Genomic DNA, 57671 nt, shown 5'->3' with positions numbered 1-57671 from the left:
TCGACCTTTATCAGGTCCTGGAACGGGCGGTAACGGTGGGCAGGCATTCCTGAGGGCTTCTGTGCGTTTCGCATTACAATCGGGCCTTTTCTATGGTTCTTCTGAAAGGGAGGCCGGGCAACACAAACTCCGCGACGAGGATGGGCCTGCGCTAGATCGCGTCTGAGGCCTCGCCGCGGCAGCTAAGAAGGAGGAGCTCTGCGCGCACCATTTGAGAGTAACACGCGTGCGTAAGATGGAGGAGCTACAACTCCTGTAACGTCCACCATGCAGACGCCGCACCGGTGCCAGCGCCGGCAGCGGCACGTCACACTAAGGAGCTTTCGTGCCCATCTCCGGGATCGACTTGTCCAACATCGACCACACCGTCCGGCCGCAGGATGACCTTTACCAGCACGTCAACGGCGCATGGCTCAAAGCCACGGAGATTCCTGATGACCGCCCGTTGGAGGGGACCTTCACTGCCCTGCGGGACGGAGCGGAACTCGCGGTCCGCGGGATCATCGAAGAAGCGGCGGGCAAAGGTGAAGCGGCCAGCGGCATAGAACGCAAAGTAGGCGAGCTCTACAACAGCTTCATGGACGAGGCCACCGTGGAGGCCAAGGGAATGGAACCGATCCGCGGGCGGCTGGCCGAGGTTTTTGCCACACGATCGATTTCCGAGCTGGTTGCGCTGGCCGGCAGGCTGTTCCGCTCGGACGTCTCCGGACTTTTCTACATCTACCCGGCACCGGATGCAGGTAATCCGGACCGTATCCTGCTCTATACGGGCCAGGGCGGCCTCGGCCTGCCGGACGAGTCCTATTACCGCGAAGAGAAGTTCGCCCCAATGGTCAGCTCCTACACAGACCATGTGCGGACCATGCTGACACTGGCGGGCATCGAAGATGCTCCCGCCGCGGCCGCCCGCATTGTTGCCCTCGAAACCAGCCTCGCGTCCCACCACTGGGACAACGTGACCCTGCGGGATCCGCAGAAGACCTACAACCTCAAGTCTGCCGAGGAAGCAAGTGCCCTGTTTCCCCTCCTCGGCACGTGGTTCGACGCCGCAGGAATCGACGCCGGCAAACGCCAGGAAATCGTGGTCAGCACACCGGACTTCTTCAGCGGAGCCGCGGGGCTTCTCGAGTCCGAGCCGTTGTCCGGCTGGCAGGAATGGCTGGCCCTGCGGGTCATCAATGCCGCTGCACCGTATCTCTCCTCGGAGTTTGTGGACGCCAACTTTGCGTTCTACGGAACCACCCTCAGCGGCACTCCCCGGAACAAGGACCGCTGGAAGCGTGGCGTCGCCGTCGTCGAAGCCGGACTGGGCGAAGCAGTCGGGCAGATCTACGTCTCAAAGCATTTCCCCGAGTCGCACAAGGCCCGCATGCAGACTCTGGTGGCCAACCTGATCGAGGCCTACCGGCAGAGCATCACGGCTTTGGAGTGGATGGGTGAGGAAACGAAGGCCGAGGCCCTGCGGAAACTTGAGGCATTCCGCGCGAAGATCGGCTACCCGGACGAGTGGATCGACTACTCCGCGGTGGAGACGGACCCCGCCGACCTGCTGGGAAACGTCGAGCGCGCCCACAACGCCGACGTCGACCGCCACCTGGACGAGGTGGGCAAGCCGGTGGACCGCAACAAGTGGCTGATGACACCGCAGACGGTGAACGCCTACTACCATCCGATGCTCAACGAGATCGTCTTTCCGGCCGCCATCCTGCAGCCGCCGTTCTTCACTGCGGACGCTGATGACGCGGTCAACTACGGCGGTATCGGCGCCGTGATCGGGCACGAGATCGGGCACGGCTTTGACGACCAGGGCTCCCAGTTCGACGGTAGCGGCGCCCTGCGGAACTGGTGGACTGAGGAGGACCGCAAGGCGTTCGAGGCACTCACTGCCAGGCTGGTTGCCCAGTTCGAGGTGTTGTCCCCCTACGCTGCTCCCGGGCACACGGTGAACGGCAAACTGACCCTGGGGGAAAACATCGGCGATCTTGGCGGCCTGACGATTGCGTACAAGGCTTATCTCCTCAGCCTCGACGGCCAGGAGCCGGAGGTGCTGGACGGACTCACCGGGCAGCAGCGCTTCTTCGCCTCCTGGGCGGCCGGCTGGCGGCAGGTGATCCGCCCGGAGGAAGCAATCCGGCGGCTCGCCACCGATCCCCACTCCCCCAACGAGTTCAGGACGAACGCCATCGCCAAGAACCTGGACGCGTTCCACGAAGCGTTCAGCGTGACGGAACAGGACGGCATGTGGATGCCGCCGGAGGAACGGGTCAGCATCTGGTAGGCAGTTCCCGGCACGAAGAAAAAGGGGCCGGGCCGTATTGGCCCCGCCTCTTTTGTGCATTCCCCAAGCTGCTTCTGTGCACTCCCCCAAGCCGCTGCGGACTGCCGGAAGCTGTCAGTCCTGGACGATGAGTTCCGGGTTGGCCTGCTGGCACACCTTGTCCCCCGCCGTCTGGTTGACGATGTCCTCCGGCAGTGCCGCGACGGCTCCATACGAGGTGCCGGATGGAAAGTCCGTCCCAAGGTAGACCTGGACGCCCGGAATGACCGGGGCAGGCTGCACCTGTGCGGCCGGGATCCCCAGCAAAGCGGCCACGTCCGCGGCGACATCGGCGAAGTCCGGCCCGTAGTAGATAACCGACTGCGCCACCGGGGCGGCCGCGAACTGTCCTGCCTGCGTGAACCCGCCTGCAATCAGGGCCTGCACGATTTCCTGAGACCGTCCGGTGACACCGGTGCCGTTGGCCACAGTGACGGGCTGCAGGGCCTTGTTGTAGGGGGCTGCGGGCGGGACTGTTTCGGTGGGGACAGCCGATGGGCCCGTCGTTTCCGTTGGCTCCGGTGACGGCGTGGCAGGGGCTGTGGGATCAGTGAGGTCCACATCCCCGCGGAGCGCCGCGAACAACTGGGATCCAGCCGGCTCCGCGACCTGCAGCCGGTTGGGGTCCGTCACGGCCGGCGTGGTGGGAACGGCCACAAACGCAACCTTGCTGATGTCGATATTCTTGAGCCGGTTCCCAATGGTGACCAGTGAAGGAACCGAAGCCAGTCCGTTGTCCACCGTCAGGTTCTGGGTGACTACATCCGCGATCTTGAGCATTTTGGCGGGGTCCGAAAGGGTGCCGTCGTCCTTGATCTTGCGGGTGAGGGAGGACAGGAAGCCCTGCTGGGCCTTGATGCGGCCGAGATCGCCGCCGTCGGCGAATGCATGCCGGGTCCGCAGGAAGGCCAGTGCCATTTCGCCCTGGACAGCAGACGTGCCGGCCGGCAGCCGGAGCTGTGAGTCGGGGTCGTAGACGGCGTCGCTGATGCAGACGTCCACTCCGCCCACCGTATTGGAGAGTTCTTTGACGGCGTTGAAATCGGCCATCATGAAGTGGTCAACCTCCAGGCCGGTCAGCTTATTGACTGTGTCGACGGCGCAACCGATGCCTGCTTCGCCCATGGCTTCATTGATCATGACGCCGCTGCGTGCCGGGTAGACCCGCTTCGTCTCAGGGTCCGTGCACTGCGGGATGTCAACCAGCAGGTCCCGCGGGAAACTGATGACGCTGACGCGCTTGTTGTCCGCCGAAATGTCCATCAGCATCATCACATCGGACTTGCCGTAGCCCGTTGAGTCGTCCGGGCCGCCGTACCCTGAGTTCTTTCCGTCCCGGGTGTCCGAGCCCAGGATCAGGATCTGCATCCTGTCAGAGGAATCGTTGACACCGTTCGCGCTGCCGTCACCGGCGCTGAGGGGTGCGGTGGTGATGTTCGACTGCAACCGGAAGTACCAGTAGCCGGCAAAGCCGAGGCCACCGACCACCAGGACGGCCAGGACCGCGGCAGTCACTTTAAGCCAGCCCGGCATCCGGCGATGGGATCCGAGGTGCCGGGCGACGCCCACGGCAGTGTCATCCGCGTGCCGGGAGACCGGACCGTTTCCGGCTGCTGAGTCGGCTCCGTACTCGCGTTTGTCGCGGCCTCGCCCCATGTGGTGTGTACCTTCCTCTTAAATCTGAATCCGGCCCATTTTAGTTGCCCATGCTGGGAACTTCCCGGTGACCGGCCGGGCGGGGCGATTATGACCGGGTCAGAACCCCAGCTTGACCAGCTGTTTGGGGTCGCGCTGCCAGTCCTTCGCCACTTTCACGTGAAGGTCCAGGTAGATGCGGGCGCCGAGCAGGGCCTCGATCCCCTTGCGTGCGTTGGTACCGACTTCCCGGAGCCGGGCGCCGCCTTTGCCGATGATGATGGCCTTTTGGGAAGGACGTTCCACATAGAGATTGACCCGGACATCGAGGAACGGACGGTCTTCAGCCCGGCCCTCACGCGGGACGATCTCATCGACGACCACGGCAAGGGAGTGCGGCAGTTCATCGCGGACGCCTTCGAGGGCGGCTTCCCTGATGAGTTCGGCGATCATCACCGCTTCCGGTTCATCCGTTAGGTGCCCTTCAGGATAGAGCGGGGGCGACGGCGGCATGTGGCCTATCAGCACATCGGCCACCGTGCTTACCTGGAAACCGTCAGTGGCAGAGACGGGCACGATGTCCTTCCAGCCGTCTTCGCCCAGGACCTCCCGGCCGAGCGCCGCGACGGCGAGAAGCTGTTCTGTCAGTCCTTGACGGTCAACCGTGTCCGCCTTGGTCACCAGTGCGATGACCGGTTTCCCGCCCAGGGCAGCAAGCTGCGCGGCGATGTATTTGTCGCCGGGGCCGATTTTTTCGTTGGCAGGAATGCAGAAGCCGATCGCATCAACCTCGGCAAGGGTGTCCGCAACGAGGTCGTTGAGGCGCTTGCCCAGCAGCGTGCGGGGGCGGTGCAGGCCAGGGGTGTCAACCAGGATCAGCTGGGCGTCGTCCCGGTGGACGATCCCCCGGATGGTGTGCCGGGTAGTCTGCGGTTTGGCGGAGGTGATGGCTACCTTCTGGCCCACCAGTGCGTTGGTGAGGGTGGACTTTCCCGCGTTCGGACGCCCCACCAGGACAGCAAAGCCGGCCCGGTAGCCGCCGAAGTCCTGGTCTTCGGAATTCCGGTTGGCCGGTGGCCTATTTTTCTTGTTCACGTGAAACTCCCTGCTGGGTTGCTTCCGCCTCGTCGAGGAGGTCTTCAAGGTCAGTGTCTGCTTTTGGTGCTGGTGCGGCAATGATGTGGCTTACCCGGTTGCGCCGGCCTTCGAGCCTCTCGGCGCGCAACGAGATACCGCCGACTTCCACGCTGCTTCCCACGATCGGTACCCGGCCCAAAACCTTGGCCAGCAGGCCGCCAACGGTGTCCACCTCGTCGTCGTCGAGCTCGATATCGAAAAGTTCGCCGAGATCGTCGATGCTCATCCTTGCGCTGACGCGGTAGGAGCCATCTCCGAGGGCGACGGCCTCGGCGCTCTCGGTATCGTACTCGTCCACAATCTCGCCGACGATTTCCTCGATGAGGTCCTCGAGCGTGACGAGGCCGGCCGTGCCGCCGTATTCGTCGATGACGATGGCCACGTGGGTGGATTCCTTCTGCAGTTCCCGCAGCAGATCGCTTACCGGCTTGGACTCAGGGACGTAGCGCACTTCGCGGGCCAGGGCTTCGACCGGGGGCTGTTCGTCGTCGGGCCCCAGTTCGTGCAGCGTCGCGGCGACATCCTTCAAATAGACAATCCCCAGGATCTGGTCCGTGTTGTCACGGATCACGGGCATCCGCGAGTAGCCCGAGCGCAGGAACAGCGACATCGCCCGCCTGAGGCTTGAGCCGGCGTCGATGGTCAGAATGTCCGTCCGGGGTACCATGACGGCGCGTACCAGGGTGTCCCCGAAGTCAAAGACGGACTGGATCATTTCCGCCTCGGTGTCCTCGATCATGTCCGATTCGGAGGCCCGGTCCACAAGTTCGCGGAATTCCTGTTCACTGAAGAATGCTTCATCGCCTGCGGGCGCACCAGGAGCGGCAGCACTTCCCAGGGCCACGAGCCAGCCGGGGATGGGGCCAAGGACCCACGTCAGGGACCGGATCAGGCCGGCGGTGGAGCGGACAACGGCTGCCGAGTGGAGCCTGCCGATCTGCCGCGGCGAAACCCCGACAATAACGAAACCCAGCAGGGCCATGATCCCGGTTGCCGCAAGGCCGGCGAGCCAGATGTTGTCGAGCAGGCTGTGCAGCAGGACTGCGACGGCCACGGCAGAAGCCATCTCGAACCAGACACGCCAAAACCTCAAAGCCCGGATGTGCGCCACCGGCTGGGCGAGGATGCGCTTCATGGCATTGCCGCGGCTCTTCAGGAGCGCCTCTTCGGCGTCGTGCCGGGGAAGGTAGGTAAACGCGGCCTCCGCCGCGGTCAGGAGTGCAGCAGTACTGAGGAACGCCAGGGCCATGCCAACAAGGAGCAGGGGCGTCACTGCGTGGTCTCGGCGGGTGCGTCTTTGCCGGTGAATCCCGAAAGCAGCTGGCGCTGGAGGCCGAACATTTCTTCCTTCTCCTCCGGCTCGGCATGGTCGTAGCCGAGCAGGTGAAGGATCCCGTGAGTGGTCAGCAGCAGCATTTCGTCCTGCAGGGAGTGGCCTGCGTTCTTGGCCTGGACCTGCGCCACCTGCGGACACACCGCGATGTCCCCCAGCATCCCTTGCGGCGTGGGCCGGTCCGGGGTGCCGGGAGTCAGTTCATCCATGGGGACGGAGAGCACATCGGTGGAGCCCGGCTCGTCCATCAGCTCGATGTGGAGCTTCTCCATGGCGGGTTCGTCCACCAGGAGGATGGAGAGTTCAGCCTGAGGATGGATGTAGAGCTGCTCAAAGATGAACCGGGACAGGGCCACGAGCTCCGCTTCGTCCACCTCGATGCCGGATTCGTTGTTCACCTCGATGCTCATGCGTGTTCCCCGCGCTTCTCGCGGCTGACCGAGTGCTTGACCTTGCTGCGCTGGACATCGTCCCACAGGCTGTAGGCACGGACGATGTCACCCACCAGGCGGTGCCGCACAACATCGGTGGAGTCCAGGACCGTGAAGTTAACGTCCTCGATTCCCTGCAGGATTTCTTCCACAATCCGCAACCCGGAGCGGGTGCCGAAAGGAAGATCCACCTGGGTGACGTCTCCGGTGACAACCATTTTGGAGCCGAAGCCCAGCCGGGTCAGGAACATCTTCATCTGCTCGGGCGTGGTGTTCTGTGCCTCGTCCAGGATGATGAAGGCGTCATTGAGCGTCCGCCCACGCATGTAGGCGAGCGGCGCCACCTCGATGGTCCCGGCGGCCATCAGGCGCGGGATGGACTCGGGATCCATCATGTCGTGGAGTGCATCATAAAGCGGCCGCAGGTAGGGGTCGATCTTGTCGCTCAGGGTGCCGGGCAGGAAGCCGAGCCGCTCACCCGCTTCAACCGCTGGCCGGGTCAGGATGATCCGGCTGACTTCCTTCTGCTGCAGCGCCTGGACCGCCTTGGCCATGGCCAGGTAGGTCTTGCCGGTGCCTGCGGGCCCTATTCCGAAAATGACGGTGTTCGCGTCGATCGCGTCAACATAGTTCTTCTGGTTGAGGGTTTTGGGCCTGATGGTTTTTCCACGGCTGGACAGGATGTCATGCGTCAGGATGTCCACCGGGTTCTGCAGCGACTGGGACTGGCTGCGGAGCAACGCCACGAGCTGCTGCAGAACGGCGGGGCTGATGACCGTGCCACGGGCCACGAGGCCGCGGACTTCGTGAAGCAGCCGCATGATGCGGGGCACCTCGGTGGCCGGACCGCTGATGGACAGCTCGTTCCCACGGACATGGAAGTTCACGGAGGGGAACTGCTCCTCGATGAAACGCAGGGCCTCGTCATGGCTGCCGAGCGATTGAACCATCTGATCGGAGTTGTCAAAGAGGACCACCTCCGTCCGGACACCGGGAAGTGAGTGCGGGAATTCTCCGGCGGCGCGGTCGGTGTTCAGCCGGCGCTTTCCGTTCGCTGATTCAGTCATGGTGCTGGCCCGCAGGCCCGTGGTCCCCTCCAGTTCGAATTTACCTGCCGACGGCTCCTGTGCGCGCGGCCTGTTGCCGAGTACGCAGGAGCCAGCGGACTCCCTCCATCTTACGCCAGCAGGCACTGCCCGGTGGCGCGGGGGATGCCTCCGGACGGGAGGGCGTCACCGGCGATTCGGTCGAGCCTTCCCGTCATTAGGTATCAACTTCATATCGGGCTCATATCGTTCCCGTTGCAGTTGGGCATCAGCGGCGTACTTGGGCTCATTTGGCATGGTCCGCCGTGCAATGCTGGAAATCCAAGCCGTCCGGGGACCGGCTCGGAAGGCGCACGCCGCATTTACCGCAACCAGGAAGGACAGGGTCACCAGAGTGCCGGAAACAACGACGCCCCTTCGTGCGGCACCTGCCCTGCGGCGGTTCCGACTGCGGGTAATCCTGGGTCTGTTCCCCGCCCTCCTGCTGCTCAGCGGCTGCATTGCAGAGCCCGGCCCCGAAGCCACGCTTCCGGGAAATTCCACTGCCGCGGCATCGGGCTCCCCTGGTGCCCCGTCCACCAGCGCACCGCTGGAAACCACGCAGTCCTCGAACAAGGCTCCCGTCTATTGGATTGGCCGCAGCAACGGCAACGTTTTCCTTTACCGCGAGTTCCGCGATGTGCCGGAGCAGGACAATCCTGTGACGCGGGCCCTGCGCGCCATGATGTCCGAAAAACCGCTGGACCCGGATTTCTTCACTCCGTGGCAAAACCCGGAAAAACTGGCGTCGTCCATTTCGGGCAAGAACGTGATCACGGTTGACCTCTCCGAGGATGCCTTCAACAGCAATCTCGACGCCGATATGGCTGTCCGCGCAATTCAGCAGCTGGTCTACACGGCCACGGCGGCCGCGGCCAGCTCCGGCCTGATCGACTCCGGCCAGCAGATCCAGGTCCGGGTACTGGTGGACGGTCACACGGACTACGTGGCGTTCGACCACGTCCAGCTGGGTGACCCGATGTCACGTGTCGCCGGGCTGGTAGCTCCCGTGTGGATCATCGACCCGCAGGAAGGGACGGAGATCGCCGGCGGCAGTGTCAAGATCACCGGCCGCAGCACCCTTGCGGGCGGCAAGCTCGCCTGGCAGATCCTCCGGGTGGAAGGAAACGGGGACAAAACGCCTTATCTGACCGGGGAGACAACGGCCGGGACTGAAGCCGCGCACTCCGGACTCTTCACCCTTGCCCTCAGTCTTTCCGCGGGCAAGTATGAGCTCCGCGTCGCGCAGGTGGACGCCGGAAACGGCCAGGAGCTGAACGTGGACACCCGGAACTTCAGGGTCGGTTAGCGCTCCAGCGTCCGAGGACATCGCTGGCCAGCACTACTGCGGCGGGCCCGGCTGTGGAGGACCTCAGGACGTGGTGTCCCAGCAGGGCCGTCACGGCGCCGGCGTCGCAGAGCCTCGTGACTTCGCGCGGGCTGATACCGCCCTCCGGGCCTACGATCAGCAGGATTTCCAAGGGGCCGGGCCCGGGATCCGCCTGTTGCCGCGATTGCCACGCCTCCAGGACGGACCGGAGCGGCCGCACTGCGTCCTCGTGGAGGATCACTGCCAGGTCCGCGGCCGCAACGGCGGATGCAAGGCCCGGCGTCTCGACGGCGGCACGCACCTCGGGGATCCAGGCGCGCCGTGCCTGTTTGGCTGCGGCGGTGACCACCGACTGCCATTTGGCGTGGGCTTTGGCCGCACGCTCACCTTTCCAGCGCACAATGGACCGTTCCGACTGCCAGGGGATCACGGCGTCGATCCCCAGTTCTGTGGCCGTTTCAATGGCCAGCTCATCGCGGTCGCCTTTGGCCAAGGCCTGGACCAGCACCAGCCTGGCGTCGGGCCGATCCTCCACGGCCAGCGCGCCGCATTCCACCGTGAGCTCGGCAGGAGAGGCAGAGACAACTCTTCCGGTCAGCCGTTTCCCGGCGCCGTCGGCGATGTCCACCGGTTCGCCCGCCGTAAGCCGCTTCACGGTCACGGCGTGGCGCGCTTCAGGACCCTCAAGGACAAACAGGGCGCCGGGCGTCATATGGTCCAGCGCCCCGGCACCGCTGAAGAAGACGGGATTGCTCACCGCTACAGGTTACCGAACCGGTCCCGCAACTTGGCGAACACGCCGCCGCTGACGGCCAGCTTGCCCTCGGTGAACTGTTCTCCGCGGAGCTTCGCCAGCTGACGGAGGAGGTCCTCCTGCGCGGCATCCAGCTTTGCCGGTGTCTCCACCTGGAGGTGGACCATGAGATCGCCGCGGCCGTACCCGCGCAGGTGGGTTACCCCCAGGCCGCGGAGCGTGATGATTTCGCCGGACTGCGTTCCTGCCTTCACGTCGATCTCCTGAAGCCCGTCAAAGGTCTCCAGTGAAAGCTCAGTGCCCAGGGCGGCGGCGGTCATCGGGATATTCAGCGTGGCGTGGAGGTCGTCGCCGTCACGGGCGTAGGTGGCATCGTTGTTGACGCGGATTTCGACGTACAGGTCTCCGGCCGGCCCGCCGGCGGGGCCTGCCTCGCCCTGGCCCGAGAGCTGGATGCGGGTACCCGTGGCCACACCGGCCGGCACCTTGATGGTGAGTGACCGGCGGCTGCGGATGCGGCCCTGGCCGTTGCACTCGTTGCAGGGGTCCTTGATGACCGTTCCGAAGCCTTCGCAGCTGCCACACGGAGCCGCCGTCATGACCTGGCCGAGGATGGAGCGGACGGCGCGCTGGACCTGGCCGCTGCCGCCGCAGATGTCGCAGCGGACGGGGTGGCTGCCCTCGCGGCAGCAGGATCCGTTGCAGGTGGGGCATGTGACAGCTGTATCGACTTCAAGCTTCTTGTTCACGCCGAACACGGCGTCGCGGAGTTCGATCCGGACGCTGATGAGCGCATCCTGGCCGCGGCGCACGCGGGATGCCGGACCGGCCTGGCCGCCGGCCCCGAAGAAGGTGTCGAAGATGTCCTGGAACGCGAAGCCCTGGCCGGCGTAGCTGCCGCCGCCGAAGCCGTTGTCGGTGCCGTTCTCGTTGCCGGTGGTGTCATAGACCCGGCGCTTCTGGGGATCCGAAAGCACCTCGTAGGCGTGTGTCACGGCCTTGAAGCGGTCCGACGCATCGTCCCCGGGATTGACGTCCGGGTGAAGTGTGCGGGCCAGCTTGCGGTAGGCCTTCTTGATCTCTTCTCCGGTGGCTTCCGGCGAGACCCCGAGGACGTCGTAGTGGCTGCTCAAAGTTCGTATCTCTTCCTTGTTGTACGCCAGGCAGCCGGGCTGCCTGCACTGCTCTTGGTGCCTGGACCGGTGCTGCTACGGGCCCAGAATTCGTGAAAGGTAACGGGCTACTGCCCTGACGGCGGCCATGGTGGTGGGGTAGTCCATCCGGGTGGGGCCCAGAATACCGATCTTGGCGGTACTGTCGGGCCCGTAGCCCGTGGCGACCACGGATGCTTCGGCCAGGCCGTCGTAGGGGTTCTCGCGGCCGATGCTGACGGTCACGCCGCGCGGATCCTGCGCCATTTCGCTCAGGAGCCTGAGCATCACCACCTGCTCCTCCAAAGCCTCGAGGACGGGGCCGATACTCAACGGGAAATCCACATTGGACCTGGCGAGGTTGGCAGTTCCTGCCATGACCATACGGTCTTCCCTGCTGCTGTGGGCGAGTGTTTCCAACCCCTGCGCCAGTGCCTGCGCAGCTGCCCGCTGGCCGGGGCCTACCGACGAAACCACTGCCGGCAGGGACTGCGTCAGGAGGCTCAGCGGCGTGCCCGACAGCGACCCGAGGAAGTGGGTCCGCAAACCGGCGATGGCGTCCTCGCCCAGGTCCTGGCCGACGTCGGTCACCCGCTGCTCCACTTTGCCGGTGTTGGCAATCAGGACAACCAGGACCCGTCGCGGCGCGAGGAGGACGAACTCGATGTGGCGGATGGTGGCACGGCTGAGGTGCGGGTACTGCACAACGGCCACCTGGTTGGTCAACTGCGACAGCAGCCTGACCGTCCGCTCCAGCACGTCATCCAGGTCATCTGAGCCTTCCAGCAGCGACTGGATGGCGCGGCGCTCCGCGGCGGAAAGCGGTTTGACCGCCGAAATCTGGTCCACGAACAGCCGGTAGCCCTTGTCGGTGGGTATCCGGCCCGCGCTGGTGTGCGGCGCTGTGATCAGGCCCTCGTCTTCGAGCGCCGCCATGTCATTGCGGATCGTGGCGCTGGAGACGCCCAGGTGATGGCGTTCCACCAGGGCTTTGGACCCCACGGGCTCACGGGAGTGCACATAGTCCTCCACGATGGCACGCAGTACTTCAAGTTTGCGCGGCTCGCTCACACTCCACCTCCATCTACGGGTCACGGCCTGTCCGGCCGGGCCGCGGGCGTCCCCTGGTCCTGACGGACGGGGCGGTCAGGACGGACCGGCCAGCGTTAGCACTCGACATGCCTAAGTGCTAACAGTCTAATATGACTCTCCCCGTTGTTAGCATTGGTACCGCTCCGGGCGAAACTCCGGGCGGATCATCTAGCGCAAGGCGGAGTCAATCGATGGAGTACCGGAATTGGGGTCCGCAGGACATCAAAGCGCCCGTCAGGAGTGAACTCCCCGAGGTTCCCGCAGAACGGGGAATGGTCCTCGAAGACGCACAGTCGGGCTGGGTAGGGGCTGTGACCAGGGTGGAGAAGTCCGGCGGCATGCACGTGGTGGCCCTTGAAGACCGCCGCGGCAAGTCCCGGTCCTTCAAGCTCGGCTTTGGTTTCCTCCTGGAGGGGCAGCCCATCCGGCTGATGCCCCCCGCTCCCCGGCAGCCCGCCACCGCCTCCCCGGCCGCCGTCGGCCGGACAGCCTCCGGCTCAGTCCGCGTGGCCGGACAGCGTGCCCAGGTGGCAAAGGCGAGCAGGATCTGGGTGGAGGGGAAGCACGACGCCGAACTCATCGAAAAGGTCTGGGGCGATGATTTGCGCGTGGAAGGCATCGTCGTCGAACCGCTGCATGGGATCGATGACCTCGCCGGTGCGGTGGCCGCGTTCCAGCCGGGTCCCGGCAGGCGGCTGGGTGTCCTGGTGGACCACCTGGTGCCGGATTCGAAGGAGTCGCGGATCGCTGCAGGGGTCATGGCTTCACCGGGAGCGGCGGGCAACGTCCTGATCGTCGGGCATCCCTATGTTGACGTATGGCAGGCCATCAGGCCCTCCGTGCTGGGTATCGGCCAGTGGCCGGTGGTGCCCCGCGGGCAGGACTGGAAGACAGGCATCCTGGCGGCCTTCGGCTGGCCGCACTCCACCAAGGAGGATATCGGGCTCGGCTGGCAGAAGCTGCTGGGTGCGGTTCACAGCTACGCGGACCTGGAGGCATCGCTCCTGGGCCGGGTGGAGGAAGTCATCGACTTCCTGACAGTGCCTTAGGTTCCGCCCCCGGGCAGCAGCGGGGCTTTTGTCCGTCGACCCAGTATTCTTGGTACTGCGGAGGCTGTTGTTTCTTCATGCCGGCACTCTCCACCAAGCACTATTGCACTCTCGAAGGAAGAAACAGTGGCACAAAACGCACCCGGGCACCGGGACGACCACGGCCAGCAGGGCCGTTCCGAGTACCAGGGCGTTCCCGCAAATGCATTGCCCCTTACGGCCAGCGAAGACCGTCAGTGGGCCACGCTGGCCCATTTTGGCGGAATCCTCGGCTGCGTTCCCTCGCTCCTGATTTTCCTGATCTTCCGTGAGCGCGGCCCGTTCACCGCACAGGAGTCCAAGGAGGCGTTGAATTTCAGCCTTCCGCCCACCATTGCCGCACTGGTGGCAAACCTTCTGGTTTTCATCCCGGTGGTAGGAAACATTTTTGCGGTCATCGCCACCCTGATCTGGATCGCCCTGACCTGTTACTCGGTCGCCGCCGGCATCCACGTCAACAAGGGTCAGCCCCACCGCTACCAGTACAACCTGCGCTGGATCAAGTAGTCCCCGCCCGACACCAACGCGGGGTCACTCCCGGCCCAATATCCGCACTGGATTGGGCCGGGAGTGACCCCGCGTTGCTTTGGCTGGCGGGTTTCAGTCGGGCAGGATCCGCCGCACCACTGCGTCGGCCAGCAGGCGGCCCTTGAGGGTCAGCACCAGCCGTCCGCGGAAGGCCGCCGGCGCTTCCACCAGGCCCTCGGCGATGAGTCCGGCAACCGCATGACGGCCCGGCTCCCCCAGGGTTGAGACGGCCAGCCCGGACACGAGCCGCGCCTCGAGCATGACCCGCTCCACCTCGCGGGTCTCAGCATCCAGCGTTTCACGTCCGGCAGCCGGTGAGAGCCCTTGGGCAAGCCTTCCGGCATAGGCAGTGGGGTGCTTGACGTTCCACCACCGCACACCGCCCACGTGCGAGTGGGCGCCGGGCCCGATACCCCACCAGTCATCGCCGCGCCAGTACGCAAGGTTGTGCCTGCACGCCTGTTCCGGTGTGCGCGCCCAGTTGCTGACCTCGTACCACGCCAGCCCGGCCGCGGTGATGAGTTCGTCGGCGAGTTCGTACTTATCGGCGTGGTCGTCGTCGTCGATTCCGGGGACTTCGCCGCGGCGGATCTGGGCGGCGAGTTTTGTGCCGTCCTCCACGATCAGCGCATAGGCGCTGATGTGATCCGGCTCGTAGGAGAGGGCTGTCTCCAGGGAGTAGCGCCAATCGGCCAGCGACTCCCCCGGCGTTCCGTAGATCAGGTCCAGGCTTACGGCCAGGCCGGCGTCGCGCGCCCACCGCACCACCTGGGGAACACGGCTTGGCGTGTGCGTGCGGTCCAGGACTTTCAGGACGTGGGGAACGGCGGACTGCATGCCGAAGGAAACCCGGGTGAAACCGGCCTCCTTGAGCACGGCCAGGGATTCCGGGGTGACGGAGTCCGGGTTCGCTTCGGTGGTGACCTCGGCGCCCGGTTCCAGGCCCCAGTGCCCGACGGCGGCTCTCAGGATCCGTGCCAGGTCTTCAGCGGGGAGCAGCGTGGGGGTTCCGCCGCCGAAGAAAACGGTGCTCAAGGGCTTGTCCGGCAGCTTCGATTCCCGAAGGACGGTGGCCGCGAAGTCCACCTCGGACACGGCGGTGGAGGCGTAGGCATCCTGGGAAGCCCCGCCGCCGAGTTCGGTGGCCGTGTAGGTGTTGAAGTCGCAGTACCCACAACGCACGGCGCAGAACGGGATGTGCACATACAGCCCCAGTGCCCGGTCCGCCGCACCGTCGGTTGCCTGGGTGGGCAGCAGACCGTCCGACGGCGCCGGGTCGCCGAGGGGAAGAACGCTAGGCATTGCGGCGGCCCCCGGTGGTTCCGGCCACGCTTGTCATTACTTCTTGGCCTTGTCCTTGGACTCGTCCGTGGTCAGCGCGGCGATGAAGGCTTCCTGGGGAACCTCCACGCGGCCCACCATCTTCATGCGCTTCTTGCCTTCTTTTTGCTTCTCCAGCAGCTTGCGCTTACGGGAAATGTCACCGCCGTAGCACTTGGCCAGGACGTCCTTGCGGATGGCCCTGATGCTCTCGCGGGCAATGATCCTCGAGCCGATGGCGGCCTGGATGGGCACCTCGAACTGCTGGCGCGGAATGAGCTCGCGGAGCTTGGTGGTCATCATGACGCCATAGGCGTAGGCCTTGTCACGGTGGGTGATCGCCGAGAACGCGTCAACCTGTTCGCCCTGGAGCATGATGTCCACCTTGACGAGATCGGCCACCTGGTCGCCGTCGGCCTTCCAGTCCAGCGAGCCATAGCCGCGGGTCTTGGACTTGAGGATGTCGAAGAAGTCGAAAACAATTTCCGCGAGCGGCAGGCGGTACCGGATTTCCACCCGGTCCTCTGAAAGGTAGTCCATGCCGCCGATGACCCCGCGGCGGCTCTGGCACAGCTCCATGATGGCGCCGACGAATTCGTTGGGCGCCAGGATGGTTGCCGCCACCATGGGCTCGCGGACCTCGGCGACTTTTCCGGTGGGGTATTCGCTGGGGTTGGTCACATGGACCACTTTCTTGTCCTCCAGCGTCACCTCGTACTCGACGTTGGGCGCGGTGGAGATGAGGTCCAGGTTGTACTCGCGTTCGAGCCGCTCCCGGGTGATCTCAAGGTGCAGCAGGCCCAGGAAGCCCACGCGGAAGCCGAAGCCCAATGCCGCTGACGTCTCCGGCTCGTAGACCAGCGCAGCGTCGTTGAGCATCAGCTTTTCCAGCGCGTCGCGCAGTACCGGGTAGTCAGTGCCATCCAGGGGATACAGGCCGGAGAACACCATCGGCTTCGCATCCGCGTAGCCGGGAAGGGATTCGGCGGCCGGCTTGGCGAGGTTGGTGACGGTGTCGCCCACCTTGGAAAGCCTGACGTCCTTCACGCCCGTGATCAGGTAGCCGACCTCGCCCACGCCAAGACCCTTGGAAGGGGTGGGTTCAGGCGAGCTGACTCCGATTTCGAGGAGTTCGTGCGTGGCCCGGGTGGACATCATCTGGATGCGCTCGCGGGGGTGGAGCATGCCGTCAACAACCCGGACGTAGGTCACCACGCCGCGGTAGGTGTCGTACACGGAGTCGAAGATCATGGCACGGGCAGGGGCGTTCGGATCACCCTTGGGGGCGGGGAGGTCGCGGACGATCTTGTCCAGCAGCGCTTCAACACCCATGCCGGTCTTGCCGGAGACACGGAGGACATCGTCCGGGTCGCCGCCGATCAGGCTGGCCAGCTCCGCCGCGTACTTCTCGGGCTGGGCGGCCGGGAGGTCGATCTTGTTCAGGACCGGGATGATGGTGAGGTTGTTTTCCATCGCCAGGTAAAGGTTGGCGAGTGTCTGGGCCTCAATGCCCTGCGCTGCGTCAACGAGCAGCACTGCACCTTCGCAGGCTGCCAGCGAGCGTGAGACCTCGTAGGTGAAGTCAACGTGGCCGGGCGTGTCGATCATGTTCAACGCGTAGCTGTTGCCATCGAGTTCCCAGGGCATGCGGACTGCCTGTGACTTGATGGTGATGCCGCGCTCGCGTTCTATGTCCATGCGGTCCAGGTACTGGGCCTTCATGTCGCGGGACTTAACGACCCCGGTGAACTGCAGCATGCGGTCGGCCAGGGTGGACTTACCGTGGTCAATGTGCGCGATGATGCAGAAATTCCGAATGATGGCCGGATCTGTCGCGGCGGGCACCGGGGCGGTGCGGGCCATGGGAGACACGCAGGGTCCTTACTGTTGGCATTCACGCGGCCGCCTGCAGGACGCAACGAAGGCACCCTGCGGCCGGGCCGCACATTTTGAACCTCCAGTGTCCCACGCCGGAGCCCATCGCACTGCATTCCGCGGGCGAAGCCGGACATTCCGCGGACAACACCGGGCCGGCGATATTGTTGCCCCATGCCTATTAACCTCCGCTCGCTGGCCAGTGCCTTCCGGACGACCGTCAGGGTCCTGGAGAAATTCCGATCCGGCGCGGCCCCAACTGCCGGACCTGCCTCCCATAGGACAACCGGCCGGGCCGCGACAGTCCCAGCTGCCTCGTACCCCGGCGATTTCCGGGGCGTCTCCTCCGTCCGCTATGCGCCCCAGCCCGATGGCAGCCCCGATCCCGGCGAGGTCGTGTGGACGTGGGTTCCCTACGAGGAGGACCACTCCAGGGGGAAAGACCGTCCTGTCCTGCTGGTCGGCCATAGCGGCCCGCACCTGCTGGCCCTGATGCTGACCAGCAAGGACCACGACCCGGACGGCAACAGGTCCGAAGACTACGTGGACATCGGAACCGGCAGCTGGGACCGCCAGCAGCGCCCCAGCGAGGCGAATCTGGGACGCGTGCTGCAGATCAGCCCGGACAGCATCCGGCGGGAGGGAGCCGTGCTGGACCGAAAACGCTTTGACGCGGTTGCGGCCGGGCTGCGCAGCCGACACGGCTGGAAGTAGCACGCAAATGGCCACCCCGGTGCGGGGTCTGCTATTCTTTATAGCTGTGTGTCCGTGCAGGTCGACGGCCACTGATGGTTGGCCGCCATAGGTATCCCCACGCCGCTCAGTCAATGGCCAATCTGAAAGCCCTCTAGACCATTTCCGCATTAAAAAGAGAGTTCACACGTGGCTAATATCAAGTCCCAGAAGAAGCGCATCCTCACCAACGAGAAGGCACGCCTGCGTAACAACGCAGTCAAGTCTGAGCTGAAGACGGCCATCCGCGCCGTCAACACCGCCGTTGAGTCCACCGACAAGGATGCAGCTACTGCTGCCCTGGTTGCTGCCGGCCGCAAGCTGGACAAGGCTGTCAGCAAGGGTGTTCTGCACAAGAACAACGCAGCGAACCGCAAGTCGGCGATCTCCAAGAAGGTCAACGCACTGTAAGGTTTCCAGTTCATTTGAACTGATGATGGTGGCCGGCACCCGATGGGTGCCGGCCACACGTCTTTAATGCGTCACGGCGTGGTCAGTGCCGCTGCGCCGACGTTGCGATGATGGTGACAGCGTGCTCGACGGCGTACACCGGATCCCTCGATAAACCCTTGACCTGGGCGTCGGCTTCGGCCGTCGCCTGGATGGAGCGGACCAGGCCCTCAGGCGTCCAGCGGCGCACATCGCGCTGGGCCTGCTCGACCAGCCACGGCTGCATACCGAGCTCACGGGCAATCTGGGCCGGGGATCCGTGGGCGCCGGCGACCTTTGCCACGGTACGCAGCTTCGCCGCCAGCGCCGCCACGATCGGGACCGGGTCAGCACCGGTTGCCAAGGCATGGCGGAGGGTGGACAGCGCCACCGGACCATTCCCGGCCATGGCAGCGTCTGCCACCTTGAAGGCAGTGGCCTCGATCCGGCCCCCGTAGTACCGGTCCACCACCTCCGGTGTCACCGTTCCCGGGGCATCCGCGATCAGCTGGCTGCAGGCCGCCGCCAGCTCCGACAAGTTGGCTCCGACGGCGTTCACCAGCGCATGGACAGCCTCGGAGCTGACCTTCCGCCCCGCGGTCCTGAACTCAGCGGTGACGAATGCTGCTTTGTCCGCATCCTTCTTCAGCGGCTGGCAGTCCACAACAGGCCAGCCACCGGCTTTGACCGCGTCAAGGAGCTTCTTGCCACGGACTCCCCCGGCGTGCCGCAGGACCAGGACGGCCTCCGGCTCGGGATGGGCCAGATACGCAAGTGCGTCAGCCAGGAAGGCGTCGTTCATCGCTTCGACGCCTTCAACTTCGATCAGTTTGCGCTCACCAAAGAGGGACGGACTGACGTGCATGGCCAGTGCACCCGGTTCGTAGATGCCGGCCGTGAGTTGGCTGACTTCCACGTCCGGGAACGCAGCCCGCACCTGTGACCGGACGTGGTCCATGGCGCGGATTCCCAAGTATTCCTCGGGACCGCCCACCAGCACCACCAGCGCAGGGGTTACGTCCCGCCAGGAGGCGACGTTTGTTGCCTGTGCTTTGCTCCGCGTGGTTGGGGCAGCGGCCATTGTGGATTCCTCCCGGAAATTCTGGTGCAGTCTCTAAGCCTGCCATGGCCGGCGGCCCCCTCCAAGCCGCGGGCGGCCCGTGCGCGCCCGGCCCGGGCCCTGATGACGCGCAGTCGCCGCTCTGCGAGGTCCAGCACCGATTCCGTCCGTGCGTGCAGGGCGAGCACCAGCCTGATCACTCGGCGCGGCCGGACGGCAACCCAGACTCCGGCGAGGGTCACCACCGAAAACAGAATCATCGTGCCCAGGCCAAAAATGCCCTCGGGCCACGGCAAGGAGGCGCCAGGCAGACCAGCCACCGTCCGGGCCGTCCCGGCTACCCCGGCGCAGAAGGTTCCCGCGACGGCAATCAGCGCAGTGGCTGCCCAGGGCGCCACAACCAGGAACGGTACCGCGGCAGTGCCCAGGAGCGTTACCGGTGCCACCAGGGGTGCGGCCACGACGTTCGCCAGCAGGGAGTACGTGGAAAACTGGGGCTGCAGGAGCACAATGACGGGGCCGCACAGCAGCTGCGCAGACAACGGCACGGCCCAGGCCGCAGCTGCCCACCGCGGAACCGCTGGCGGGGTCCAGTCGATCATCTTTCGGCCCAGAACGATGATCCCCAGTGTCGCCAATACGGAGAGCAGGAAACCGAAGCTCGTTCCCAGGCCCGGGTCCGTCAGCAGCAGGCCGATCACGGCGAGGCAGAGAAAGCTGAGCCCGCGGCCCGTGCGTCCGCCGGCCAACGATGCCAGGCCGATCGAGCCCATCAGCGCAGCCCTGAGCACACTGGCGTCGGGGCCCACCAGCACGACGAACATCCCCAGGCCTGCCATTGCCAGCCCGGCAGCCGGAATCCGGGGCAGCCGCAAGCTGCGTGCCAGCACCAGGAGGGCTCCGAGGACGAGGCTGCAGTTGGCCCCGCTGACGGCGGTCAGATGGGTCATGCCGACCGCTTTCATGGCCGCGGTGAGTCCTTCGTCCAACGCACTCGTGTCCCCCGTGACCATGCCTGGCAGGAGCCCGGCCGGATCGGCGGCGAGGAAAGCCGCAGCTGACACATACCGGCCGCGCAACTCACTGGCTGTCACCTCCCAGCCCCGGGCACCGGCACCGGTGACAGGAGGCAGCGACGCCGCGAGTACCGCCGCTTCCTCCTGGCCGGGGTCCGGGGACTTCAGTTTGCCTGCAGTGCGGACCACCTGGCCGGGAACCAGGTTTTCCCAGCCGCCCCCGCCCATGACCACCAGCTGTGCACGGGTGCGGATGATCTGGCCGCTGACGGTGACCTCCTGTGTCTGCGCGGTTACGGACCAACGCTCGGGCCGCCCACCGCCGCCGCCCGAAACCGAACGGGGCGATCCGGTGACCTCCACGACGGCCACAACCGACTTGCCGGCGCTGACAGCGTCCGCGAAGGGGCCTTCATTGCGCTGCGCGGAAGAAACCGCTGAATGGGAGGCTGTTGCCGCGGCAAGCATCAGGGCTATCGCTGTGGTCATCAGGAAGCTGCGCCGGCCGGCAGCCAGACTCCCGCCGCGGGCAGTGATGCCCAGCAGCAAAGCGGCCAGGAGTACGCAGCCGCCGCACACTGCCAGCAGCGCCGCCGGGGTAAGCCAGGCGCCAGCCACTGCAGCGCCCCAGATGAGCGCGGCGGGCAGTGCAAGCCGAACGTCGGTCCGCCGCCGGGGAGCATCGCTGGGCGCAATTCCCTCCTGGCCCCGCAGCTTCTTGCCGACGCGATCGCCCAGCCGGGCAGCACCCACCCGGCGTGCACCCACCCGAGCAGCACCCACCTGGCCAGCACCCAGCCGGGCAGCACCGAGGAAACCCGCGCCTGCCGGGCCGGCGTGAGGCAACGCTGACGTGGCCGCCGGCTGACGCCGCGGTTGTACGTTGCGCCCCGGTTGTACGTCGTCAGGGGCCACCTCCTGGCCCCGCACTGCCGAGTCGACGAAGCGGCTCCAACGGCTACGGGCTGCCACCTCAGACGCCCACCAGGGGCAGGAGCGATTCGAGCATCTTCGGTCCCACCCCGTCGACAGCATCGAGCTCCTCGACCGACTTAAACGGGCCGTGCTCCTTGCGCCAGTCCACAATGCGCTGGGCCAGGACCGGACCGACCTTTGGGAGGGTGTCCAGTTCTTCGACGCCTGCCGTGTTCAGGTTGACCTTTCCACCGGCTCCCGGCATACCGCTCCCGGAGTCCCCATCGGATGGCTGGGCGTCCGAACCGGACTGGCCGGGGGGCATCTGTTCACCGGTCTGGGGAACATACAGCTTCCCGCCGTCAGCGAGCACTGCAGCAAGGTTGAGGCGGTCCAGGTCCGCGGCCGGAGTTGCGCCGCCCGCCGCGGTGATGGCCTGGTGGACCCTGCTGCCCGCGGCCAGCTGAACCACTCCCGGCGCGGCGACGGCACCGGCCACGTGGACGATAACGGCGGGCAGGGAACTTCCGCCGGCGGGATCGGGCGGGTCCGGGCCCTCCGTCTCCTTGCCCGGGAGTGCGCCTGGGTCTGCAGGCGGCCTGTCCTGCGGTGCGACTTCGCTCAGTGGCATCACCTGGGGCTGCCCCGCGGCCACCTGCCACCAGAACCCGGCACCGCCCAGAACCGCAAACGCCCCGATGAGGAGGGCAACCCTGAATCCAACCCGCCATCTCAGGACGGGCCCGGTTTTGCCTGTAACGGCAAGGGCCCCGCCCGCACCGCCGAAATCCGGGCTTTCGGGACCCGGCTGCGCTCCGCCGTCGTACTCAAAAGGCTCCCCGCCACCGGTCAGGAGCAGGCCGCCGCCCCCGAGCGTGGACTGCAGCCGGTCCCGGACATGACGGGCTTCCTGGCGTGCTGCTCCAGCGTCCCGGCGTGACATGGTCCCAACGCTAGGGACTCCCCCCGTCCGGTGACAGTCACGGACCGTCCTATGTGGATACCGGCAAGGGCGAACAGCTAGGTGGAAACCGTGGGCGGCACCGGTTCGGCGGCGGCACCGCTCTCTCCCACGATCACGGCCAGCACACCCAGGCCGGCGTGCGCAGCCAGAACCGCGGGCAGGGAACTGATCTGGGCCCGCGGGCACTGCGGCAGTGCCGCAGCGAGCCGGTCGGCAAGGGCCTCGGCTTCTTCCGGATTACCAAAGTGATGGACGGCCAGGAGGGCCTGGCCGGCGGGGCGCGAAGCGGCGTCCGCTGCGGCGATTTCCTCGAGCCGGGCCACCGCCCGGGCGGCCGACCTCACCTTTTCCAGGGGGACGATCTTCCCGTCGTCGACGGCAAGGATGGGCTTGATGGCGAACATCGTCCCCAGCAGCGAAGCGGCAGCGCCGATCCGTCCACCCCGGCGCAGTTGTTCAAGGCTGGGCACGTAGAAGTAGACCTTGGTCCGGGCCAGCTGCTCCGCGGCCCTGGAGCGCACCTCATGAAGGTCCTCTCCGGCGGCGGCGGCAAGAACCGCGCTCTGCACGCCCATGCCCAGCGCCATACCGACAGTGCCCGAGTCGAGGATTTCCACGGGGATGCCGACCCGGCCCGCAGCGAGCCGGGCGGCATCCGCGGTGCCGGACAGACCGGCTGAAATGTGGATGGACACAACACCCTCGTAGCCATGGCGCTCCGCAGCGAGGAAGGCCTGTTCAAACTGGCCTGGCGAGGGACGGGAAGTCCTGACCGGCTTTCCGGCGGCCATTGCCAGGGCAATGGTATCGGTGATGTCGTCTTCGCCCTCGCCGTAAATTTCGTCACCGATCATCACGGGCATGGGGATGACAGTAAGCCGGCCGTCGCTGGCACACGCCCCTACCCAGTCGGCAGGGAGGGCGGCGGCGGAGTCCGTCACCACAGCCGTACGGACGACGGCGGCTGCCTCCGCTGCCGTCGCACCCGGACGGGGCGCGGGCCGCAGGGCGGCCAGTCGCTCCCGGAGCCAGAGCCATGCAGCGGCGTCGCGGTCGGGCAAGGTGGCCTCCTGGGTCAGGGCCGGCCACCGGACGGATCCGGTGGCCGGTACACAGCCCTTCCTTCGTATTAGGCCGGGACGATGTTGACCAGTTTAGGCGCCCGCACGATCACCGTGCGGATGCCGCGGCCATCGAGGGCCCGCTGCACGTTTTCGCTGGCCAGGGCCAGTTCACGCAGCTCGTCCTCGCCGATCTCCGGGGACACCTCCAGGCGGTCGCGGACCTTGCCCTGGACCTGGACGACGGCTGTGACGGTCGCCTGGACCAGCAGGGCTTCGTCGTGGGCGGGCCAGCCCGCGTTCGCAACGGAGGCCTGGTGGCCCAGGACGCTCCACATGTCCTCGGCCGTGTACGGGGCAAAAAGGCTCAGGATGACCGCAACAGCCTCTGCCGCTTCCCGGACGGCCGGGTCAGCGCCGCCGGCGCCGGAGGCTGCATCTATGGTTTTCCGGGTGGCGTTGACCAGCTCCATCAGCTTGGCCACCACCACGTTGAACTTGTTCGTGTCCAGCAGCGCGGCGGCGTCTGCGATGGTGCGGTGCGTGACCGAGCGCAACGCGCGGTCTCCGGACGCAGGATCGGTTCCGGGGGCGCTCCTGACGTCTTGGGCAAGCCGCCACGCGCGGGCCAGGAACTTTGAGGAGCCCGACGGCGAGACGTCCGCCCAGTCGACGTCGTCTTCCGGCGGGGAGGCGAAGATCATGGTCAGGCGGACGGCGTCCACACCGTATTTGTCCAACTGCTCCCCCAGGTCAACGCCGTTGCCCAGGGACTTGGACATGGCCTTGCCGCCATTGAGGACCTGGCCCTGGTTCAGCAGGGCGCTGAAGGGTTCGTCGGCTTCGATCATGCCCATGTCATGGATGACCTTGGTGAAGAACCGCGCGTACAGCAGGTGCAGGATGGCGTGCTCCACGCCGCCGACGTACTGGCCTACGGGCATCCAGTCATTGATCTTCGCCGGGTCGAAAGGACCGTCGGTGTACTGCGGCGAGACGAACCGCAGGAAGTACCACGACGAATCCACGAACGTGTCCATGGTGTCGGTGTCGCGCTTGGCCGGTCCGTGGCAGTTGGGGCATTCAACATTGACCCAGGCCTCAGCCGCGGCCAGCGGCGACGTCCCCTTCGGGGACAGGTCCTCGCCCCGCAGGTCCGAGGGGAGGGTGACGGGCAGCTGTTCGTCCGGGACAGGTACCTCTCCGCAGGAAGGACAGTGAATGATCGGAATGGGGGTTCCCCAGAACCGCTGCCGGCTGAGCAGCCAGTCACGCAGCCGGAAGTTGACGAATTTCTCGCCCGTGCCCTGCTTCTCGAGCATCTCGATGGCCGCGGGGATCGCTTCGGTCTTCGGCAGTCCGTCCAGGACACCCGAGTTGATCAGGGTGCCCTCCCCGGAGGTGGCCTTGCCGGAAACCGCCGGATCCTCCCCGCCGGTGTCCAGTACTGCCCGGACGGGAAGGTCGAACGTCCTGGCAAAATCGAGGTCACGCTGGTCGTGCGCGGGGACGGCCATGATGGCGCCGGTGCCGTAGTCGGCCAGAACATAGTCGGCGGCCCAGACCGGCAGCCTCTCACCGTTCAGGGGGTTGATTGAATAACGGCCGGTGAAGACGCCGGTTTTTTCGCGTTCAGTGGACTGGCGTTCGATTTCCGTGAGCGCCTTGACCTGCTCGCGGTAGGAGTCCAGCGCACCAGCATGTTCCTCGGTCACCAGTTCGACGGCGAGCGGGGCGTCGGCTGCGACGACGAAGAACGTGGCGCCGTAGAGAGTGTCCGGCCGGGTGGTGAACACGGTGACGTCCTTGGCGGGCTTGCCGCCGTCGGCCTCGATCACGAAGTTGACGTGCGCGCCCTCGGACCGGCCGATCCAGTTCTTCTGCATCGCCAGCACGCGCTCGGGCCAGTGGCCGCGGAGCTCGTCCATGTCATCGAGCAGCCGGTCGGCGTACTCGGTGATCTTGAAGTACCACTGGTTCAGGGACTTCTTGGTGACCGGGGTGCCGCAGCGTTCGCAGGCACCGTTGACCACCTGTTCGTTGGCCAGCACGGTCTGGTCCTTGGGGCACCAGTTGACCGGGGAATCCTTGCGGTAGGCCAGGCCGCGCTCGTAGAAGCGTTTGAACAGCCACTGGGTCCAGCGGTAGTACCCGGGGTCGGAGGTGTGCAGCCGGCGCGACCAGTCCGCCGAAATCGCATAGCGCTTGAAGGAAGCCGCCTGGGTGTCGATATTGGCGTACGTCCACTCGCTGGGGTGGGCGTTGCGCTTGATGGCGGCGTTCTCGGCGGGCAGGCCGAAGGAGTCCCAGCCGATCGGGTGCAGGACGTCATAGCCCTTCTGGCGCAGGTAGCGCGCCACGACGTCGCCCATGGCGAACGCTTCGGCGTGGCCCATGTGGAGGTCGCCGGACGGATACGGGAACATGTCCAGCACGTAGCGGCGCTCGCGGGATCCGTCGTCGACGGGGGTGAAGACCTTGAGGTCTTCCCATACCTGAGGCCATTTGGCCTCCATCGCCGCGAAGCTGTAGGCCCCCTCGTCGGGGGTGTCCGCCGCCGCTGCTGCTGTTCCGGTGTCTGTCTCCGGCTGAACGCTCACTGCTGCCCTCTTCTGTTCAGTGGTGGCATCGGTGCTGCCACCACGGTCTGATCCTCCTGCTGTCCGCCCGCAAACCGGCCCGGACACACAAAAGCCCCTCGCCATGGAGGGGCTGCCGCACGGCCATCCGATTGGTTTTCGGATACCGGGCGGCTAGCTAAGCAGAAGGATCGCACGCATAGGACTACTTTAGCGCACCGGCCGGCGGCGGGAGGGAACCGCTGCCCTATCCGGCGCAGGGGCGACTGAATAGACTGGAGCCGGCAGCGCAACGAATGATCCGGACCGGTGACCCTGGTGAGCCCAGAATTCATAGAACCGGGGTTTCCCCCTCTCGGGCACCCAGTGACGCAGGACAGGCAGCTGGCCGGCAGCAAGGCCGCCGCGTTGTCTGCCCTGATGGGCGCCGGTTTCCCGGTTCCCCCCGGGTTCGTTGTCACCGGGACGTTCCGGGCTGAGGCGTTGGCGGGCGCCGAAGCCGGGGAACAGGAACTCAGCCTGCAGGCGGCGGCCAGGGCAGCCGGTCCCGGCCCCTACGCGGTCCGGTCCTCGGCCGTTGAGGAAGACCTGCCCGGAGCATCCTTCGCCGGCATGTACGAGAGCTACCTGAACGTCGCCGCAGTTGATCTTGCGGCGGCCGTGGAGCGGTGTTTTGCCTCCGCAAACGCCGAACGCGTCCGGGCATACGAAGCCTCACTGCAGTCCGGGGCCGTGGGCGGATCTGCGGGCGAAAAAGGCGGCCTCGACGGCGTGCCTGGCGGTGGAATGGCCGTGCTTGTCCAGCAGATGGTGGATCCGGTTGCCGCAGGGGTCGCCTTCACCGCCAACCCGCTGACCGGCGACCGCGGGGAAACCGTGCTCACCGCCGTTCCGGGACTCGCCGAAAGCCTTGTGTCCGGGGTGGAGACGGGAGACGAGTGGCTGGCCGGTGCAGGCCGGCCGCGCCTAGTCCGCGGTCCGGGCAGCGTGCTGTCAGAGGAACGGGCAACGACGGTAATCGCCGCGGCCCGCCGGATCGCCGGGTATTTCGGCTGCCCCCAGGACATTGAGTGGGCCATGGACCATTCAGGGAACCTGCTCATCCTTCAGGCACGTCCCATGACCGCCCTGCCGGACCCGGTGCAGTGGGAGCCTCCGGGTAAGGGTGCCTGGATCAGGAACTTCCGCCTGGGCGAATGGTTGCCCGAACCCGTCACGCCGTTGTTCCTGGATTGGCTGGTTCCCCGGATTGATGCCGGCTACAACGAGGCGGTGCGCAGGTCTCTGGGTGTCGACGTGCCGATGCGCTTCGGCGCCGTCAACGGCTGGTACTACGTTTCGCCGCCCACCCCCAGGGCGCTGCCCCGCCTGCTTTTCGGAGGGACGGCCCGGTCTTTGCCGTACTTCTACAATTCAGTCGCCCGGCCCCTGTTCGACCCCGCCGGGGCGGACAGGACAGTACTGGCCGCACTGGAGCACCAGTGGCGGACCGACTGCCTGCCCTCCTATAGAACGTTGGCGGAAACTGCCTGGCCTGCCTCAGCCACAGCCTCCCTCGCGGAACTCATCGGCATGGTGAACGCAGTGGCATGGAAGGCCGGCGAGTACTTATGGCTCTTCGCCGCCACCGGAGGTGCCGCCTGGAAGATGGAACTGGCCCTGGCGCGGTTCTGGCGCCGGCACCTGGCGCCGGCGCCCGCCCGCCGCGGCACCGCAGCGCAACGGCCCGGGCACGGATACCAGGTCCTCCTGGGCGGATTGTCTCCCGCACTGCCGCAACGTACTCCGCACGCTGTGTACAGCATCGACTGGTACCACCCAACGGCCGGTGAACATTCCGGTCAGGACCGGGAGCCCGGCGGCGGTCCATACCCCGATAATCCGGCAGCCCTGCCGGCGGCGGAACGGCGGCGGGCCGCCGAAGCTGCCTGTCGCGCAATCCTGAAGGGCACCGGCCGCCTGGCGCGCTTTGAAAGCCTGCTCAGTGTTGCGCAGCACTACGCAATGCTCCGCGAGGAACAGGTCAGGGATTTCACCCTGGGCTGGCCGCTACTGCGCCGCTGTGCAACAGAAATGGGCACCCGCCTCCGTGATCGCGCCATCATCGGTGATCCGGAGGATGTCTACTTCCTGACGCTCGACGTCGTGCGCCTGGACGCTCCTGCACAGCATGCGGTCGTTGAGGCTCGGCGGAAGGAATGGCACCGGCAGCGGAAACTCGCGGCCCCGCTCCAATTGGGAAAATTGCCCCCGCTCCTGGGAAACACCTTCGACCGTCTGGCCAACACCGCCCGCAGTACCACTGACCTGCCTGCCGGGGCGTTGGTGGGGCACCCGGCCAGTCCGGGCCGGGCACGCGGCCGTGTCCGCATCGTGGACGGCCCTGGGGACTTCGGCGCATTCCTGCCGGGTGAGGTCCTGGTGGCCAAGGCGACCGCACCGGCATGGACTCCGCTGTTCGCAGCCGCCGTCGCCGTCGTCACGGACGGCGGAACCCTGGCCGCACATGCCTCCCTGGTGGCACGCGAATACGGAATTCCCGCCGTCGTCGGAACCGGCAACGCCACGCAGGTCCTCCGCACCGGCGATATGGTCACAGTGGACGGCAATGCCGGGACGGTGGAAGGGGAACCGCTACCGGGCCCGTTAGGTAGTTAGGGGGAAGCCGCCAAAAACACATTGTTAAAAGCCCTAGCCAAATAGGGTACCACCTGCCCTTGCTAAACCGGGGTGGCCGGCGCCACAGTTATCCCAAGTCTGTGGGGAAACTAGACGGTCTCAGGTCAGGAGCCTCAAATGTATTCTTGGCGTTATCGTCCCGCACTTGGCTGCGACGGACCGAATTTTTCCCACTGCACCGCTGCGATGAGCTAGCGAGGATTAGCCGTGTTTGGCTGGATTACCCGGTTCAGTATGCAGTTCCGAATCCTGGTTCTCGCGGTCGCGGCGGGCCTCATTGGTTTTGGCGTGGTCAACGTTCCACACATCGCCGTGGACACCATGCCGGAATTCGCCCCCGCACAGGTTGAGATCCAGACGGAAGCCCTAGGGCTCTCCGCTGTTGAAGTTGAACAGCTCATCACCGCACCGATGGAGGCAGACCTCCTCAATGGCGTTGCCTGGCTCGACGAGATCCGCTCGAAATCCGTGCCGGGCCTGTCCTCGATCCAGCTCGTGTTCGAACCGGGCACTGACCTGCTGCGGGCACGCCAGCTTGTTGCCGAGCGGATGACGCAGGCCCACGCCCTGCCGAACGTGTCCGCGCCGCCACTCATCATGCAACCCCTGTCGTCCACCAGCCGGGTGCTGATGGTCAAAATGAATTCCAAGGAACTCTCCGGCATCGACATGTCCGTCCTTGCACGGTGGAAAATCAAACCGCGCCTGATCGGTATCCCCGGGGTAGCGAACGTTTCCATCTGGGGCCAGCGCGAACAACAGCTACAGGTCGAGGTCACCCCGACACAACTGCGTGACAAGGGCGTCACCCTGGAGCAGCTCGTCAAGACCACGGGAAACGCGGTCTGGGTTTCGCCGCTGAGCTTCCTCGAAGCGTCGACCCCTGGCACCGGTGGATTCGTCGAATCACCCAGCCAGCGCCTCGGCATCCAGCACGTCCTGCCCATCCGCACACCCGCGGACCTCGCCAAGGTCAGCGTCGAAGAGACAAATCCCGCCCTGGTCCTCGGCGACATTGCCCAGGTCCGTGAAGACCACCAGCCCCTCATCGGGGACGCCGTGGTCGGACAGGATGCGGGCCTGCTGCTGGTGGTCGAGAAATTCCCAGGAACCAGCACGGTGCAGGTCACCCGGGACGTCGAAGCCGCCCTGCAGGACATGCTTCCCGGCCTGAAAGGCGTAGAGATCGACACGTCGGTTTTCCGGCCTGCCACCGGTGTGCAGGAATCCGTAGACAGTCTTGGCCTTGCGCTCCTGATCAGCCTCCTGATTGCTGTTGCGCTGTTCTGGCTTCTCTTCAGGTCCTGGCGCGTTGCGGTGATCGCGCTGGTGGCACTCGCCACCACCGTGATGACGGCGGCGGTGATTCTTTTCGCCCAGAATGCGACCCTCAACATCACAGTCCTGTTGGGCATCCTGCTCGGCATGTCCGTGATTGTGGGCGACATCGTTGAAGACGTCCAGGCCCACCGCCGGCGCCCCAACGCCTTGGAGGCAGCCGGGGCCGGAACCGCGCCAAGGTCGCGCATCAGCACCCTCGCCAGAGGGGTCCGCACTCCGCTGTTCTTTGGGTCGCTGATCATGATCGCCGTTTTGATTCCCACGCTCTTTGTTCCGGGGGTCGGCGGCCCGTTCTTCTCCTCCCTTTTCTGGTCACTGGCTCTGGCTTTGGCGGCGGGCCTGCTGGTCGGCCTCTCCGTCACCCCCGTTCTGGCCCATTTCCTGCTGCCGGTTTCCTCGGAGCCGCGCAAGGAGGTTCCTGCCGTCAGGCGGGGCAAGGACTCCTACGTCCGTTCACTGGGCGCAGCGGGTTCGCGCCGGCTTCTTGCCATCGGGGCTGTGGCAGTCCTCGGAATCCTCGGCATCACTGCAGGCTGGCAATTGGCCGGCAACAGGCCGCTTGTTCCCACCATGCCGGACCGGACCCTGCTTGTTCAGTGGGACACCATGGCCGGTACGTCCAACGATGAGGTCCGCCGCGTCGCGGCACTCGCTTCCAATGAACTCAGGACACTGCCTGGCGTTTCCGGCGTCGGCGGTCATATTGGACGTGCCATCTCCGCGGACCAGGTCGTCGGAAACAGCTCTGCGGAGCTGTGGGTTACAGTCGCACCGGATGCCAACTTCGGCGAGACGGAGAAGGCAGTCCGTGACGTCGTGGAGGGCTACCCGGGCATCGCCAACAATGTGCTGAACTACTCGCAGCAGACCATCGGCGACACCCGGACCAGCATGGAGCCAGGTTTCGCGGTCCGCGTCTACGGGACAGAAATGCCCGTGCTTCGTGAAAAGGCCGAAGAGGTCCGGCAGGCCATCCAGAAGATTGATGGTGTGAATAATCCGACCATCAGCACCACCGCCATGACACCAATCGTGGAGGTGGAGGTCAACCTTGAGGCCGCGCAGAAGTTCGGCATCAAGCCCGGCGACGCACGCCGCGCCGCAGCCACCCTGATGCAGGGGATCGTTGTGGGAAACCTGTTCGAACAGCAGAAGGTGTTCGAAGTCGTGGTCCGCGGGGCGGTTGGCGTCCGGGACGACCTCACCAGCATTCGTGAGCTGCTCCTGGACACACCCAACGGCGGTCATGTCCAGCTGGGCCAGGTCGCGGACGTCCGGATGGTCCCCAACGAAGTCGTCATCCAGCATGACGATACGTCCCGGCGCATCGATGTCGTTGCAGACATCAGCGGGCGGCCGCTTGGCGATGTCCAGCGCGACATCGAAGCTGCGATCCGTCAGATCCAGTTCCCGCTTGAGTACCATGCCGAGGTTCCGGCGAAATACAGCCAGATCCAGGCAGCGGACACCTTGATGCAGGGTCTTGGGGCTGCTGCGGTACTGGCCGTGCTGCTTCTGCTCCAGACTGCGGTACGAAGCTGGAAGCTTTCGCTCGCAGTCTTCCTGTCCATGCCTGCTGCGATGGCGGGCGCGGCGATCGCCGCCTGGATCGGGGCACCGACCCTGTCGTGGCTGTCGATGACCGCATTTGCGGCCGTCCTGGCCATCGCCGCAAGGAACGCGGCCCTCCTGTCCGCACGCGTCGACGAACTCCTGCGGGACTCTGCGGAAGTGTCCCGCACTGACGTGGTTATGTCCGCGGCCAGGGACCGGATATCCCCGATCCTGAAGTCGGCCCTCATCACACTCCTCGTGCTGATTCCGCCGGCCTTCCTTGGCGGCCCCGTCGGCGAGGCCCTGCTGAGGCCCATGCTGCTGGTCATTGCCGGAGGGCTTGTGACCACCACGCTCGTTGGGATCTTTATCCTTCCGCTGCTCATGCTTTGGTTCGGTCCCCGCACCGCGCCCGAAGAGTGGTCCGAAGTCTACCAATCGGAGACACCAGTCTCTCCCGTCACGCAGGAAAAGGTGGAAGTATCATGACCATCCCAAGTTCGGTGCGGCGCCGGCCCATGGCGTCCGCCGCGTGTGCAGCCTTACTGTTTCTGCTGCCCGCCTGCGCACAGCCATCGGCAGTTGCTGTGTCGGCGCACGAGGCACCGGCCACTGTGGAGAAGAACGCCACCACCGGCATAGCCCGCATTACGCTAAGCCAGCGGGCCATTGACCGGCTGGAGCTCCGCACCGACGCGGCAGCCCCGGCACCCGGCGGAGCCGGAGTTGTGATCCCTTACGCCGCGCTTCTTTACGACGCACAGGGGAAAACCTGGGTGTATGTCAACCCCTCGCCGCGCGTTTACGAAAGGCAGGCCGTCACGGTCTCCAAAGTGGAAGCCGGCTCGGTCACAGCCAGTGCAGGCCCCGCCCCGGGCACTGCATTGGTGACGGTCGGGGCTGCCGAGCTTTTCGGCGCAGAATTCAACACGGGTAAATGACATGCGTCGCATAGTCGCGGCCAGCCTAAGGTTCAGATCGATCGTCATTGCTATGGCGGCTGCACTGATGCTCGTGGGCGGCACGCAATTGAGCAGCGCTTCGGTGGATGTGTTCCCCGAATTTGCCCCGCCCAAGGTCGAAGTCCAGACGGCCTGTTTGGGACTCACCGCCGCCGAAGTGGAGGAACTTGTATCGGTTCCGATGGAGGAAGCCTTTAACGGCATCGAGGGGCTCGACCACATGCGGTCCAAGTCGGTACCCCAGCTGTCCTCCATTGTGATGGAATTTGAGAACGGCACGGATCTGCTCACTGCGCGGCAGCTGGTGTCGGAGCGGATGGCAACGGTCATTCCGACGCTCCCGACGTGGGCGGCGCCGCCGCTCATGCTGCAGCCGCTGTCCTCCACCAGCAGGGTCATGAAGATCGGGCTGTCCTCGGACACCCGCTCCCTGATCGAGATGTCCATGATTTCCTACTGGAACATCAGGGCGCACCTGCTGCGGGTGCCTGGGGTGGCGAACGTCGCGATCTGGGGTGAACGCCTCCAGATGCTGCAGGTCCAGGCAGATCCCGCCAAGCTCGCGGCGCATAACGTCAGCCTGGACACTGTGATGAGCTCCACGGCGAACGCACTCGACGCCGGGCTGCTCAAATATTCCTCCGGTGCCCTGATCGGCACGGGAGGTTCCCTGGACACTCCCAGCCAGTCTTTCGGGGTCAGGCACGTCCAGGCCATCACCTCCCCGGAGGACCTAGCCAAGATCGCTTTGGAGGACCGCGAGGAGGGAAAGCCCCCGCTCAGGCTCAGTGACGTGGCCAATGTGGTCGAGGACCACCAGCAGCTCATCGGTGACGCCGTCATTAACGGCGGTCCCGGCCTGATGCTGATCGTGGAAAAGCTGCCCTGGGGCAACACGCTCGAAGTGACCCGCGGGGTGGAAGAAGCCTTGAAGCAGCTGGAGCCCGGGCTGAGCGGAATAGCCGTGGACACGACCATCTTCCGGCCGGCGACCTTCATTGAAGAGTCCCTGGGCAACCTGGGCACCGCCCTGTGGCTCGGCTGCCTCCTGGTCATCCTGGTGCTGAGCGTGTTCCTCTTCCAATGGCGGACCGCGTTGGTCAGCGTCCTGGCCATCCCGCTTTCGCTGACCGCGGCAGCCCTCGTCCTGTATTGGACCGGCGGCACCGTCAACACCATGGTGCTGGCGGGCCTGGTGATCGCCGTCGGGGTGGTGGTTGACGATGCCATCATCGACGTCGAAAACATCGTCAGGCGGCTCCGGCACCACAGGGCCTCGGGAGCGGCGGGAAGCACCGCAAGGGTGGTGGTCAACGCTTCGCTTGAGGTCCGCGGACCGATCGTCTACGCCACATTGATCATCGTCGTCGCCACCATTCCGATCTTCTTCCTCGATGGGCTCACCGGCGCGTTTTTCCGGCCCCTGGCGACGTCCTACACCCTCGCGGTCATTGCCTCGATGGTGGTGGCACTGACGGTCACTCCAGCCATGGCCTACATCTTTCTCCGGAACGCCAAGCTGGAGGACCGGGATCCGCCGGTGGTGCGGGTCCTGAAGCGCTGGTACGCCAAGGGCCTGCGCCCCATCGTCCGCCGTCCGGTCCCCGGATACCTTGCCCTTGCGGCCTTTGGTGTTGTGGGCATCGTGGCGGCGCCCCTGCTGGGCCAGTCACTGTTGCCATCCTTCAAGGAGCGCGACTTCCTGATGCACTGGGTGACACAGCCCGGTACCTCAAATGCCGAGGAAGTCCGAGTCAGCCAGCTCGCATGCAACGAACTCATGACAATACCCGGTGTGAACAACTGCGGGTCCCATATTGGCCAGGCGTTCGCCGCCGATGAGGTGGTGGGCGTCAACTTCGGCGAAAACTGGATCAGCGTTGACCCCGGTGTTGACTACGACGACACCCTGGCATCAATACAGACTGTGGTTGAGGGCTACCCGGGAATCCAACGCGACGTCCAGACCTACCTTAAGGAACGCATCCGCGAGGTACTGACAGGTACTGGTTACGCCGTCGTCGTACGTGTCTATGGCGATGACCTTGCCACGCTTCGGCAGGAGGCGGACAAGATCAAGGGGATACTCGGCGGTATTGACGGAGCCATCGGTGCCAAGGTGGCGCTTCAGGCGAACATTCCCCAGATCGATGTGGAAGTGAACCTTGAAGCGGCAAACCGGTACGGCCTGAAGCCCGGCGATGTCCGGCGGGCTGCAGCCACGATGGTTGCCGGTGAGGAGGTGGGCGATGTCTACCGGGACGGGAAGGCCTACGATGTCCAGGTATGGAGCCCTCCGGAGACCCGGACGAGCGTGACCAGCATTGAAAACCTCGTCCTGGACACCCCCGCCGGGCAAAAGATCCGCATGGCGGATGTGGCCACGGTTTCGATCAAACCCACCCCGAACGTGATTGAGCGCTCGGAGGGATCCAGGCGCATCGACGTCAGCGCCAACGTCAAGGAAGGCGACCTGGCCAAGGTCGTGGAAAAGCTCAAGTCCGGCATGACTTCCATTGAGTTCCCGGTGGGGTACAGTGCCGTGGTGCTCGGCGAATACGTCGAGCGGCAAGCCGCAGCGCAGCGCCTGTCGCTGTTCGCGATAGCCGCGGTGATCGTCGTCTACCTCCTGCTCCAGGCAGCCTTCAAGAGTTGGCGGCTGGCAACCCTGGCCATCCTGACGTTGCCCGTGGCGCTCGTGGGCGGGGTGATCGCCGCCCATCTGAGCGGCGGGATCCTCTCCCTGGGTTCCCTGGTTGGCTTCCTGACCCTGATGGGGATCGCCGCCCGTAACGGCATCCTGCTCATCAACCACTGCCAGCACCTGGAACAGTTCGAGGGCATGCCCTTTGGACCGGCCCTCGTGCTTCGGGGGGCCGCCGAACGCCTGTCACCGATCCTGATGACGACATTGGCGACCGCCCTCGCGCTGGTGCCGCTGGTGGTCATGGGCAACATCCCGGGGCATGAAATCGAGCATCCCATGGCCGTAGTGATCCTCGGCGGCCTGGTGACATCGACGTTGGTCAACCTGTTCATCGTTCCCTCGCTCTACCTGCGCTTCGCCAAGGCCGGCGGACGCCGCCGCGGATCACGCAAGCCGCAGCCGGCCACGGCCGTTTAGTCGCAACATTCCTCCCAATGAAAGGCACGTTCGATGGCTTCTCCGGTAAGGCAATTCGCGGCCCACGGGGCCGCATTACTCCTCGCCTTTGGGTCGCTGACCGCGGTGTCGGCTGCACCTGCGGCCGCAGGTCCTTCCTCCGCGGAACTGTGCGGGCCGGGATCGGAAATCAACTTTGACCGGTCCGCCTTCCAGTCCTCACCGGAGATCGATAACAAGTGGTTCCCCCTCGAGCCCGGCATGCAGTTCACCACCACCGGGACGGTGACCTCCGCTGATGGGGTCAGCGAGCATTCAGTGGTGCACACGGTCACCGGGCTCACCAAGATGATCGATGGCGTGCAGACGCGCGTGATGTGGGACCGTGACTATGACAACGGTGATCTGGTCGAGTCGGAGCTGGCTTTCTTCGCGCAGACCCGGAAGGGCGCTGTCTGGCTGTTCGGGGAATACCCGGAGGAATACGAAAATGGTGAATTTACCGGCGCGCCCAGCACCTTCATCAGCGGCATAGCCAAGGCGCAGGCAGGTATCGCCATGCAGTCGCTGCCCCGCACAGGAACACCCGCCTATGTCCAGGCGTACGCCCCCAAGGTCGATTTCCTGGACTGCGGTCAAGTGATTAAGAAGCACCAGCGCGTCTGCGTTCCGACAGGGTGCTACAACAATGTCCTGGTCATAGATGAATACAACCCGCTGGAGCCGCCCGAGGCCGGGCACCAACGGAAGTACTACTCAGCCGGGACGGGTCTGGTGAAGGTCACTGCCGTTGGCGGCCCTGACCAGGAATTCATGGACCTCGTGGAAGTGAAGAAGCTCAGCGCCGCGGAATTCGCGGAAGCCAATGCGCAGGCCCTCGAGCAGGACGCGAGGGGCTACGAGGTGAGCCGGAGCGTCTACGCGAAGACACCGCCGGCGCAGCTGGACTGAAGGCGCCTCAGCGAACGTCCCCGTCCACCCAGTCCATGGACTTGGTGACTGCTTTCTTCCACAGGCGGAGCTGCCGGTCCTGCTCCGCCTGGTCCATCCCGGGTTCCCAGCGCCTGTCTTCGGACCAGTTTGCCGAAAGCTCGCCGAGGTCCTTCCAGAAGCCGACGGCGAGACCTGCGGCGTAGGCAGCGCCCAGGGCGGTCGTTTCAACCACCTTGGGCCGGATCACCGGAACGCCGAGGATGTCTGCCTGGAACTGCATCAAGGCATCGTTGGCAACCATGCCGCCGTCGACCTTCAGCCCGGTAAGCGGCACGCCGGAGTCCGCGTTGACGGCGTCGAGCACCTCACGGGTCTGGAACGCTGTGGCTTCCAGGGCTGCCCGGGCAATGTGGTTCCTGTTGGCGAACCGGGTCAGGCCGACGATGGCGCCGCGGGCATCCGACCGCCAATAGGGCGCGAAGAGCCCGGAGAACGCCGGCACGAAGTAGACCCCTCCGTTGTCCTGCACGGCCGCCGCCAGGGTTTCGACGTCCGCGGCGTTCCTGATCATGCCGAGATTGTCGCGGAGCCACTGAACCAAGGATCCCGTGACGGCGATGGAGCCTTCAAGGGCATAGTGCGGAGCGGCTTCACCGAGCTTGTAGCCGACAGTGGTGAGGAGTCCGTTTCTCGAGTGGACGATCTCCTCACCCGTGTTGAAGATCAGGAAGCAGCCGGTGCCGTAGGTGTTCTTGGCCTCCCCCGCATTGAACGCTGCCTGGCCGAAGGTGGCCGCCTGCTGGTCGCCCAATATGCCGGCGACGGGGACTTCGCGCAGCAGCTGGGACGTGTGGACCGTGCCGTACACCTCGGAGGAGGACCTGATGACCGGCAGCATTGACGCCGGAACGCCGAAAATGTCCAGGATCTCTGAGTCCCACTGGAGCGTTTCCAGGTCCATGAACAGGGTCCGCGAAGCGTTGGTGACGTCGGTGACATGCACGCCGCCGTCCACTCCGCCGGTCAGGTTCCACAGGACCCACGAGTCGGTGTTGCCGAACAGCAGGTCACCGGCCTCGGCCCTGGCCCGGGCGCCGTCCACGTTGTCCAGGATCCACTTGATCTTGGTGCCGGAAAAATACGTGGCAAGCGGCAGGCCGACCTTCTGCTTGAACCGGTCCGGCCCGCCGTTCTTGGCGAGCCCGTCCACGATGTCCTGGGTCCGGGTGTCCTGCCAGACAATCGCGTTGTAGACAGGCTCGCCGGTGGTCCTGTCCCACACGACGGCGGTCTCGCGCTGGTTCGTTATCCCGACGGCGGCAATGTCGTGCCTGGTCAGGTTCGCCTTCGAGAGGGCAGAGCCGATGACCTCGCGGGTGTTGTTCCATATCTCGGCCGGCCGGTGTTCCACCCAGCCGGGCTTCGGGAAGATCTGCTCATGTTCCAGCTGCCCCGAGGAGACGATGGCGCCCCCGTGGTCGAAGATGATCGCACGGGTACTGGTGGTGCCCTGATCGATCGCGATTACGTACTGGTTCATGTTGACGTCCTTGTCCGGGGCAGAAGTGGCCAGGTCCCGTTCGAAGAATATCCAATGAAGCCACCGCGCGCCGCCCGGCAGGCTTTCGCGGCGTCGCCTGACCCAATGGGTAAAGTCAATGCTATGAAACCTTCACCCCGTCTCAGCCTGAACAACGGCGTCCTGATCGACCAACTGGGATTCGGGCTCTACAAGGTTCCTGCCGCTGCCGCACCCGGCCTGGTGTCCATGGCGTTGGGCGCAGGCTACCGCCGCTTCGACACCGCTGCCATGTACGCCAACGAAACCGGCGTGGCCAGGGGGCTCAGTTCCGCCTTCGGAACCGAGGGCGGAAGCGGCGGCTCAGGGGAAGCTGCCCCCGGACTGAGGCGTGAGGACGTCTTCGTCACCACCAAGGTCTGGAACGACGACCAGGGATATGACAGGACGCTCCGCGCCTTCGATACCTCCATGGTCAACCTTGGCCTGGACTATGTGGACATGTACCTCATCCACTGGCCGTGCGCCCGGCGCGGGCTGTTCACCGATACCTACCGCGCCCTGGAGACGCTGTACCGCGAAGGAAAGGTACGTGCAGTCGGTGTCTGCAACTTCCAGCCGAAGCATCTGGACCTTCTGCTCCAGAAGGCAGAAGTAGTGCCGGCCGTGAACCAGATTGAACTGCATCCCTGGCTCCAGCAGCACGAGCTCAGCCAGAAGCACCACGAGCTGGGAATCCTGACCGAGGCCTGGAGCCCGCTGGCGCGGGGGCACGTGCTGGGAGATCCGGTCGTCCTGGCCCTTGCAGCCGAGCATCACCGGAGTCCGGCCCAGATCGTCCTCCGGTGGCATGTCCAGCTCGGGAACCTCACTGTCCCGAAGGCAAGCTCCGAGGCCCGGATCCGGGAGAACCTGGACGTTTTCGGCTTCGAGCTCTCACAGCGGGACATGGCCGCCCTGGCTGAGCTCGACCGCGGCCAGCGCACCGGTTCCCACCCCGACAACGTCAACTAGGACCCAGGGTCAATGAAAACAGCCGCTTCCCAGCCATCCCCTGCGCCGTCCTACTTCAGCGACGCTCTCGCCGCACGCACCCATGCCGCCACCATTACGCTGAACGGCAGCACGGTGGCGTACTGGACTTACGAACCAGTCCAGGCAACACCGGATACCCGCACCATCCTGGTTATCCACGGCTTCCGGGGCGACCACCACGGCCTGCTCCGGGTGGCGGACCAGCTCCCGGAGATGCGCATCATCATGCCCGACCTGCCCGGCTTCGGCAGCTCTGAAGCGTTCGCGGCCGCGGAACATTCAGTGGCCGGCTACGGCACCTTCATCGCCGACTTCATGGCGGCACTTGGACTGGGCCAGGACACTGTCCTCCTGGGGCACTCCTTCGGCTCGATCGTGGCATCGCATTTTGTGGCAGACCACCCCGGGACTGTCACGCCGCTGATCCTCATCAACCCCATCGCTGCCCCCGCATTGGAAGGCCCGAAGGGGATCATGACGAAACTGGCGGTGCTCTACTACCGGCTTGCGGCCAGACTTCCCCGCCCGCTCGGACTGGCGCTGCTGCGCAGCCCCCTGATCGTCCGTGTCATGAGCGAGGCCATGGCCAAAACCGGCAACAAGGACCTGCGCCGCTTTATCCACGGCCAGCACCATGCCTACTTCAGCGCCTTCGCTGACCGGGAAAGCCTCCTCGAATCCTTTACCGCCTCAGTGGGCAGCCACGTGGCCGAGGTTGCGGAAAAGCTGACCCTGCCGGTGCTGCTGATTGCCGGTGAAAAGGATGAGATAGCCATGCTCCCGGACCAGCACCGCCTCGCCGCGCTCCTGCCGGACGGGGTGCTCAGGGTGATTCCCGGCGTCGGCCACCTCATCCATTACGAGACGCCCGAACCGGCCGCCGGTTTCATCCGCAGCTTCCTTAAGGACCACCCCGCGTGAAGATTGTCATCGATGCCCGATTCACCAGGACCGACCACCACGACGGCATCAGCCGGTACGGGGCCAGCCTCATCGCGGCAACGGCGAAAATAGCCGACGTCTCCATGCTCATCAGCGACCCCCGGCAGCTCGCACTGCTCCCGGATGTCCCGTACACGCTCATCAACAGTCCGCTGTCGCCGGTGGAGCTGTTTGTTGCCCGCAAGATCAACCCGCTCGGGGCCGACGTCGTGGTGTGTCCGATGCAGACCATGGGCAGCTGGGGACGCAGGTACGGCCTGGTCCTGACCCTGCATGACCTCATCTACTACGAACACCCCGCGCCCCCGGGCTTCCTGCCGGCGCCGGTCAGGATCCTGTGGCGGCTCTACCACAAGGCCTTCTGGCCCCAGCGGCTGCTCCTCAACCGGGCGGACATTGTGGCCACCATCAGCAGGACCACGGAGGCCCTGATGGCCAAGTACCGGCTCACCAAACGGCCCGTACGAATCATCAGCAACGCGCCCCAGCCCGCGCAGGACCCGCGCGACCCGTCCGCCGGCGCGGACCACGCGCTGATCTACATGGGCTCCTTCATGCCATATAAAAACGTCGGAACGATGGTGGCCGGGATGGCGGAGCTGCCTGATTTCACGCTTCACCTGTTGAGCCGGATCACCCCGCAGCGCCGGGCCGAGCTGGAGCTCATAATCCCCGCCGGTGCCAAGGTGGTCTTCCACAACGGCGTCACCGACGACGAATACTGGACCCTGCTCAAGCGCGCCACTGCACTGGTGAGCCTCTCCCACGCAGAAGGCTACGGGCTGCCGCTGGTGGAGGCCATGGCGCTGGGTACGCCGGTGATCGCCAGCGACATCCCCATTTTCCGGGAAGTCGGCGGCGACGCAGCAGCGTACGTGGATCCTGCCTCCCCGGCGGAGTTCGCGGCGGCTGTGCGGAAACTGCGCGATGACGCCCACTGGCAGGACGTGTCCCGCCGCTCCGTGGCGCGTGCACGGGGGTTCAGCTGGGACGAATCCGCGCGCCAGCTGGTGGACGTGGCACACGACATCGTGTCGCGGCGCCGCCGGTAACGGACTCGGTTGGTGGCTGGCACCGCTAAAGGACGTCGACGCCGTCGAGCCTGACCTGCACGGGCTCCTCGCTGCGTTTGGCAGCAGCCGCCGCCTTCGTTGCCCGCAGGACACGGGTGACCAAGCCGGCCTGCCCGTAAGGGAAGAACAGCAGGGTCCGGACGTCCTCTCCGACCCGCTGCGGTGTGGGGAGCCCGACGAGCAGCACAGGCGCCGGTCCCGCGGTCCGCAGCGTCAGGCCCGAGGCGGCCAGCTGTTGTTCCACCGAAGCGGTGAAATGCCCGACGGCGGCCCTAGGACCGGTGACGGACGCGATGCGGACCGCGGGTGGCAGCTGGAGTTCCATCCGGAGTTCCAGCTCACGCCGGGCATAGCCGGCAGGGTCCCACCGCAGCAACGCGCCGACGGCGACACTCTCCGTCGCGGTGATGACCACCAGTCCGCCGTCGGACGCGGGGCGCACCAGGGCCGCGGCATTGAACCAGCGGCGGACCGTGTCCTCGCCGGCGCGGAGGTTTTCCCGCCGCAGCAGCGAGTCGCCGTCGAGAAGCAGGGCCGCGGCGTATCCGCCGTCCGCCACGGGCTCCGCGCCGACAGTGGCCACCACCAGGGCGTTGGTGCTGCCCACCCGTGCTTTGACGTGGTCCCCGGACGAGGTGACCACGGCCTTCCCGGGAAAAGCACGCCCCAGCTCTTCCGCCGTCCGCAGGACTCCCGTGGCTCCCTTGCGCAGCCGCCGGCCAGTGCAGTGGACACACTGCCAGTCTGGAGAAGGGGTTGAACACCAGCGGCATTGCGGAATCGAGGCCGAACCGCTCGCGCCGGCGAGGGCCAGCGGGCCACGGCAGGACTGGCACCGGGCCGGTTCGCGGCAGGTCTCGCAGACCAGGGACGGGGCGTAGCCGGCGCGGGCCACCTGCACCAGGACGGGGCCGCGTTCCAGTCCTTCCTTGGCCGCCCGCCACGCGGCTCCGGGGAGCCTGGCTATCCGCGCCAGGGGGTCGCGTTCCTGTTCAAAGCTGTCAGCCGTGTTAAGCACGCGCGGAACGGTCCGGCGCAGGTAGGGCCGTTCGGCGTCGATCGGCATGGCCCAGCCGGCCTCCACCAGCCGTTGCAGTTCAGTGCTCCTGGAATGGGCGGCCATCAGGCAGGCCGCACCTTCCTGGTCGGCCCGAAGCAACAGGACCTCGCGGGCGTGGGCGTACGGAGCGCGCTGTTCGATGTGGAGGTCGTCGCCGTCATCCCAGCAGGCCACCAGGCCGACGTCATGCACCGGGGCGTAGGCCGCCGACCGTGTTCCGATGGCTACCCGTGCCGACCCGTCCAGGAGGCGGAGGAAACTCCGGTACCGCGGAGTGGGTCCGTCATCTGCGGTGAGGCGGGCGATGTCCGCGGCCGGCAGCACCTCGAGCAGCGCCGCTTCCAGCTGGTCGAGGTCACGGTGGTCAGGTACGACCACCAAAGCACCACGGCCGGAGGCCCGGACGGCTGCCACCGCGGCCGCCAGGAGCCGCGGCCAGGCGGCCGGGCCGTATCCCTGAAGCGGGCTGAAGACTGCCCGCGGGGATCCGCCGTCGCGCAGGTGACGGACAAAGGCGGGCCCGTTCGTGTAACCGTCCCAGGCGGCATCCTGGTCCTGCGAGGCGCCTGCCTGTGCATTTGGTTCCGACCCCGAGCCGGCAGTGGCTTCACCGGCGGTTCCAGGGAGTGCTCCCGCGAGGAACTCCTTCTCCAGCTTGGCTACCCGCGGGGGCACGGCCACCCGAAGGACGTCGCTGACGGTGCCCGCGTACCGGGCTGCGACGGCGGATACAAGGTCCCGCACGCGGGGCGTCAGTACGGCGACCGGGGAGATGACTTTATGCAGCGGCACCAGGGCATGGCCGGCGTCGGACTCGGCAGCGCGTTCCATGATGAAGCCGGACATGTCCTGGCCATTGAACTTGACCTTGACCCGGACGCCGGGCTGCGCCGCCTCGTCCAGTTCAGCCGGAACGCTGTAATCAAAGGGCCGGTCCAGATGGGGCAGCGGAGTCTCCACGAGGACCCTGGCCACGGGGAGGTGGCCGGCCAGCGGCGGGCCCGCCGGCCTGGCCTTTGAGGGGAAGCCCTGTAGAAGCGACGGCTGGACAGCAGTCTCCTTAGCGGCCACGGCCCTCACCCCCGTTCAACATCCTGCGCCGGACCGGCGAGTCCGGATTGTCCGGACACGTCCAGCCAACCACGGGCCTCTGACATTCCCTTTGCCACATCCGCCGTGGGGCGGTCCCCCTTAGGCGTTGAAGAAGGCTTTGAGGTCGTCGACGCGGTCGAGGCGTTCCCACGTGAAATCGGGATCGTCGCGGCCGAAGTGTCCGTGCGCGGCGGTCTTGGCGTAGATGGGGCGCTTCAGGTCCAGGGCGTCGATGATGGCCCGCGGACGGAGGTCGAAGATTTCGGCGATCGCGGCGCTGATCTTCGCGGGGTCCACGGTTTCGGTGCCGAACGTCTCCACGTAGGTTCCGACGGGCCGGGCCTGGCCGATCGCGTAGGCAATCTGGATTTCGGCGCGCTTGGCGAGGCCGGCGGCCACCACGTTCTTGGCAACCCAGCGCATGGCATAGGCGGCGGACCGGTCCACCTTGGACGGGTCCTTGCCGGAGAACGCGCCGCCGCCGTGACGGGCCATACCGCCGTAGGTGTCAACGATGATCTTCCGCCCGGTCAGGCCGGCGTCGCCCACGGGTCCGCCGATGACGAACTCGCCGGCGGGGTTAAGAATGTTCGCAGCCCGTGAAATGTCCAGGTTGGCGGCGGCCAGTACCGGATCAATCACCATGGCGGCGAGGTCCGCCCGGAGGCGGTCCAGGCTGGTGCCTTCCGCGTGCTGGCTGGAGATGACCACGGTTTCTACTGAAACGGGAACGTCTTTGTCGTACCCGACCGTGACCTGGGTCTTGCCGTCGGGGCGCAGGTACGCCAGCAGGCCGGACTTGCGTACCTCGGTGAGGCGTTCGGAGAGGCGGTGCGCCAACCAGATGGGGGTGGGCATGTACGACGGCGTTTCGTCGCTCGCGTAGCCGAACATCAGGCCCTGGTCGCCGGCGCCCTGGAGGTCGTAATCGTCCTCCTGGCGGCCCTCACGGGCTTCGAGGGAGTTGAAGACGCCCCCGGCGATGTCGTTGGACTGCTGGCCGATGGATACCGACACGCCGCAGCGGGCGCCGTCGAAGCCGTTGGCCGAGGAGTCGTAGCCGATGCCAAGGATGGTCTCCCGGACGATCTGGGGAATTTCAACGTAGGCGTCGGTGGTGACTTCGCCGGCAACATGGACCAGGCCGGTGGTGGCCATGGTCTCGACGGCGACGCGGGACTCCGGGTCTGCCGCGAGGAGCGCGTCAAGGATGGCGTCGCTGATCTGGTCACAGATCTTGTCCGGGTGGCCTTCAGTGACCGACTCGGACGTGAAGAGCCGGAGGGCGGGGGGCGTGGTCCCGTGGGTCTGGGGAATGTGCAGCGGTAAAGTCACTCAACTACCTTACTGGTTAGGAATCGGACGTCCGGCGGCGTGTGTCCCTGTGCTAAGGAACCCTTGCCGGTCCTGGCGTCAGGCGCGGGGCGAAACGCGGTTCAGCTCGAAGCCGATCCGGTTAATGATGGCGGCCGAAACCTCGGTCTTGGTGCCGGCGGCCAGTTGTGGTTCGGCGCCGGAGCGGGCCAGGATGACTACGGAGTTGGTGTCCTGGCCGAAGACCTTGTCCGTGCCCACGTGGTTGAGGACCAGGAGGTCACAGCCCTTGCGCTTGAGCTTTGCCTCCGCGTAGGCGAGGACGTCGCCCTGCCCGTCACCTGTCTCGGCGGCGAACCCGATGATCAGTTGGTTGCGGCGGACTGAGTCATGTTCCAGGGCCTGGCCGCGCAGTTCCACGAGCTCATGCAGGATATCGGGGTTGCGGACCAGCGTAATCACCGGATCAGCAGTATCCTCACGCTTCTTGATCTTTGTCCCGGAGATCTCCGCGGGACGGAAGTCCGCGACGGCAGCGGCCATGATGACGACGTCGGAATCGGCTGCCGCGGCCAGCGCAGCTTCGCGCAACTGCAGGGCAGTTTCCACTGTCACAACGTCCACGCCGGCAGGGGGCGGTACCTCCATATGGGCGGCGAGCAGCCGCACAGTGGCGCCGGCGTTGCGCGCGGCAATGGCCAACGCGACGCCCTGCTTGCCGGAGGACCTGTTGCCCAGGAAGCGCACGGGGTCCAAGGGTTCACGTGTGCCGCCGGCGCTGATGGTGACCGTCTTTCCGGCGAGGGGAAGCTGGTAGTCCGGCTTGCCCTGGGCTAGGGCCATGGCGGCATCGAAGATGGCTTCGGGCTCCGGCAGGCGGCCGGGACCTGAGTCGGCGCCGGTCAGCCGTCCGCTGGCCGGCTCCAGCACCGCCACTCCCCTGCCCCGCAGGGTCTCCACATTCGCCCGGGTGGCGGCATGCTGCCACATCTCGGTGTGCATGGCGGGTGCAAAGAGTACGGGTCCCCGTGCCATCAGCAGCGTGTTGGTGAGGAGGTCGTTGGCCTGGCCTGTGGCCGCACGTGCCAGCAGATCAGCTGTGGCAGGGGCAACCACGATGAGATCGGCCTCGTGCCCGAGCTTGACGTGGTTGACCTGATGGACTTCGTCAAAGACGCTGTTGGTCACCGGGTTGCCGGACAGGGCTTCCCAGGTGGCGACACCGACAAAGCGGGTGGCGGCGTCGGTGGGGATCACGGTGACGTCATGCCCGGCTTCAGTAAAAAGCCGGAGGAGCGAAGCCACCTTGTAGGCGGCAATCCCTCCCCCGACTCCGAGGACTATGCGCACGTGATCTCCGTCAACAGGTGAGTCTGTGTGGTCTCGTTAATGGACCGCTGCGTTACTCTGCGTGTTCGATCGGCGTGGAAACGAGCTTGCCTTCGTTGATCTCGCGCAGGGCGATGGACAGCGACTTCTCGTTCAGCTTGGTGTCGACCAGCGGGCCGACGTACTCGAACAGGCCCTCGTGCAGCTGGGCGTAGTAAGCGTTGATCTGGCGTGCACGCTTGGCGCCGAAGATCACCAGGCCGTACTTGGAATCAGCTGCCTCAAGCAGTGAGTCGATCGGCGGGTTGATGATGCCTTCAAGGTTCGTGGACACGAATTCTCCAAATTCTAACGGGCTGAACGGTACCGGCAGCTAGTGCGGGTGCGGTGTCAGCCCCATGAGTGAAACAAGCTCGTCCGCTGCCCGGCGAACGTCATCATTGATGACGGTGTGGTCAAACTCCGGTTCAGCGGCAAGTTCTAGTTTAGCGGTTTCCAGCCGTTGCCGCTGTTCGTCGGCCGTTTCGGTGCCGCGGCCCACGAGCCGGCGCACCATTTCGTCCCAACTGGGCGGGGCGAGGAAGATGAATTGTGCATCGGGGACGGCCGCTTTGACCTGCCGGGCGCCCTGCAGGTCAATCTCCAGCAGGACGGACTTGCCGTCGGCGATGGCCTGCTTGACGGTGCTCTTCAGCGTGCCGTAGGTGTTCTGGCCGTGGACTACGGCCCACTCGAGCAACTCGCCGGCTGCCACCAGCGAGTCAAACTCTTCCTTTGACTTGAAGAAGTAGTGGACGCCGTCCTGCTCCCCCGGCCGGGGTGCGCGGGTGGTGGCCGATACTGAAAGCCAGACTTCGGGGTAGTTATCCCGGATGTAGGTGGATACGGTGCCTTTGCCAACAGCCGTCGGACCTGCGAGGACTGTCAGTCCCGGTTTCTTGCTCACGTATTCCTTTGTGCCGGAGTTCGGGTGGGGCGGACCGTGGCACGCCCCTACTTCTCGTCTATAAAATCTACCAGCGCCTGGCGCTGGTGAATGCCCAGTCCCCGGACCCGCCGGGAAGCCGCGATTCCCAGCTGCTCCATGATGGCCGCTGCCCGGACCTTGCCGATGCCGGGCAGGGCTTCAAGCAGCTCCGCCACCCGCATCCGGGCCAGGGCATCGTCAGCGGCGGCCGAGCTGATGATGTCCGCCGCGGAGGTCTGGCCGTTCTTGAGCCTTTCCTTGACCGCAGCCCTGGCTGCACGGGCAGCCGCGGCCTTCTGCAGGGCAGCTGTGCGTTCCGACGCGGATAAGGGTCGCAGGCTCATAGAGGACACCCCCGGTGTGACGGATGCATCCAAGGCGGCCGCCATTGGACTTGTCCAGAAACCTACCCCTTGGGGGTCGGCGAATCAATGCATCCCGGGAACCGGCGCCTATTCGCCCCGGAGGCCGTCCAGGGTCCGCAGCGCTGCTTCCTGGAGCCCGCGCAGGCCGGGACCGGCTGCCAGGATATCCCGGCTGGAGGTTCCCAGGACCTGCGGGTATGCATCGCCGAATGTCCTGCGGAGGTCCGACGGTGTTGCACCCTGGGCACCCAGTCCGGGGGCCAGGATGGGACCGCGGACGGCTCCCAGATCCACCTGCAGGTCGGAAAGCGCCGATCCCACCGTGGCTCCCACAACAAGGCCTACCGAGCCCAGCGCACCGGAATATCGCAGGTTCTCGGCAGCGGCTGCCTCGACGACCCGCCGGGCCACGGAATCGGCTCCGCCCACGTGCTGCACGGATGCGCCCTCCGGGTTGGAGGTCAGTGCCAGGACGAACACTCCGCGGCCGGTCTCGGCAGCGAGGTCCAGCGCAGGCCTCAGGGACTCGAAGCCCAGGTAAGGGCTGAGGGTCACCGAATCCGCCGCGAGCGGTGAACTGTCCCGGAGCCAGGCGTCCGCGTAGGCGGCCATGGTGGAGCCGATGTCGCCGCGCTTGGCGTCGGCGATGGTAAGCACCGAGCCGTCCCGCGCCTCGGCAAGGAGTTCCTCCAGGACGGCCATTCCGGCTGATCCGTGGCGTTCGTAGAGCGCCACCTGCGGCTTCACCGCGGCAGCGAGGGAACCTACGGCCTCCAGGACCGTCAGCGAGAAACGCCGCAGGCCGGCGGCGTCGTCGTCCAGTCCCCATGCCTTGAGCAGCGCCGGGTGGGGGTCGATGCCCACGCAGAGCGGACCGCGGGCGGCCATGGCGGCGCCGAGCCGGGAGCCAAAGGACTCCCGGCCGGCAGTGCCGGACCCGGCGGCGGTTCCAGTTGCGCCGGACTCAGGCATTCTGCGAAACCGCTGAATCGAGGGCCGCAGTCTGCGAAGCGGCGTTCTGCGCGGCCGCATGCTGCGAGGCGGTCAGCGCCGCAGCGTGCTCCTGCAGGCTGGTCACTGACCACTCGTAGGTGCGCATGGCCTCGATTGCCTGGACGGCCGCGTTGAACTCGGCCACCGTGGTGATGCAGGGAATGCCGATGGACGTGGCGGCGGCCCGGAGTTCGTAGCCGTCGCTGCGGGCTTCGCCGCCGGACGGGGTGTTGAAAACCATGTCGATCTCGCCGGCAATGACCAGGTCCGCGATGGTTCCTTCGCCCTCGGCACTGCTCCCCTCGGCGACCTTGCGGACCGGGGTGGCCTGGATGCCGTTGCGGCGCAGGACATCGGCGGTGCCGCCGGTGGAGACGATCTCGAAGCCGAGATCGGAGAGCCGCTTGACGCCCATGATGACTGAGCGCTTGTCCCGGTTGGCCACCGAGACAAAGATCTTGCCTTCGGTGGGCAGCGCGTTGTTGGCGGCGGCCTGGCTCTTGGCGAAGGCGGTGTCGAAGTGCTTGTCGATGCCCATCACTTCGCCGGTGGAGCGCATTTCGGGGCCGAGCAGCGAGTCCACCACCTTGCCCTCCAGTGTGCGGAAGCGGCTGAACGGCAGGACAGCTTCTTTGACCGAGACCGGCGCGTCCAGCGGCAGCGTGGAGCCGTCGCCGGTTTCCGGCAGCATCTTGTAGGCGGTCCGGAGCTGGTGGATGGTGACGCCGGTGCCGATCAGGGCGGCGGCCTTGGCCATCTGGACGCCGGTTGCCTTGGAGACGAACGGCACGGTGCGGGAGGCACGCGGGTTGGCTTCCAGGACGTACAGGACGTCGGAGGCCAGGGCGAACTGGATGTTGATCAGGCCGCGTACGCCCACGCCCTCGGCAATGGCCCTGGTGGCGGTGCGGACGCGTTCCAGGACGTTGTTGCCCAGCGTGATGGGAGGCAGGACGCAGGCGGAGTCACCGGAGTGGATACCGGCTTCCTCGATGTGCTCCATGATGCCGCCGAGGTACATGTCCGTGCCGTCGAAGAGTGCGTCGACGTCGATTTCGACGGCATCTTCGAGGAACCGGTCGATCAGGACCGGGTGGTCCGGGGTGATCTCGGTGGCGTTGGCGATGTAGCGGGAAAGGTTCGGCTCGTCGTACACGATCTCCATGCCGCGGCCGCCGAGGACGTAGGACGGACGGACCAGGACGGGGTAGCCGATCTCGTCAGCGATCTTCTTGGCGTCCTCGAAGGAGACAGCGGTGCCGTTCTTCGGGGAGATCAGCCCGGCGTTGTCCAGGACGCGGGAGAATTCGCCGCGGTGCTCGGCGAGGTCGATCGCTTCCGGGGACGTGCCGAGGATGGGCACACCGGCGTCGGCCAACTGCTGGGCAAGCTTCAGCGGGGTCTGGCCGCCCAGCTGCACAAACACTCCCATCACGCCGCCGGTACGTTCCTCGGCCGCGATGACCTCCAGGACGTCCTCAAGCGTCAGCGGCTCGAAGTACAGGCGGGTGGAGACGTCGTAGTCGGTGGAGACGGTTTCCGGGTTGCAGTTGACCATGACGGTCTCGTAGCCGGCCTTGCGCAGTGCCATTGAGGCGTGGACGCAGGAGTAATCGAACTCGATGCCCTGGCCGATGCGGTTGGGGCCGGAGCCGAGGATCAGGATGGAAGGCTTGGCGTGCAGCGCAACCTCATCCTCCTCGTCGTAGGAGGAGTAGTGGTACGGCGTGTAGGCGGCGAACTCGGCGGCACAGGTGTCCACCGTCTTGTAGACCGGACGGATGCCCAGGGCCTGGCGGACGCCGCGGACCACTGCCTCGGAGTTGTGGGTCAGGGCGCCGATCTGCTCGTCGGAGAAGCCGTGGCGCTTGGCCCGCTTGAGCATCTCCACAGTCAGGGAACCGGCCTGGCGGATCTCGTGGGAGATCTCGTTCAGGAGCTGGAGCTGGTCCAGGTACCAGGGGTCGATCTTGGTGGCTTCGAAAAGCTCCTCAACACTGGCGCCGCCCAGGAGGGCACGCTGCACCTGGTGCAGGCGCTCGGTGGTGGGCCGTTTGGACTTCTCGATGAGCTCCGCGACTTCCCATTCGGGAACGGAGCTGAAGTCCAGCTGGGAACCCTTCTGTTCCAGGGAACGGAGGGCTTTCTGCAGCGCCTCGGTGAAGTTGCGGCCCATCGCCATGGCCTCGCCCACCGACTTCATGGTGGTGGTGAGGGTGTCGTCGGCGGCCGGGAACTTCTCGAATGCGAAACGCGGAACCTTGACCACCACATAGTCCAGGGTGGGCTCGAAGGACGCGGGCGTCTTCTGCGTGATGTCGTTCGGGATCTCGTCCAGGGTGTAACCGAGCGAGAGCTTGGTGGCGATCTTGGCGATGGCGAAGCCGGTGGCCTTGGACGCCAGTGCCGAGGACCGCGATACGCGCGGGTTCATCTCGATGACCACCACGCGGCCGGTGTCCGGCTCGACGGCGAACTGGATGTTGCAGCCGCCGGTGTCCACGCCCACTTCCCGGATGACGGCGATGGAGATGTCGCGCAGCCGCTGGTATTCGCGGTCCGTAAGCGTCAGGGCAGGGGCGACGGTGATGGAGTCGCCGGTGTGGACGCCTACGGGATCGAAGTTTTCGATGGAACAGACGACAACCACGTTGTCGTTCTTGTCCCGCATCATCTCGAGCTCGTATTCCTTCCAGCCGAGGATGCTCTCTTCGAGCAGGACCTCGGAGGTGGGGCTGTACTGCAGGCCCTGTCCGACGATGCGGCGGAGGTCGCCTTCGTCGTAGGCCAGGCCGGAGCCGAGGCCGCCCATGGTGAAGGAGGGCCGGACCACCATCGGGTAGCCGAGGTCTTCGGCGGCTTTGAGGGCCTCGTCGATGGTGTGGATGATGTGGCTGCGGGCCGATTCGGCGCCGCAGCGTTCCACCACGCCCTTGAACTTTTCGCGGTCCTCGCCGAGCTCGATCGCAGCGATGTTCGCGCCGATGAGTTCGACGTTGTACTTCGCCAGCACACCGTTCTTGTCCAGGGCGATGGCGGTGTTCAGTGCAGTCTGCCCGCCCAGGGTGGGCAGGATGGCGTCCGGCCGCTCCTTGGCGATGATCTTCTCCACCACCTCGGGGGTGATGGGCTCGATGTAGGTGGCGTCGGCGAACTCGGGGTCCGTCATGATGGTGGCGGGGTTGGAGTTCACCAGGATGACCCGCAGGCCCTCCTCCTTGAGGACACGCAGTGCCTGGGTTCCGGAGTAGTCGAATTCGGCGGCCTGGCCGATGACGATCGGGCCGGAGCCGATGACCAGGACGCTCTTAAGGTCAGTTCTCTTGGGCATTACTTCTTGTCCTCAGTCTTGGAGTCGGTGGTGTTCTGCGCGCCGGCAACGGCTGCTTTGGTCTCTGCCATGAGGTCGATGAAACGGTCGAACAGGTACGCGGCGTCGTGCGGGCCGGCGGCCGCTTCCGGGTGGTACTGGACCGAGAAGGCGGGGATGTCCAGGCAGGCAAGGCCCTCGACGACGTCGTCGTTCAGGCTGATGTGGCTGACCTCCACCCGGCCGTAGCGCTCCTCCGGAGCCTGGGTGGCGCCGTCGAGCGGTGCGTCCACGGCGAAACCGTGGTTCTGGGAGGTGATCTCCACCTTGCCGGTGCGCCGGTCCAGCACGGGCTGGTTGATGCCGCGGTGGCCGTAGCGGAGCTTGTAGGTGCCGAAGCCCAGTGCGCGGCCCAGGATCTGGTTGCCGAAGCAGATGCCGAAGTACGGGAGCTTCTCATCCAGGACCGAGCGCAGCAGCTTGACCTGCGCGTCGGCGGTGGCGGGGTCGCCGGGGCCGTTGGACATGAAGAAGCCGTCCGGGTTGACGGCGTTCACTTCCTCCAGCGTGGCGGTGGCCGGCAGGACGTGGACGCGGACGCCGCGCTCGGCAAAGCGGACGGGGGTCATGGCCTTGATGCCGAGGTCGATCGCGGCGATGCTGAAGCGCGGCTCGCCCTCCCAGCCGTGGTCCTTGGGTTCCACCACGTATGCCTTGTCCACGCTGACTTCCTCAGCGAGGCGGGAGCCTTCCATCGGGGCACTCGCCAGGACAGCGGCCAGGAGTTCCTTCTCGGTTGCCTGGGCGGCCTCGCCGGAGAAGACCCCGGCGCGCATGCTCTTGTGCTCGCGCAGGTGCCGGGTGATGGCGCGGGTGTCCACGCCCTGGATGCCCACAATCCCCTGCTCCACCAGTTCCTCGTCCAGGGAACGTTCGGAGCGCCAGTTGGACGGGCGGCGCGCGGCGTCCCGGACGATGTAGCCGGCCACCCAAATGCGTCGGGACTCGGCGTCGTCGCTGTTCACGCCGGTGTTGCCGATGTGCGGCGCAGTCTGCACCACCAGCTGGCGGGCATAGGAGGGGTCCGTGATGGTTTCCTGGTAGCCGGTCATGCCGGTGGCGAATACCGCCTCGCCCAGTGCCTTGCCCTGCGCGCCGTAGCTGGTGCCACGGAAGATGCGGCCGTCTTCAAGAACGAGCGCTGCCGGGGTGGAAGGGACCGAAGTCGCTGAGTCTGCTGTCACTGTTTCTGTCACTGTCTTACTTTCCACTATGGGGATCCTGGGAATGTTCCTGGTGGGTGGCGGCGATCAATTGCTGAAGGGAGTCATCGAGGGCGGTTTTGTCCGCTGCCCTGCGGGTGCGGAAGCCGGTATCCAGTTCGTGGCTCCCGAGGTGCCAGGTGAGAACCAGGAGGCCTTCCTTCTCCACGAACTTGCCGGCCATTCCGCTTTCCTGCCGGACCCCGGTCAGGCTGGCTGCCGGGATGTAGAGCGCGGGTGCGCCGGAGCGGTCGAAGAGGACGCCATGGGAGAAGACGCTGAGGACAGCGTTGGTCCGGAGGCCGAGGCCGTGCACGGCGATCCGGTCGAGCCAGTCTCCTGCCGTGGTGGAGGCAACGTACTGGCCCTCCGCGCGGGCAACCGGTACACCGGCGGCTTCCGGCACGGCCGGCAAAGGTGCGACGTCGGCCTGCCGCCTGAGGCGGTTACGCCAGCCGATCCCGATCAGGACCAGCGCGACGGCGACCAGCGCCAGGGTGATGACCAAAGTGAGGGTCTGGTTGTTCATCAGGCGGCGCCTGCCGTTGACTCGGCCGGATGCCGGTAAGGGGTGTTGAGCTTGCCGTCCAGGACGGTGGGGTGGCCCTTGTAGAACGTGGCCACCACCTTGCCCGGCAGCTCCAGTCCGGCGAACGGGGAGTTCCGTCCCATGGTGGCCATCTTGGCGGGATCCACGGTCCAGCGGGCGGCGGGGTCCACAAGAATGATGTTGGCGGGCTCGCCGGCTTCGAGGGGGCGGCCCTGATCAGACAGCCTGCCGATCTGCGCCGCTGCGGTGGAGGTCACGCGGGCGAAGTCGGCCCAGGTCATGAGGCCGGTCTCGATCATGGCGTGCTGGACCACGGACAAAGCCGTTTCCAGCCCGGTCATGCCCATCGCGGCCTGCGCCCACTCGCATTCCTTGTGCTCGCTGGGGTGCGGCGCGTGGTCAGTTCCCACTACGTCGATGGTGCCGTCGGCAAGGCCTGCCCGGAGGGCCTGGACGTCCGCGTCCGTCCGCAGCGGCGGGTTGACCTTGTAGACGGGGTTGTAGCTGCGGACGAGGTTGTCCGTGAGCAGCAGGTGGTGCGGGGTGACCTCGGCGGTGACGTTGATGCCGCGCTGCTTCGCCCAGCGGATGATTTCCACGGAGCCGGCGGTGGAAACGTGGCAGACGTGCAGGCGGGAGTTCACGTGCTGGGCCAGCAGGACGTCCCGGGCAATGATGCTTTCCTCAGCAACGGCCGGCCAGCCGGTGAGACCCAGGACTGCGGACACCTCGCCCTCGTTCATCTGTGCCCCGGCGGTGAGGCGCGGTTCCTGCGCGTGCTGGGCCACGACGCCGTCGAACGCCTTGACGTACTCCAGCGCACGGCGCATCAGCACCGGATCGTGGACGCAGATGCCGTCGTCGGAGAACATCCGGACCCGGGCGCGGGAGTCTGCCATGGCGCCGAGCTCTGCGAGCTGCTCCCCGGCAAGGCCCACCGTTACAGCGCCGACCGGGCGGACATCCACCCAACCGGCGGCGCGGCCCAGGCTGAAGACCTGTTCCACCACGCCGGCGGTGTCCGCCACCGGCGTGCTGTTGGCCATGGCGTGCACGGCGGTGTAGCCGCCCAGTGCGGCGGCACGGGTGCCGGTCTCCACGGTTTCGGCGTCCTCGCGGCCGGGTTCGCGCAGGTGTGTGTGCACGTCCACCATGCCGGGCAGGGCCACCAGGCCCGCAGCCTCAATCACCGTGGCGCCGGCCACGTCAGGGCTGGTTGCTGCGCCGGTCCCCCGGGCGGCGATGACGCCGTCCCGGATGAGCAGGTCCTCGGCTCCGGAGCCCAGGACTGCCGCGCCGCGGATCAGGTAGGTTCCGTTGTTCTCTGCCATCAGTGGCTCTCCTTGGTGGAATGGGCGCCCGCGAGGGCTGCAGTGGTGCGGGCGGCGCCCGCGGTGGCAGCTGGTTCGCGGGTGTCCCCGGAGAGCAGCAGGTACAGGGCGGCCATCCGCACCGAGACGCCGTTGCGCACCTGCGCGAGCACGGTGGAACGGGGGGAATCGGCGGCGGCGGCGGAAATCTCCAGTCCCCTGTTCATGGGGCCGGGGTGCATGATGATGGTGTCCTTCAGCCCCAGGCTGTCCAGGGTCCGGAGCCGGTTGTCATCGAAACCCCAGCGCCTGGAGTATTCGCGGGTGGAGGGGAAGAAGGAGGCGTTCATCCGCTCGCCCTGGACCCGCAGCATCATCACCGCGTCCACCCCCTTTTCCAGGGTTTCGTCCAGGTTGTAGCTGACCTTGCACGGCCATTGTTCGACGCCGATGGGCAGCAGCGTGGGCGGTGCCACGAGGGTGACTTCCGCGCCGAGCGTCCGGAGCAGCCAGACGTTGGAGCGGGCAACGCGGGAGTGCAGGACGTCGCCTGCGATCGCCACGCGCATGCCGGTCAGGTCTGCTCCGGTGGAGCCGGTTCCGGCCAGCCTGGACCAGTGCCGGCGCATGGTGAAGGCGTCCAGCAGTGCCTGGGTGGGGTGCTCGTGGGTGCCGTCGCCTGCGTTGATGACTGCGGCGTCGATCCAGTCGGTGGCCGCCAGCCGGTGCGGCGCCCCGGATGCCCAGTGGCGGATCACGACGGCGTCCGCCCCCATGGCTGCCAGAGTCTGGGCCGTGTCCTTGAGGGACTCGCCCTTGGAGACCGAGGAGCCCTTCGCCGCGAAGTTGATGACGTCGGCGGAGAGCCGCTTGGCGGCAGCTTCGAAGGAAATCCGGGTGCGGGTGGAGTCCTCGAAGAAAAGGTTCACCACGGTACGCCCGCGCAGGGCGGGGAGCTTCTTGACCTCGCGGTCACCTACGGCGGCCATTTCCTCGGCGGTATCGAGGATGCGGACGGCGTTGGTGAGGCTGAGGTCTTCGGTGGAGAGGAGGTGTTTCATGCGCCGCCCTCAATGACCACTTCATTGATGGGCGAGCCGTCGGCGGCGGTGTCTGTTTCCGCCAGCCGGACCCGGACCTTCTCAGCGGACGAGGTGGGCAGGTTCTTCCCTACGTGGTCGGCCCTGATGGGGAGCTCGCGGTGGCCGCGGTCGATCAGAACGGCCAGCCTCACGATGCGCGGCCGGCCGAGGTCGATCAGGGCGTCGAGGGCGGCGCGGATGGTGCGGCCGGAGTAGAGGACGTCGTCGATCAGCACCACAACTTTGTTGTCGATCCCGGTCCGCGGCAGCTGGGTGGGCAGCGGCGGCCTGGTGGGCTGATGGGAAAGGTCATCGCGGAACATGGTGACATCCAGCTGGCCGACAATGGCGGCGGCGTCAACGGTGGGATCAGCGGCGGCGATCTTCTGTGCCAGCCGGACTGCCAGCGGGTAGCCGCGGCGCGGGATACCCAGCAGGACCAGGTCTTTGGACCCTTTATTGGCCTCGAGGATCTCATGGGCGATTCGAGTAAGTGCACGGTCAATGTCCGCCTGGTTGAGGACAACCCTGGCTGGAACCGGTGCGCTGGTGACAGCAGTCAACTCTTGTCTCCCCTTTCCCCGCCTCACGGGACGGAATTAAAAAAGGATCATTTGCGTTTCAAAATTACCACACCGGCGGCGGCGCAATAGGCTTTCCAGTATGTCGATGCACCCTCAGCAGCCCCATTCCGGCGAGTCCGGCCATACCGGTGAAGGCGGCGGCCGGCCCGGCCTGTCAGCAGGATCACAGCCGGCCCTGGCCCGGCAGGCCAACCCCAGCTGGATGGGCCGGGTGGAGCCCAGGTTCTACCGGCCGGCTCCCGGCAACGCGGGCGCTCCCCTTCCGTCCGTGGGCCCTCCCCTGCAGGGCGGGGTGGACTCGAATGGCCGCATGCGGTCGGCCGGCCTGCTGGCACTGATGGTGGGCGGTGCCGCCCTGGTGTTCCTGAGCCTGTTCCTGGTGGTGCCGTTCCTGCTGGCGAACACCGGCGTGGGCGGCTTCGGTGTGGGGTTCGTGGTGTCGTTGATTCCGCTGACCGCCGTGCTCCTGACCGTCCATGCGATCGACCGGTGGGAACCGGAACCGAAACGGCTGCTGTTTTTTGCCTTTACCTGGGGTGCGGCGGTCTCGGTTGCGGTGACGCTGCTCATCCAGCCGGTCTTTGCGCTGACCTTCCAGTTCAGTGACGTGGCGGATCTTCAGACGTACATGGCCACGGTCCAGGCCCCGGTGGTGGAGGAGTTCGCCAAGTCCCTGGGCCTGCTGGTGCTCCTGCTGCTGGCGCGGAAGCACTTCGACGGTCCGGTGGACGGTGTGGTGTTTGCCTTCACCATTGCCGGCGGCTTCGCCTTCACCGAGAACATCCTCTACTTCGGGCGGGCCATCGCAGAGTCCGCCAGCCCGGCAACAGATCTCGCCCAGATCTTCCTGCTCCGCGGCGTGATGTCACCTTTTGCGCATGCCATCTTCACCGGCACCACCGGCCTGATCATGGGTTTCGCGGCCCGCCGGTGGCATTCGGGCGCCTCCGTTGCGGCTTTCTTCGTGGGGCTGCTCCCGGCGATGCTCCTGCACAACAGATGGAACAGCATGGGCGAGGGTTTCCTGGGCGAGTACATCCTCATCCAGGTGCCGATCTTTGTCCTCGCCGTCATCGGGGTCATCCTGCTCCGGGTCGCGGAAAACCGGCTCACCCGCCAGAGACTCCTTGAATATTCCGCAGCAGGCTGGTTCAGCCCGGCCGAGGTGGAACTGCTGGCCACACCGCGCGGCAGGCGGACTGCTTTGCATTGGGCAGCCGGGTACAACCGCAGGCCGCAGATGAAATCGTTCCTGCAGGCCGCCACCCAGCTGGCCTTTATCCGCCAGCGGATCCTCAGCGGCCGGGACATCGCGCTGCACCAGGCGGAGGAGCAGCGGCAGCTGCACCGGATCATCGTGCTGCGCGCCGCCGTCGCCGGCTAGATGTACTAACCCGGTTGGTTGGTGACGCGGTGGATCGGTGAGGCGCCTTTGAGTGCGGTGTGGGGCCTGCGGTGATTGTAGTACTCGATGAAGTCC

45 protein-coding genes (1 of these 45 running past the window's edge) are annotated in these 57671 nt (G+C 66.0%); 15 read left to right on the top strand and 30 right to left on the bottom strand.

Features of this window, described 5'->3' with window-relative positions:
* Positions 1-74 carry the 5' end (the start) of a 2-isopropylmalate synthase gene (leuA, locus tag ABIA70_RS15000; protein WP_354148372.1) on the bottom strand. 1666 nt of this gene lie to the left of the window's left edge, so the window shows 74 of its 1740 coding nt (coding positions 1-74); the start codon lies at positions 72-74; its stop codon lies off the left edge, out of view.
* Between the two features lie 251 nt (positions 75-325).
* Between leuA and ABIA70_RS14995 the strand changes: the two genes are divergently transcribed.
* Positions 326-2278, top strand: a complete 1953-nt coding sequence (locus ABIA70_RS14995) for a M13 family metallopeptidase (protein ID WP_354148371.1) — start codon at positions 326-328, stop codon at positions 2276-2278.
* 114 nt (positions 2279-2392) lie between these two features.
* On the opposite strand, the gene ABIA70_RS14990 is transcribed toward ABIA70_RS14995, so the two are convergent.
* The 5 genes from ABIA70_RS14990 to ABIA70_RS14970 form a co-directional block, all read right to left on the bottom strand.
* Positions 2393-3973, bottom strand: a complete 1581-nt coding sequence (locus tag ABIA70_RS14990; RefSeq protein WP_354148370.1) for an LCP family protein — start codon at positions 3971-3973, stop codon at positions 2393-2395.
* Between the two features lie 99 nt (positions 3974-4072).
* Positions 4073-5047 carry a GTPase Era gene (gene era, locus ABIA70_RS14985; protein ID WP_354148369.1) on the bottom strand — a complete coding sequence of 325 codons (975 nt, stop codon included), beginning with the start codon at positions 5045-5047 and terminating at the stop codon, positions 4073-4075.
* Positions 5031-6362 (bottom strand): hemolysin family protein, encoded by a 1332-nt coding sequence (locus ABIA70_RS14980; protein WP_354148368.1) that lies wholly within the window; start codon positions 6360-6362, stop codon positions 5031-5033. Before ABIA70_RS14980 ends, era begins: the two co-directional genes overlap by 17 nt.
* Positions 6359-6832, bottom strand: a complete 474-nt coding sequence (gene ybeY, locus ABIA70_RS14975) for an rRNA maturation RNase YbeY (protein WP_354148367.1) — start codon at positions 6830-6832, stop codon at positions 6359-6361. The genes ABIA70_RS14980 and ybeY overlap by 4 nt, the downstream gene beginning before the upstream one ends.
* Positions 6829-7920 (bottom strand): PhoH family protein, encoded by a 1092-nt coding sequence (locus ABIA70_RS14970; protein WP_354148366.1) that lies wholly within the window; start codon positions 7918-7920, stop codon positions 6829-6831. Before ABIA70_RS14970 ends, ybeY begins: the two co-directional genes overlap by 4 nt.
* A 373-nt stretch (positions 7921-8293) precedes the next feature.
* Between ABIA70_RS14970 and ABIA70_RS14965 the strand changes: the two genes are divergently transcribed.
* Positions 8294-9247, top strand: coding sequence for a GerMN domain-containing protein (locus ABIA70_RS14965; protein ID WP_354148365.1), 954 nt, complete (start codon positions 8294-8296; stop codon positions 9245-9247).
* Here ABIA70_RS14965 and ABIA70_RS14960 read toward each other — a convergent pair.
* The 3 genes from ABIA70_RS14960 to hrcA form a co-directional block, all read right to left on the bottom strand.
* Positions 9234-10025: a 16S rRNA (uracil(1498)-N(3))-methyltransferase gene (locus tag ABIA70_RS14960; RefSeq protein ID WP_354148364.1), complete on the bottom strand. Its 792-nt coding sequence runs from the start codon at positions 10023-10025 to the stop codon at positions 9234-9236. The two genes, ABIA70_RS14965 and ABIA70_RS14960, sit on opposite strands and share 14 nt — an antisense overlap.
* 2 nt (positions 10026-10027) lie before the next feature.
* Positions 10028-11155: a molecular chaperone DnaJ gene (gene dnaJ / locus ABIA70_RS14955; protein WP_354148363.1), complete on the bottom strand. Its 1128-nt coding sequence runs from the start codon at positions 11153-11155 to the stop codon at positions 10028-10030.
* A gap of 75 nt (positions 11156-11230) precedes the next feature.
* Positions 11231-12244: a heat-inducible transcriptional repressor HrcA gene (hrcA, locus tag ABIA70_RS14950; protein WP_354148362.1), complete on the bottom strand. Its 1014-nt coding sequence runs from the start codon at positions 12242-12244 to the stop codon at positions 11231-11233.
* Between the two features lie 212 nt (positions 12245-12456).
* Between hrcA and ABIA70_RS14945 the strand changes: the two genes are divergently transcribed.
* Together ABIA70_RS14945 and ABIA70_RS14940 are read left to right on the top strand one after the other, a co-directional pair.
* On the top strand, positions 12457-13314 hold the full coding sequence (locus ABIA70_RS14945; protein WP_354148361.1) for a DUF3097 domain-containing protein: 858 nt from the start codon (positions 12457-12459) through the stop codon (positions 13312-13314).
* Between the two features lie 126 nt (positions 13315-13440).
* The gene (locus ABIA70_RS14940; protein ID WP_354148360.1) at positions 13441-13860 is read left to right on the top strand and encodes a DUF4870 domain-containing protein; all 420 of its coding nucleotides are present in this window, start codon (positions 13441-13443) and stop codon (positions 13858-13860) included.
* 93 nt (positions 13861-13953) lie between these two features.
* On the opposite strand, the gene hemW is transcribed toward ABIA70_RS14940, so the two are convergent.
* Both hemW and lepA read right to left on the bottom strand, forming a co-directional pair.
* On the bottom strand, positions 13954-15183 hold the full coding sequence (gene hemW / locus ABIA70_RS14935) for a radical SAM family heme chaperone HemW (RefSeq protein WP_354148359.1): 1230 nt from the start codon (positions 15181-15183) through the stop codon (positions 13954-13956).
* Positions 15184-15219: 36 nt separating this feature from the next.
* The gene (gene lepA, locus ABIA70_RS14930) at positions 15220-17073 is read right to left on the bottom strand and encodes a translation elongation factor 4 (RefSeq protein ID WP_354148358.1); all 1854 of its coding nucleotides are present in this window, start codon (positions 17071-17073) and stop codon (positions 15220-15222) included.
* Between the two features lie 177 nt (positions 17074-17250).
* Here lepA and ABIA70_RS14925 point away from each other — a divergent pair, with 177 nt between their 5' ends.
* Positions 17251-17790, top strand: coding sequence for a type II toxin-antitoxin system PemK/MazF family toxin (locus tag ABIA70_RS14925; RefSeq protein WP_354148357.1), 540 nt, complete (start codon positions 17251-17253; stop codon positions 17788-17790).
* Between the two features lie 168 nt (positions 17791-17958).
* On the top strand, positions 17959-18219 hold the full coding sequence (rpsT, locus tag ABIA70_RS14920; RefSeq protein ID WP_108598327.1) for a 30S ribosomal protein S20: 261 nt from the start codon (positions 17959-17961) through the stop codon (positions 18217-18219).
* Positions 18220-18301: 82 nt separating this feature from the next.
* Here rpsT and holA read toward each other — a convergent pair whose 3' ends face one another.
* From holA to leuS, 5 genes are all read right to left on the bottom strand, one after another.
* Positions 18302-19318 (bottom strand): DNA polymerase III subunit delta, encoded by a 1017-nt coding sequence (gene holA, locus ABIA70_RS14915; protein WP_354148356.1) that lies wholly within the window; start codon positions 19316-19318, stop codon positions 18302-18304.
* On the bottom strand, positions 19252-21285 hold the full coding sequence (locus ABIA70_RS14910; RefSeq protein ID WP_354148355.1) for a ComEC/Rec2 family competence protein: 2034 nt from the start codon (positions 21283-21285) through the stop codon (positions 19252-19254). Before ABIA70_RS14910 ends, holA begins: the two co-directional genes overlap by 67 nt.
* A 1-nt stretch (position 21286) precedes the next feature.
* Complete coding sequence (locus ABIA70_RS14905; RefSeq protein WP_354148354.1) at positions 21287-22171, bottom strand: ComEA family DNA-binding protein; 885 nt, start codon at positions 22169-22171, stop codon at positions 21287-21289.
* Positions 22172-22248: 77 nt separating this feature from the next.
* Positions 22249-23253 carry a DegV family protein gene (locus tag ABIA70_RS14900; RefSeq protein WP_354148353.1) on the bottom strand — a complete coding sequence of 335 codons (1005 nt, stop codon included), beginning with the start codon at positions 23251-23253 and terminating at the stop codon, positions 22249-22251.
* A gap of 68 nt (positions 23254-23321) precedes the next feature.
* Positions 23322-25853, bottom strand: a complete 2532-nt coding sequence (leuS, locus tag ABIA70_RS14895) for a leucine--tRNA ligase (RefSeq protein ID WP_354148352.1) — start codon at positions 25851-25853, stop codon at positions 23322-23324.
* 345 nt (positions 25854-26198) lie between these two features.
* On the opposite strand from leuS, the gene ABIA70_RS14890 reads away from it, so the two are divergent.
* From ABIA70_RS14890 to ABIA70_RS14870, 5 genes are all read left to right on the top strand, one after another.
* Positions 26199-28490, top strand: a complete 2292-nt coding sequence (locus tag ABIA70_RS14890) for a PEP/pyruvate-binding domain-containing protein (protein WP_354148351.1) — start codon at positions 26199-26201, stop codon at positions 28488-28490.
* Between the two features lie 228 nt (positions 28491-28718).
* The gene (locus ABIA70_RS14885; protein ID WP_354148350.1) at positions 28719-31895 is read left to right on the top strand and encodes an efflux RND transporter permease subunit; all 3177 of its coding nucleotides are present in this window, start codon (positions 28719-28721) and stop codon (positions 31893-31895) included.
* Positions 31892-32347, top strand: coding sequence for a hypothetical protein (locus tag ABIA70_RS14880; protein WP_354148349.1), 456 nt, complete (start codon positions 31892-31894; stop codon positions 32345-32347). The genes ABIA70_RS14885 and ABIA70_RS14880 overlap by 4 nt, the downstream gene beginning before the upstream one ends.
* A 1-nt stretch (position 32348) precedes the next feature.
* Complete coding sequence (locus ABIA70_RS14875) at positions 32349-35492, top strand: efflux RND transporter permease subunit (protein ID WP_354148348.1); 3144 nt, start codon at positions 32349-32351, stop codon at positions 35490-35492.
* 33 nt (positions 35493-35525) lie between these two features.
* The gene (locus ABIA70_RS14870) at positions 35526-36422 is read left to right on the top strand and encodes a hypothetical protein (RefSeq protein WP_354148347.1); all 897 of its coding nucleotides are present in this window, start codon (positions 35526-35528) and stop codon (positions 36420-36422) included.
* A 7-nt stretch (positions 36423-36429) separates the two neighbouring features.
* Here ABIA70_RS14870 and glpK read toward each other — a convergent pair whose 3' ends face one another.
* Complete coding sequence (glpK, locus tag ABIA70_RS14865) at positions 36430-37944, bottom strand: glycerol kinase GlpK (RefSeq protein WP_354148346.1); 1515 nt, start codon at positions 37942-37944, stop codon at positions 36430-36432.
* Positions 37945-38067: 123 nt separating this feature from the next.
* Here glpK and ABIA70_RS14860 point away from each other — a divergent pair, with 123 nt between their 5' ends.
* Genes ABIA70_RS14860 through ABIA70_RS14850 form a run of 3 tightly spaced genes read left to right on the top strand, consistent with a single transcriptional unit; the run spans position 38068 to position 40952 of the window.
* Positions 38068-38937 (top strand): aldo/keto reductase, encoded by an 870-nt coding sequence (locus tag ABIA70_RS14860; protein ID WP_354148345.1) that lies wholly within the window; start codon positions 38068-38070, stop codon positions 38935-38937.
* Positions 38938-38949: 12 nt separating this feature from the next.
* Entirely contained in the window at positions 38950-39879 is a 930-nt protein-coding gene (locus ABIA70_RS14855; RefSeq protein ID WP_354148344.1) for an alpha/beta fold hydrolase, read from the top strand.
* A complete protein-coding gene (locus ABIA70_RS14850) occupies positions 39876-40952 on the top strand; it encodes a glycosyltransferase family 4 protein (RefSeq protein ID WP_354148343.1) in 1077 nt (358 codons plus the stop codon). The genes ABIA70_RS14855 and ABIA70_RS14850 overlap by 4 nt, the downstream gene beginning before the upstream one ends.
* Before the next feature lie 25 nt (positions 40953-40977).
* Here ABIA70_RS14850 and ABIA70_RS14845 read toward each other — a convergent pair whose 3' ends face one another.
* From ABIA70_RS14845 to pyrR, 13 genes are all read right to left on the bottom strand, one after another.
* Positions 40978-43104, bottom strand: coding sequence for a primosomal protein N' (locus tag ABIA70_RS14845; protein ID WP_354148342.1), 2127 nt, complete (start codon positions 43102-43104; stop codon positions 40978-40980).
* A 120-nt stretch (positions 43105-43224) separates the two neighbouring features.
* A complete protein-coding gene (gene metK, locus ABIA70_RS14840; RefSeq protein WP_354148341.1) occupies positions 43225-44460 on the bottom strand; it encodes a methionine adenosyltransferase in 1236 nt (411 codons plus the stop codon).
* 78 nt (positions 44461-44538) lie between these two features.
* Positions 44539-45789 (bottom strand): bifunctional phosphopantothenoylcysteine decarboxylase/phosphopantothenate--cysteine ligase CoaBC, encoded by a 1251-nt coding sequence (gene coaBC, locus ABIA70_RS14835; protein ID WP_354148340.1) that lies wholly within the window; start codon positions 45787-45789, stop codon positions 44539-44541.
* 52 nt (positions 45790-45841) lie between these two features.
* The gene (gene rpoZ, locus ABIA70_RS14830; protein WP_354148339.1) at positions 45842-46102 is read right to left on the bottom strand and encodes a DNA-directed RNA polymerase subunit omega; all 261 of its coding nucleotides are present in this window, start codon (positions 46100-46102) and stop codon (positions 45842-45844) included.
* Positions 46103-46141: 39 nt separating this feature from the next.
* Complete coding sequence (gene gmk / locus ABIA70_RS14825; RefSeq protein ID WP_354148338.1) at positions 46142-46714, bottom strand: guanylate kinase; 573 nt, start codon at positions 46712-46714, stop codon at positions 46142-46144.
* A 47-nt stretch (positions 46715-46761) separates the two neighbouring features.
* Positions 46762-47079 carry an integration host factor, actinobacterial type gene (mihF, locus tag ABIA70_RS14820; RefSeq protein ID WP_354148337.1) on the bottom strand — a complete coding sequence of 106 codons (318 nt, stop codon included), beginning with the start codon at positions 47077-47079 and terminating at the stop codon, positions 46762-46764.
* Between the two features lie 108 nt (positions 47080-47187).
* A complete protein-coding gene (pyrF, locus tag ABIA70_RS14815) occupies positions 47188-48072 on the bottom strand; it encodes an orotidine-5'-phosphate decarboxylase (RefSeq protein WP_354148336.1) in 885 nt (294 codons plus the stop codon).
* The gene (carB, locus tag ABIA70_RS14810) at positions 48065-51424 is read right to left on the bottom strand and encodes a carbamoyl-phosphate synthase large subunit (protein WP_354148335.1); all 3360 of its coding nucleotides are present in this window, start codon (positions 51422-51424) and stop codon (positions 48065-48067) included. Before carB ends, pyrF begins: the two co-directional genes overlap by 8 nt.
* On the bottom strand, positions 51424-52683 hold the full coding sequence (gene carA, locus ABIA70_RS14805) for a glutamine-hydrolyzing carbamoyl-phosphate synthase small subunit (RefSeq protein ID WP_354148692.1): 1260 nt from the start codon (positions 52681-52683) through the stop codon (positions 51424-51426). Before carA ends, carB begins: the two co-directional genes overlap by 1 nt.
* Positions 52664-53194, bottom strand: a complete 531-nt coding sequence (locus ABIA70_RS14800; protein ID WP_354148334.1) for a PH-like domain-containing protein — start codon at positions 53192-53194, stop codon at positions 52664-52666. The genes carA and ABIA70_RS14800 overlap by 20 nt, the downstream gene beginning before the upstream one ends.
* Positions 53194-54546, bottom strand: coding sequence for a dihydroorotase (locus ABIA70_RS14795; RefSeq protein ID WP_354148333.1), 1353 nt, complete (start codon positions 54544-54546; stop codon positions 53194-53196). Before ABIA70_RS14795 ends, ABIA70_RS14800 begins: the two co-directional genes overlap by 1 nt.
* Positions 54546-55586 carry an aspartate carbamoyltransferase catalytic subunit gene (locus tag ABIA70_RS14790; RefSeq protein WP_354148332.1) on the bottom strand — a complete coding sequence of 347 codons (1041 nt, stop codon included), beginning with the start codon at positions 55584-55586 and terminating at the stop codon, positions 54546-54548. Before ABIA70_RS14790 ends, ABIA70_RS14795 begins: the two co-directional genes overlap by 1 nt.
* Complete coding sequence (pyrR, locus tag ABIA70_RS14785; protein WP_354148331.1) at positions 55583-56170, bottom strand: bifunctional pyr operon transcriptional regulator/uracil phosphoribosyltransferase PyrR; 588 nt, start codon at positions 56168-56170, stop codon at positions 55583-55585. The genes ABIA70_RS14790 and pyrR overlap by 4 nt, the downstream gene beginning before the upstream one ends.
* Positions 56171-56270: 100 nt before the next feature.
* Here pyrR and ABIA70_RS14780 point away from each other — a divergent pair, with 100 nt between their 5' ends.
* Positions 56271-57575, top strand: a complete 1305-nt coding sequence (locus ABIA70_RS14780) for a PrsW family intramembrane metalloprotease (protein WP_354148330.1) — start codon at positions 56271-56273, stop codon at positions 57573-57575.
* Positions 57576-57671: the final 96 nt, after the last annotated feature.

The sequence above is a fragment of the Arthrobacter sp. 754 genome (genome assembly GCF_040548695.1).
Taxonomy (GTDB): domain Bacteria; phylum Actinomycetota; class Actinomycetes; order Actinomycetales; family Micrococcaceae; genus Arthrobacter.
The sequence above is the reverse complement of the archived record's forward strand: the minus strand, read 5'-3'. Positions and strand labels throughout refer to the sequence as shown.

Excerpts from the sequence above, each read along its gene's own strand:
- ABIA70_RS14990 (WP_354148370.1), bottom strand. The coding sequence starts at position 3,973 with ATGGGGCGAGGCCGCGACAAACGCGAGTACGGAGCCGACTCAGCAGCC.
- ybeY (WP_354148367.1), bottom strand. The coding sequence starts at position 6,832 with ATGAGCATCGAGGTGAACAACGAATCCGGCATCGAGGTGGACGAAGCG.
- ABIA70_RS14970 (WP_354148366.1), bottom strand. The coding sequence starts at position 7,920 with ATGACTGAATCAGCGAACGGAAAGCGCCGGCTGAACACCGACCGCGCC.
- ABIA70_RS14945 (WP_354148361.1), top strand. The coding sequence starts at position 12,457 with ATGGAGTACCGGAATTGGGGTCCGCAGGACATCAAAGCGCCCGTCAGG.
- hemW (WP_354148359.1), bottom strand. The coding sequence starts at position 15,183 with ATGCCTAGCGTTCTTCCCCTCGGCGACCCGGCGCCGTCGGACGGTCTG.
- ABIA70_RS14925 (WP_354148357.1), top strand. The coding sequence starts at position 17,251 with ATGCCTATTAACCTCCGCTCGCTGGCCAGTGCCTTCCGGACGACCGTC.
- holA (WP_354148356.1), bottom strand. The coding sequence starts at position 19,318 with ATGGCCGCTGCCCCAACCACGCGGAGCAAAGCACAGGCAACAAACGTC.
- ABIA70_RS14905 (WP_354148354.1), bottom strand. The coding sequence starts at position 22,171 with ATGTCACGCCGGGACGCTGGAGCAGCACGCCAGGAAGCCCGTCATGTC.
- ABIA70_RS14880 (WP_354148349.1), top strand. The coding sequence starts at position 31,892 with ATGACCATCCCAAGTTCGGTGCGGCGCCGGCCCATGGCGTCCGCCGCG.
- ABIA70_RS14875 (WP_354148348.1), top strand. The coding sequence starts at position 32,349 with ATGCGTCGCATAGTCGCGGCCAGCCTAAGGTTCAGATCGATCGTCATT.
- ABIA70_RS14870 (WP_354148347.1), top strand. The coding sequence starts at position 35,526 with ATGGCTTCTCCGGTAAGGCAATTCGCGGCCCACGGGGCCGCATTACTC.
- glpK (WP_354148346.1), bottom strand. The coding sequence starts at position 37,944 with ATGAACCAGTACGTAATCGCGATCGATCAGGGCACCACCAGTACCCGT.
- ABIA70_RS14860 (WP_354148345.1), top strand. The coding sequence starts at position 38,068 with ATGAAACCTTCACCCCGTCTCAGCCTGAACAACGGCGTCCTGATCGAC.
- ABIA70_RS14855 (WP_354148344.1), top strand. The coding sequence starts at position 38,950 with ATGAAAACAGCCGCTTCCCAGCCATCCCCTGCGCCGTCCTACTTCAGC.
- mihF (WP_354148337.1), bottom strand. The coding sequence starts at position 47,079 with ATGAGCCTGCGACCCTTATCCGCGTCGGAACGCACAGCTGCCCTGCAG.
- pyrF (WP_354148336.1), bottom strand. The coding sequence starts at position 48,072 with ATGCCTGAGTCCGGCGCAACTGGAACCGCCGCCGGGTCCGGCACTGCC.
- carB (WP_354148335.1), bottom strand. The coding sequence starts at position 51,424 with ATGCCCAAGAGAACTGACCTTAAGAGCGTCCTGGTCATCGGCTCCGGC.
- ABIA70_RS14800 (WP_354148334.1), bottom strand. The coding sequence starts at position 53,194 with ATGAACAACCAGACCCTCACTTTGGTCATCACCCTGGCGCTGGTCGCC.
- ABIA70_RS14795 (WP_354148333.1), bottom strand. The coding sequence starts at position 54,546 with ATGGCAGAGAACAACGGAACCTACCTGATCCGCGGCGCGGCAGTCCTG.
- ABIA70_RS14790 (WP_354148332.1), bottom strand. The coding sequence starts at position 55,586 with ATGAAACACCTCCTCTCCACCGAAGACCTCAGCCTCACCAACGCCGTC.
- ABIA70_RS14780 (WP_354148330.1), top strand. The coding sequence starts at position 56,271 with ATGTCGATGCACCCTCAGCAGCCCCATTCCGGCGAGTCCGGCCATACC.